General features: G+C 71.3%; 44 protein-coding genes and 2 tRNA genes (1 of these 46 running past the window's edge). 32 read left to right on the top strand and 14 right to left on the bottom strand.

Annotated features, from left to right (window positions below):
• Positions 1-87 precede the first annotated feature (87 nt).
• Positions 88-1587: an amino acid permease gene (locus ACZ6B8_RS02460; protein WP_471073936.1), complete on the bottom strand. Its 1500-nt coding sequence runs from the start codon at positions 1585-1587 to the stop codon at positions 88-90.
• Positions 1588-1770: 183 nt separating this feature from the next.
• Here ACZ6B8_RS02460 and ACZ6B8_RS02455 point away from each other — a divergent pair, with 183 nt between their 5' ends.
• Entirely contained in the window at positions 1771-2256 is a 486-nt protein-coding gene (locus ACZ6B8_RS02455) for a ribose-5-phosphate isomerase (RefSeq protein WP_471606034.1), read from the top strand.
• Between the two features lie 148 nt (positions 2257-2404).
• Complete coding sequence (locus ACZ6B8_RS02450) at positions 2405-3217, top strand: Fpg/Nei family DNA glycosylase (protein WP_471073941.1); 813 nt, start codon at positions 2405-2407, stop codon at positions 3215-3217.
• 33 nt (positions 3218-3250) lie between these two features.
• On the opposite strand, the gene ACZ6B8_RS02445 is transcribed toward ACZ6B8_RS02450, so the two are convergent.
• Entirely contained in the window at positions 3251-4480 is a 1230-nt protein-coding gene (locus tag ACZ6B8_RS02445) for a GNAT family N-acetyltransferase (RefSeq protein ID WP_471606033.1), read from the bottom strand.
• Positions 4481-4631: 151 nt separating this feature from the next.
• Here ACZ6B8_RS02445 and ACZ6B8_RS02440 point away from each other — a divergent pair, with 151 nt between their 5' ends.
• On the top strand, positions 4632-5816 hold the full coding sequence (locus ACZ6B8_RS02440; protein WP_471073949.1) for a PP2C family protein-serine/threonine phosphatase: 1185 nt from the start codon (positions 4632-4634) through the stop codon (positions 5814-5816).
• Positions 5817-5844: 28 nt separating this feature from the next.
• On the opposite strand, the gene ACZ6B8_RS02435 is transcribed toward ACZ6B8_RS02440, so the two are convergent.
• A complete protein-coding gene (locus ACZ6B8_RS02435; RefSeq protein ID WP_471073952.1) occupies positions 5845-7053 on the bottom strand; it encodes a cation:proton antiporter in 1209 nt (402 codons plus the stop codon).
• Between the two features lie 266 nt (positions 7054-7319).
• On the opposite strand from ACZ6B8_RS02435, the gene ACZ6B8_RS02430 reads away from it, so the two are divergent.
• The 3 genes from ACZ6B8_RS02430 to ACZ6B8_RS02420 are packed head-to-tail and all read left to right on the top strand — an operon-like array spanning position 7320 to position 11115.
• Entirely contained in the window at positions 7320-8144 is an 825-nt protein-coding gene (locus ACZ6B8_RS02430; protein WP_471606032.1) for an ABC transporter ATP-binding protein, read from the top strand.
• Positions 8144-10600: an ABC transporter permease gene (locus ACZ6B8_RS02425; protein ID WP_471606031.1), complete on the top strand. Its 2457-nt coding sequence runs from the start codon at positions 8144-8146 to the stop codon at positions 10598-10600. The genes ACZ6B8_RS02430 and ACZ6B8_RS02425 overlap by 1 nt, the downstream gene beginning before the upstream one ends.
• A complete protein-coding gene (locus ACZ6B8_RS02420) occupies positions 10597-11115 on the top strand; it encodes an HD domain-containing protein (protein WP_471073961.1) in 519 nt (172 codons plus the stop codon). Before ACZ6B8_RS02425 ends, ACZ6B8_RS02420 begins: the two co-directional genes overlap by 4 nt.
• Here ACZ6B8_RS02420 and ACZ6B8_RS02415 read toward each other — a convergent pair.
• Complete coding sequence (locus tag ACZ6B8_RS02415) at positions 11112-12317, bottom strand: acyltransferase family protein (protein WP_471606030.1); 1206 nt, start codon at positions 12315-12317, stop codon at positions 11112-11114. The genes ACZ6B8_RS02420 and ACZ6B8_RS02415 overlap by 4 nt on opposite strands.
• Before the next feature lie 620 nt (positions 12318-12937).
• Between ACZ6B8_RS02415 and ACZ6B8_RS02410 the strand changes: the two genes are divergently transcribed.
• A complete protein-coding gene (locus ACZ6B8_RS02410; protein ID WP_127910262.1) occupies positions 12938-13132 on the top strand; it encodes a hypothetical protein in 195 nt (64 codons plus the stop codon).
• A 53-nt stretch (positions 13133-13185) separates the two neighbouring features.
• Here the strand turns inward: ACZ6B8_RS02410 and ACZ6B8_RS02405 are convergent, their stop codons facing one another.
• The 3 genes from ACZ6B8_RS02405 to ACZ6B8_RS02395 all read right to left on the bottom strand — a co-directional run bounded on the left by ACZ6B8_RS02405 (position 13186) and on the right by ACZ6B8_RS02395 (position 16319).
• A complete protein-coding gene (locus ACZ6B8_RS02405; protein ID WP_471606444.1) occupies positions 13186-14361 on the bottom strand; it encodes a SufS family cysteine desulfurase in 1176 nt (391 codons plus the stop codon).
• A 143-nt stretch (positions 14362-14504) separates the two neighbouring features.
• Positions 14505-15893 (bottom strand): family 2B encapsulin nanocompartment shell protein, encoded by a 1389-nt coding sequence (locus ACZ6B8_RS02400; protein ID WP_471606029.1) that lies wholly within the window; start codon positions 15891-15893, stop codon positions 14505-14507.
• A gap of 355 nt (positions 15894-16248) precedes the next feature.
• Positions 16249-16319, bottom strand: a tRNA-Gly gene (locus tag ACZ6B8_RS02395).
• Positions 16320-16461: 142 nt separating this feature from the next.
• On the opposite strand from ACZ6B8_RS02395, the gene ACZ6B8_RS02390 reads away from it, so the two are divergent.
• From ACZ6B8_RS02390 to clpX, 5 genes are all read left to right on the top strand, one after another.
• Positions 16462-16538, top strand: a tRNA-Pro gene (locus ACZ6B8_RS02390).
• A 197-nt stretch (positions 16539-16735) separates the two neighbouring features.
• Positions 16736-18103: a trigger factor gene (gene tig, locus ACZ6B8_RS02385; RefSeq protein WP_471606028.1), complete on the top strand. Its 1368-nt coding sequence runs from the start codon at positions 16736-16738 to the stop codon at positions 18101-18103.
• Between the two features lie 522 nt (positions 18104-18625).
• Positions 18626-19231, top strand: coding sequence for an ATP-dependent Clp protease proteolytic subunit (locus ACZ6B8_RS02380; protein ID WP_471076389.1), 606 nt, complete (start codon positions 18626-18628; stop codon positions 19229-19231).
• A gap of 62 nt (positions 19232-19293) precedes the next feature.
• Complete coding sequence (locus ACZ6B8_RS02375) at positions 19294-19989, top strand: ATP-dependent Clp protease proteolytic subunit (RefSeq protein ID WP_471073976.1); 696 nt, start codon at positions 19294-19296, stop codon at positions 19987-19989.
• A 167-nt stretch (positions 19990-20156) separates the two neighbouring features.
• A complete protein-coding gene (gene clpX, locus ACZ6B8_RS02370; RefSeq protein WP_355808261.1) occupies positions 20157-21443 on the top strand; it encodes an ATP-dependent Clp protease ATP-binding subunit ClpX in 1287 nt (428 codons plus the stop codon).
• Positions 21444-21536: 93 nt separating this feature from the next.
• Here the strand turns inward: clpX and ACZ6B8_RS02365 are convergent, their stop codons facing one another.
• From ACZ6B8_RS02365 to ACZ6B8_RS02355, 3 genes are all read right to left on the bottom strand, one after another.
• Positions 21537-22550, bottom strand: coding sequence for a hypothetical protein (locus ACZ6B8_RS02365; protein WP_471073979.1), 1014 nt, complete (start codon positions 22548-22550; stop codon positions 21537-21539).
• Between the two features lie 132 nt (positions 22551-22682).
• The gene (locus ACZ6B8_RS02360; RefSeq protein ID WP_471073982.1) at positions 22683-23726 is read right to left on the bottom strand and encodes a hypothetical protein; all 1044 of its coding nucleotides are present in this window, start codon (positions 23724-23726) and stop codon (positions 22683-22685) included.
• Between the two features lie 174 nt (positions 23727-23900).
• Positions 23901-24791, bottom strand: a complete 891-nt coding sequence (locus ACZ6B8_RS02355) for a hypothetical protein (protein WP_471606027.1) — start codon at positions 24789-24791, stop codon at positions 23901-23903.
• A 136-nt stretch (positions 24792-24927) separates the two neighbouring features.
• Here ACZ6B8_RS02355 and ACZ6B8_RS02350 point away from each other — a divergent pair, with 136 nt between their 5' ends.
• Entirely contained in the window at positions 24928-27552 is a 2625-nt protein-coding gene (locus ACZ6B8_RS02350; protein ID WP_471606026.1) for a valine--tRNA ligase, read from the top strand.
• Positions 27553-27622: 70 nt separating this feature from the next.
• On the opposite strand, the gene ACZ6B8_RS02345 is transcribed toward ACZ6B8_RS02350, so the two are convergent.
• Entirely contained in the window at positions 27623-28249 is a 627-nt protein-coding gene (locus ACZ6B8_RS02345) for a hypothetical protein (RefSeq protein ID WP_471073991.1), read from the bottom strand.
• A 171-nt stretch (positions 28250-28420) separates the two neighbouring features.
• Between ACZ6B8_RS02345 and ACZ6B8_RS02340 the strand changes: the two genes are divergently transcribed.
• Positions 28421-29587: a sensor histidine kinase gene (locus ACZ6B8_RS02340; RefSeq protein WP_471606025.1), complete on the top strand. Its 1167-nt coding sequence runs from the start codon at positions 28421-28423 to the stop codon at positions 29585-29587.
• A 283-nt stretch (positions 29588-29870) separates the two neighbouring features.
• Here ACZ6B8_RS02340 and ACZ6B8_RS02335 read toward each other — a convergent pair whose 3' ends face one another.
• Positions 29871-30887 carry a rod shape-determining protein gene (locus ACZ6B8_RS02335; protein ID WP_471073997.1) on the bottom strand — a complete coding sequence of 339 codons (1017 nt, stop codon included), beginning with the start codon at positions 30885-30887 and terminating at the stop codon, positions 29871-29873.
• A 144-nt stretch (positions 30888-31031) separates the two neighbouring features.
• Between ACZ6B8_RS02335 and folC the strand changes: the two genes are divergently transcribed.
• From folC to ACZ6B8_RS02285, 10 genes are all read left to right on the top strand, one after another.
• Complete coding sequence (gene folC / locus ACZ6B8_RS02330) at positions 31032-32555, top strand: bifunctional tetrahydrofolate synthase/dihydrofolate synthase (RefSeq protein WP_471074000.1); 1524 nt, start codon at positions 31032-31034, stop codon at positions 32553-32555.
• Between the two features lie 5 nt (positions 32556-32560).
• A complete protein-coding gene (locus tag ACZ6B8_RS02325) occupies positions 32561-32911 on the top strand; it encodes a DUF4233 domain-containing protein (protein WP_362369279.1) in 351 nt (116 codons plus the stop codon).
• Between the two features lie 107 nt (positions 32912-33018).
• Entirely contained in the window at positions 33019-33432 is a 414-nt protein-coding gene (ndk, locus tag ACZ6B8_RS02320; protein WP_471074002.1) for a nucleoside-diphosphate kinase, read from the top strand.
• 349 nt (positions 33433-33781) lie between these two features.
• Positions 33782-34801, top strand: a complete 1020-nt coding sequence (locus ACZ6B8_RS02315; protein ID WP_030362602.1) for a rod shape-determining protein — start codon at positions 33782-33784, stop codon at positions 34799-34801.
• Between the two features lie 145 nt (positions 34802-34946).
• The gene (mreC, locus tag ACZ6B8_RS02310; protein ID WP_471074005.1) at positions 34947-35900 is read left to right on the top strand and encodes a rod shape-determining protein MreC; all 954 of its coding nucleotides are present in this window, start codon (positions 34947-34949) and stop codon (positions 35898-35900) included.
• Between the two features lie 12 nt (positions 35901-35912).
• Positions 35913-36587, top strand: a complete 675-nt coding sequence (gene mreD / locus ACZ6B8_RS02305) for a rod shape-determining protein MreD (protein WP_471074008.1) — start codon at positions 35913-35915, stop codon at positions 36585-36587.
• 40 nt (positions 36588-36627) lie between these two features.
• On the top strand, positions 36628-38808 hold the full coding sequence (gene mrdA, locus ACZ6B8_RS02300; protein WP_471074011.1) for a penicillin-binding protein 2: 2181 nt from the start codon (positions 36628-36630) through the stop codon (positions 38806-38808).
• On the top strand, positions 38808-40004 hold the full coding sequence (gene rodA, locus ACZ6B8_RS02295) for a rod shape-determining protein RodA (protein WP_471074014.1): 1197 nt from the start codon (positions 38808-38810) through the stop codon (positions 40002-40004). The genes mrdA and rodA overlap by 1 nt, the downstream gene beginning before the upstream one ends.
• A 79-nt stretch (positions 40005-40083) precedes the next feature.
• Positions 40084-41688 carry a CYTH and CHAD domain-containing protein gene (locus ACZ6B8_RS02290; protein WP_471606024.1) on the top strand — a complete coding sequence of 535 codons (1605 nt, stop codon included), beginning with the start codon at positions 40084-40086 and terminating at the stop codon, positions 41686-41688.
• A 50-nt stretch (positions 41689-41738) separates the two neighbouring features.
• On the top strand, positions 41739-43664 hold the full coding sequence (locus ACZ6B8_RS02285; protein ID WP_471074021.1) for a TIGR03960 family B12-binding radical SAM protein: 1926 nt from the start codon (positions 41739-41741) through the stop codon (positions 43662-43664).
• Between the two features lie 81 nt (positions 43665-43745).
• Here ACZ6B8_RS02285 and ACZ6B8_RS02280 read toward each other — a convergent pair whose 3' ends face one another.
• Positions 43746-44294 carry a hypothetical protein gene (locus ACZ6B8_RS02280; RefSeq protein WP_471606023.1) on the bottom strand — a complete coding sequence of 183 codons (549 nt, stop codon included), beginning with the start codon at positions 44292-44294 and terminating at the stop codon, positions 43746-43748.
• A gap of 320 nt (positions 44295-44614) precedes the next feature.
• On the opposite strand from ACZ6B8_RS02280, the gene ACZ6B8_RS02275 reads away from it, so the two are divergent.
• The 8 genes from ACZ6B8_RS02275 (at position 44615) to obgE (ending at position 55788) form a co-directional block, all read left to right on the top strand.
• Positions 44615-45175, top strand: coding sequence for a GNAT family N-acetyltransferase (locus ACZ6B8_RS02275; protein ID WP_471606022.1), 561 nt, complete (start codon positions 44615-44617; stop codon positions 45173-45175).
• A 6-nt stretch (positions 45176-45181) separates the two neighbouring features.
• Positions 45182-46591, top strand: a complete 1410-nt coding sequence (locus ACZ6B8_RS02270) for a hypothetical protein (RefSeq protein WP_471606021.1) — start codon at positions 45182-45184, stop codon at positions 46589-46591.
• A gap of 48 nt (positions 46592-46639) precedes the next feature.
• Positions 46640-47440, top strand: a complete 801-nt coding sequence (locus ACZ6B8_RS02265) for a TIGR03936 family radical SAM-associated protein (RefSeq protein WP_471074033.1) — start codon at positions 46640-46642, stop codon at positions 47438-47440.
• 234 nt (positions 47441-47674) lie between these two features.
• Positions 47675-51772, top strand: a complete 4098-nt coding sequence (locus ACZ6B8_RS02260; protein ID WP_471606020.1) for an Rne/Rng family ribonuclease — start codon at positions 47675-47677, stop codon at positions 51770-51772.
• Positions 51773-52056: 284 nt separating this feature from the next.
• Complete coding sequence (locus ACZ6B8_RS02255; RefSeq protein ID WP_471606019.1) at positions 52057-53367, top strand: phospholipase D-like domain-containing protein; 1311 nt, start codon at positions 52057-52059, stop codon at positions 53365-53367.
• A gap of 223 nt (positions 53368-53590) precedes the next feature.
• Positions 53591-53911: a 50S ribosomal protein L21 gene (gene rplU, locus ACZ6B8_RS02250; protein ID WP_055566950.1), complete on the top strand. Its 321-nt coding sequence runs from the start codon at positions 53591-53593 to the stop codon at positions 53909-53911.
• 14 nt (positions 53912-53925) lie between these two features.
• Positions 53926-54180, top strand: a complete 255-nt coding sequence (gene rpmA / locus ACZ6B8_RS02245) for a 50S ribosomal protein L27 (RefSeq protein ID WP_030564037.1) — start codon at positions 53926-53928, stop codon at positions 54178-54180.
• 168 nt (positions 54181-54348) lie between these two features.
• Positions 54349-55788 (top strand): GTPase ObgE, encoded by a 1440-nt coding sequence (gene obgE / locus ACZ6B8_RS02240; protein WP_471074042.1) that lies wholly within the window; start codon positions 54349-54351, stop codon positions 55786-55788.
• 75 nt (positions 55789-55863) lie between these two features.
• Here the strand turns inward: obgE and ACZ6B8_RS02235 are convergent, their stop codons facing one another.
• Positions 55864-57671: the 3' portion of a hypothetical protein gene (locus tag ACZ6B8_RS02235; protein WP_471074045.1), read on the bottom strand. It continues 292 nt past the right edge of the window; 1808 of the gene's 2100 nt are visible here — the last part of the coding sequence; its start codon lies off the right edge, out of view — the gene reads right to left on this strand; its stop codon occupies positions 55864-55866.

Genomic DNA, 57671 nt, shown 5'->3' with positions numbered 1-57671 from the left:
AAGGCGGTTGGCTCATACCGAGTGGCGACACGACGACGCCCCCGCGGTGAGGGTCGCGGGGGCGTCGTCCTTCAAGGGGCGGCGGGGTCAGCCGTCGGTGTGGCCCGACACCTGGTCCGTGGTCCGCGCCGAGGCCTGCTCGACGGCGGTCCGGGGCCGCACCTTCTCCCGTACCAGCGAGAACGCGATCACGAACGCGGCGGCGAGGAGCGAGAGCAGCACCTGCTTGCGGCCTGCCTCGTCGGTGAGCATGTAGACGAGCACGAACGAGATCATCGCGATGGTGACCCACGTCAGATACGGGAAGAGCCACATCTTCACGACGAGCTTCTCCGGCTGCTCGCGCAGGATGATCCCGCGCATCCGCAGCTGCGTGAAGCTGATGATCAGCCACACGAAGAGGGCCACCGCGCCCGAGGAGTTGAGCAGGAAGTCGAAGACGGTGTCCTTCCACTGGTAGTTGAACCAGACGGCGACGAAACCGAAGACGACGGAGCCGAGGATGGCGGCCTGCGGCACACCGCGCGCGTTGGTGCGCGCGAAGGCCTTGGGGGCGTCACCGCGCTGGCCGAGGGAGAAGGCCATGCGGGAGGCGGTGTAGAGGCCGGAGTTGAGGCAGGAGAGCACCGCCGTGAGGACGATGACGTTCATGACCTGGCCGGCGTGCGGAATGCCGATCGAGTTCAGCGCGGCGACGTAACTGCCGTCCTTGGTGATCGACTTGTCGTTCCACGGGAGCAGGGTGATGACGACGAAGATCGAGCCCAGATAGAAGACGCCGATGCGCCAGATGACGCTGTTGGTCGCCTTGGTGACGGCGCGCTGCGGGTCCTCGGACTCGCCGGCGGCCAGCGTGACGATCTCGCTGCCCATGAACGAGAAGACGACCATCAGCACACCGGTGAGGATGGCGCCCGCGCCCTTGGGCATGAAGCCGCCCGCGTCGGTGAGGTGCCCGAAGCCGTCGCCCGGGTTGTCGGAGCCGGGCAGCACACCGAAGACGGCGAGCAGGCCGATGACGACGAACGCGCCGATCGCGACGACCTTGATGCCCGCGAACCAGAACTCGAACTCGCCGTAGGAGCCGACCGAGACGAGGTTCGTCGCGGTGAGCACCAGCATCACGATGAGCGCCCAGCCCCACTGCGGGACCGCGGGTATCCAGCCGTTGAGGATCACGGCGCCCGCGGTGGCCTCCACCGCGAGGACGACGACCCAGAAGAACCAGTACAGCCAGCCGATGGAGAAGCCGGCCCAGCGGCCGAGCGCCTGGTCGGCGTAGGTGGAGAAGGAGCCGGAGGCCGGCCGTGCGGCGGCCATCTCGCCGAGCATCCGCATCACGAGGACGACCATCGTGCCGACCAGGGCGTACGAGATGAGGATGGCGGGCCCCGCCGCGGCGATGCCGGAGCCGGAGCCGACGAAGAGACCGGCACCGATCACACCGCCGATGGCGATCATGGAGAGGTGGCGGTTCTTGAGACCCGCCTTCAGGCCGTCGCCGTGGTCACCGTTGTCGCCAGACCGCGGATCCCCAGGGGATGAGGGGTTGCTGTCTGCCTTCGCAAGGGAGGGTTGCGAGGTCATGGACGAATCCTTAAGTTCTCGGGTCACGAGCCCCCGCATTCAAACTCAGGGGTGAACGGGACGGAAGTCCTGAATCCGGATCGTTGTATTCCGACGAAAGGCCTGGACCAAGGTCCCGACCTGGGAGATCAAGGACCGCCCCGGTCGCGGCTACCCGCCTCGTGACGTGCCACACTCGGACCCATGCGCGTGTACCTCGGCTCGGATCATGCCGGCTACGAACTCAAGAACCACTTGGTCGAATGGCTCAAGAGCCACGGCCACGAGCCCGTCGACTGCGGGCCCCACATCTATGACGCCCAGGACGACTACCCGCCGTTCTGCCTGCGCGCCGCGGAGAGGACCGCCGCGGACCCCGACGCCCTCGGCATCGTCATCGGCGGCTCGGGCAACGGCGAGCAGATCGCCGCGAACAAGGTGAAGGGCGTACGGGCGGCCCTGGCCTGGAGCGAGCAGACCGCGGAGCTCGGCCGTGAGCACAACAACGCCAACGTGATCTCCATCGGCGGCCGGATGCACACGCAGGAAGAGGCGACCAAGTTCGTCGAGATCTTCCTGAACACGCCGTACTCCGGTGAGGAGCGTCACACGCGCCGCATCGAGATGCTGTCGGCTTACGAGGAGACCGGCGACCTGCCCCCGATTCCTGAGGGTCACCCCCAGTCGTAGGGGTACGCCCCGGGGCTCCGCCCCGGACCCCGCTCCTCAAACGCCGGAGGGGCTGATTTCCGCGTGCCGGGGATCTTTCAGCCCGTCCGGCGTTTGAGGACGAGCCCTTAAGGCGATTCGTAACCCGCACAACCCCCGGAGGGACCCCGTGCCGGAGGGGCACACCATTCACCGCCTTGCGGCCGATCACCGGGACCGGTTCGAGGGCCGGGTCGTCCGGGCGACCAGCCCCCAGGGCAAGTTCAGCGACAGCGCGGCGCTGGTCGACGGCCAGGTGATGGACACCGCCGAGGCTCACGGCAAGCACCTCTTCCTCGGCTTCGCCGGCACCGGCTGGGTCCACGTCCACCTCGGCCTCTTCGGCAAGTACACCCTCGGCGGGACGCCCGCACCGCCGCCCACGGACACCGTTCGGCTGCGGCTCCTGAACGACGCGTACCACTCCGACCTCCGCGGCCCCACCACCTGCGCCCTCGTCACGGACGAGGAGAAGCAGGCGATACACGACCGGCTCGGCCCCGACCCCCTCCGGGACACGGACGACCCGGAGAAGGCCTACCGCCGCATCTCCCGCAGCCGCACCACCATCGCCGCCCTCCTCATGGACCAGAAGGTCATCGCGGGTGTCGGCAACGTCTACCGCGCGGAGGTCCTCTTCCGGCACGGCATCGACCCGTACCTGCCGGGCAAGGACGTCACCGCGGAGCAGTGGGCCACCATCTGGGCGGACCTCGTCGCCCTGATGCACGAGGGCGTGCGGCTCAACCGCATCGACACGGTCAGGCCCGAGCACACCCCCGAGGCGATGAACCGCCCGCCGCGCGTCGACGACCACGGCGGCGAGGTCTACGTCTACCGCAGGGCGAACCAGCCCTGTCACCTCTGCGGCGACGAGATCCGCACCGCCGGCCTGGCGGCCCGCAACCTCTTCTGGTGCCCCACCTGCCAGCGCCCGGCCTGAACCGTACGTGAACGCCCCGGCCCCGGCCGCCGCCTAGAAGCCGTGCGGCAGCCAGGGGGCCACGTCCGAGCCGAAGGCCACCGACGCCTCGGCCAGCGCGCCCTGGCGCAGCTCCCGCACCCGGCCCGCGGCCGCCAGCGACGACAGCGAGACCCCGCCGAGGTAGGCGGAGCCCAACTCCCGTACCGACAGCGCGAGATCAGGCGCGTCCTCGGTGCGTGAGCAGGAGGCGCCCTTCGCGTCGCCGGTGAGCCGCCACCGTCCCGCGTTCCAGGGGCAGAAGGCGTCCTCGACCTCGAACACCACGTCCAGGGGCGTCTGGTACGTCCGCGCCTGAAGGGCCGCGCCCACCTCCACGAGCCGCACGTGCAGCGAGTCCCGCACCGAGAGGTCGCAGCGGCGGACGTCGGAGACCAGCTGCAGCACCGCGTCGTCCACCGGACGGCTGTGGGCGAGCACCGACGTCGTCAGGTCGACGCCGAAGAGGAACTCCCACAGCGCCGCGTTCGCCGCCGGGTCCAGGGCCTCCAGATCGTGCAGGTGCACCACGCCCTTGGGGCCCTTCCAGTCCCAGTCGGGCTTCACGGCGAAGCGCGCGTACCCGACGAGCTCGCCCGCGCGCTCGGCGACCACGCACTGCAGCGGCGAGGCGCCGTTCCGCTCGCCCGGCGGGTCGAGCAGCCGCAGCCGCTCCCAGCCGGGACCGCGGGCCAGCATGCCCGGACGCGCCGTCACCAAGCGGGCGTAGAGCGCCTCGCACGCGGCGTGGACGTCGGCGGGCCGCGCGTACCGAAGACGTACGTCCTCGGTGCCCGGCGGCAGCGACAGCCGCACCCGGGTCGTGTCGATGTCGGCCTTCAGCTGCTGGGTCGCGGCGCCGTAGCCGAACCGGCCGTAGATGACCGGCTCGGAGGCGGTGAGCACGGCGAGCGGCTCGCCCCACGCGCGCACGTCGTCCAACTGCCGTCGCATCATCGACGTCAGGATCCCGCGCCGCCGGTGCGTGGCCGCCACGCCGACCATCGTCACGCCCGCCGCGTCCACCAGGGCGCCGCCCGGCACCGCGAGACGGAAGGAGAACGCCCCCGCCGTCCCCACGCAGCTCTCGCCGTCCCAGACGCCGATCGACCGGTCGTGCTCGGTCAGCGCGCGCCACAGCTCCCGCTCCTCGGCGGCCTCGGCGACACCCCCGAAAGCCAGCTCCAGCGTCCCGTACCACGTATCCCAGTCGGCCTCGGCGAGCACCCGCACGTCTGTCGTCATATGCCATGACTATCAGGGCGATACGTCCGGTGCGACAGGATTTCCGCGCTCCGGGAAGGCCGTCCACCCCCGTCGACGACGCTCCTCCGACGGGGGACAACCGGGACCTCCCGTGCGAAGGGAGCGGCTCGCTGGATAAGGTCCACGAGCAATGGCGGTACGAGGAGAACGGCGCGGACGTCGCGAGCGGGGCGAGCGGCGGGCCGAGGCCGACACGTTCACGGCCCGGATGAAGAAGCGGCTGCACCGGGTCCGCATCGCGCTGCGCAAATCCGGGGTCGACTACTTCCGCGGCGACGGCTCCGACTGGGTCGCCCTGGCCGGCCTCCTCCTGACCGTCCCCGTGATCACCTGCGGCACGATCGTCAACAGCGTCTGGTGCTCACCGGCCGCGCTCGTCCTGCCCATCGTCGCGGGCGGCCTGCTGCTGCGCCCCGCCAGCCTGCTCGGCCTGTACGCGGCGTCGGCGGTAGCACTCATCGTGGAGTCGGTCCAGCTCGGCCCGTACCCGGAAGGCGTCTCACGGGTCACCCCGGGCACCGTCCTGGTGGTCGCCGCCTGCGGCTTCTTCGGCCTCCTCATCGCGCAGTTCCGCAGCCGGGTCGGCGTGCCCTGGCGCGGCGGCGGCACGATGCTCTTCGACCTGCGTGAACGCATCCGCGTGCAGAGCAAGCTGCCGAAGCTGCCGCGCGGCTGGCACCGCGAGATGGCGCTGCGCCCGGCCGGCGGCCAGTCCTTCTCCGGGGACTTCGTGGTCGCCGCCCGCACCAACGGCGGCCGCACCCTGGAGGCGGTGCTCACCGACGTCTCCGGCAAGGGCATGGACGCGGGCTCGCGCGCGCTGCTGCTCTCCGGCGCCTTCGGCGGTCTGCTCGGCTCGCTGCCCCCGCATGCCTTCCTGCCCGCCGCCAACGGCTATCTGCTCCGCCAGGACTGGGACGAGGGGTTCGCGACCTCCATCCACCTCGTCCTCGACCTGGAGACCGGCGACTACGAACTGTTCTCCGCGGGCCACCCGCCCGGCCTCCAGCTCAGCGCGGGCAGCGGCCGCTGGGAGGAGAAGACCGGGCAGGGCCCGCTCCTCGGGGTGTACGACGGCGCGCAGTTCGACCCGGTCAAGGGCGTGCTGCGCCCCGGCGACGTCCTGATGCTCTTCACGGACGGCCTCGTCGAGACCTCCGACCGCGACATCGCCGAGGGCATGGACCGCCTGACCGGTGAGGCCGACCGCTATGTGGCGGGCGGCTTCCACGGGGCGGCCTGGCACCTCATCGAGGCGGTGGCGAAGGACGTGAACGACGACCGGGCGCTGCTGCTGATCTGCCGGGAGGCGTGAGCCCCGGCGGCGCGGCGGGCCCGGCCGGCTACGGCGCGCTGTCCGCCCGGGCCCGCTCGGCCTTCTCCGGTGTGCCGCCACCGGCCGCCACCGCGGGACCGGAGCCCTGCGGCAGGACCCGCGCCAGCCACTCCGAGCGCCCCGCGGCCAGCGGTCCGAGGACCGCGAGCAGCAGCACGTACCCCGCGATGAAGGGGGAGAGGCGCTCGTCGAGGCCCGCGCCCGCCGCCATCGTGGCGAGGATCAGCGCGAACTCGCCGCGGGCCAGCAGGGTCGTGGAGATGTTCGCCGCCGGGCCCGCCCCGAAGCCGTACACGCGGGCCGCGCCGAGCCCGGCCAGGACGTTCATCGCGAGCGTCACCGCGACCGCCGCGAGCACCGGCCACACCACCGCCGGCAGGTCGCCGGGGTCGATGGAGAGGCCGAACGCGAAGAAGAAGATCGCGCCGAACGCGTCCCGCAGCGGGTGGACCAGGGTGCGGATGCGGTCGCCGGACGCCGTGCTGCCCAGCATCAGGCCGACCATGAACGCGCCGATCGCGTCGGCGACGCCGAACCACTCGGAGACTCCGGCCACGAAGACGGCGACGCCGAGGAAGGAGATGACGAGGAGTTCGTCGTCCCGGGTGTCCATCAGCCGCCCCACGGCCTTCGTGCCGAAGCGGGCCGCGAGCGCGAGCAGCAGCAGGAAGCCGAAGGCCTTGCCGCCGTCCAGGACGGCGGCCGAGAGGCTGTCCGCGCCGGACAGGATCGGCTGCAGCGCCGCGAGGTAGAGGGCCAGGAAGATGTCCTCGACGACGATGATGCCGAGGATCGGCTTGGTCTCCGGATTGCCGAGCCTGCCGGTGTCGACCAGGACCTTGGTGACGATCGCCGAGGACGAGATGCCGAGCACCCCGGCGAGGACCAGCGCCTCGGAGGTGCCCCAGCCGAGCGCGAATCCGAAGCCCAGGCCGGCGCCGACGTTCAGGGCGAGGTAGGTGCCGCCGGCGAGGGCCATCCTGCGGCCGCCCGTCTTGAGGTCGTCCAGATGGAATTCGAGGCCCAGGTAGAAGAGGAGCAGGACCAGGCCGAGCGCGGAGAGCATCTCCAGGTCGTGCGGGTCGGAGACCAGGACCACGCCGGGGGTGTGCGGGCCGAGGAGGATCCCGGCCAGGATGAAGAGGGGGATGGTGGGGAGTCCGATGCGACCGCCGAGGCGGGCGAGGACGGCGGCGGCGAGGAAAGCGCCGCCCATGGCTATCAAGGTGTCCGCGTGTCCGATGGGCCGTTCCTTCCGTAGGGATGGCAAGAGAGATGACCAGACAGCTGGCATCGAGCAATGGCAAAGGGAGCGTCAAGAACGCGTCAATACTTAGATTACCAAACGACCCGCGCGGTCTTCCTGAACCCCTGAGGTGGGGTTCTCCCCACCCCGCGTTCGCCAGCCGCCCTCATGGTCCGCACCACCCCCGCCTCCGTACGTTCGAGAGGTCGAATTCGTCACGAGAGGTGGACCGGGACATGGGGCTGCGGCGGAAGAAGAACCGAGTCGCCGAGGAGGACGTACGCGTCCCCGGCGGGGCGCCCGGCGACTGGGCCGTCGAACTGCGGGGCGTCCGCCGCCGGTACGGCCGCGGCTCCGGGGCCGTGCACGCCCTCGCCGGCATCGACCTCGCCCTGCCGCGCGGCAGCTTCACCGCCGTCATGGGCCCCTCCGGCTCCGGCAAGTCCACCTTCCTGCAGTGCGCTGCGGGCCTCGACCGGCCGAGCGCGGGCACCGTCCGGCTCGGCGGCACCGAGATCACCGGCATGAGCGAGAACAAGCTCACCGCGCTGCGCCGCACCCGCCTGGGCTTCGTCTTCCAGGCCTTCAACCTGCTGCCGTCCCTCACCGTCGAGCAGAACGTCGTCCTGCCGATGCGCCTCGCGGGCCACCGCCCCGACCGCCGCAAGGCCGCCGAGATGCTCACCCGGGTCGGCCTCGACGGCTTGGGGCGCCGCCGCCCCGGCCAGCTCTCCGGTGGCCAGCAGCAGCGCGTCGCCATCGCCCGCGCCCTGGTCACCGAGCCCGACGTGCTCTTCGCCGACGAACCGACCGGCGCCCTGGACACCACCACCGCCACCGAGATCCTCGGCCTGCTGCGCTCCGCCGTCGACCGGATGGGCGCCACCGTCGTCATGGTCACCCACGACCCGTCCGCCGCGGCCTACGCGGACCGCGTCCTCTTCCTCGCCGACGGCTCCGTCGTCGACCACCTCGACGGCGCCTCCGCCGCGCGGATCGCGGACCGGATGACCACCCTGACCGCCCGCACCACCCCGGCGTACTCGGGGGTGGCCGCGTAATGGCGTACCGCCCCAACGGCCTCGCCCGCGCGGCCGTCCGCTTCAAGCCCGCGGCGTTCGCCGGGACCTTCGTCGCCCTGATGATGGCCTCGCTGATCGTGGCCGCCTGCGGCATCCTCCTGGAGACGGGGCTGCGCGCCTCGATACCCTCCACCCGGTACGCCGGCGCCCCCGTGGTGGCCGCCGCCGACCAGGCCGCGCACTTCACCACCGGCAGCGGCGAGGGCCGCTCCGACACCGCCACCCCGCTGCCCGACCGGGCCCGGGTCGCCGACTCCCTGGTGGCCAGGGCCGCTTCGGCGCCCGGCGCGCGCACCGCCGTCCCCGACGTCACCTTCCCCCTGCGCTCCGGCGGCAAGGACGTCACCGCACACGGCTGGGGCTCCACCGCTTTCACCGGCGAGAAGCTGACCGCGGGCCGCGCCCCGCACCCCGGCGAGGTCGTCCTCGCCGCACCCGGCGCCGCCGTCGGCGACCGCACCACGCTCACCACCGCCGACGGACCGCGCACCTTCCGTATCTCCGGCACCGTACGGCCCGCACCGGGCACGCCCACCGCCTGGTTCACCGACACCGAGGCCGTCCGCCTCTCCGGCCACCCGGGGCGCGTCGACGCCATCGCCGTCCTGCCGAAGCCGGGGGTGCCGGCCGAGACCCTCAAGGCACAGGTGACGCACGCCATCGGCGGCAGGGCCGAGGTCCACACCGGCGACGACCGCAGCGCCGCCGAGGGCTCCGAACTCGCCTACGCCAAGGAGATGCTGACCGGACTCGGCGGCTCCTTCGGCGGCATCGCCGCCCTGACCGCCGTGTTCACCGCGGCCGGCACCGTCGCCCTCTCCGTCGGCCAGCGCGCCCGCGAGTACGCCCTGCTGCGCGCCATCGGCACCACCCCGCGCCAGATCCGCCGCACCATCGCCACCGAGACCCTGCTCGTCGCGCCGCTCGCGGGCGCCGTCGGCCTGCTGCCCGGCATCGCCCTGGCCCACTGGTGGTTCGGACAGCTCAAGGAGAAGGGCGCGATCCCCGGGGGCGTCGGTCTTTCCGTCTCGTTCATCCCCCTCCTCGCCGCCGTCGGGGTCGCCGTCCTCACCGCGCTCGGCGCCGGGTACCTGGCCGCCCGCAGGCCCTCGCGGATCAAGCCGGGCCGGGCGCTCACGGAAGCCTCCGTGGAGCGGGTGCCGCTCGGCTGGATCCGTACGCCGCTGGGTGTCGCCGCGGCGGCCGGCGGCGCCGTCTTCGCCGGGTTCGCCGCACACAACACCGGCGAGGACGCGGCCAACGCGGCGCTCGGCGTCGTCATGCTCTTCATGCTCGCCGTCGCCCTGCTCGGCCCCCTGGTGGCCCGCGGCTGCGCCGCCCTGTTCGGGCTTCCGCTGCGCGGCGCCGGCGCCCCCGCGTCGCTCGCGGCCGCCAACTCCCGTTCGAACGCCCGCAGGCTGGCCTCCGCGATCACCCCGATCGTGCTCGCCATGGCCTTCTCCAGCGTCCTGGTCTTCATGCACACCAGCGAGGACCGGGTCGTTGCCGACCAGCAGCGCGCGGGCATCACCGCGGACCACATCGTCACCTCCGAGGCGGGCCTCGCGCCGGACGCGGTCAGGAAGGCGGCCGGGACGGACGGGGTCACCTCGGCCGTCGGCCTGCTCAAGACGTCCCTGCTCGTCCCGGTCGGCTCGGGCGGCGACCGCTGGCTGGAGTCGGCGTCGGCGCAGGGCGTCACCGGCACCGCCGCCGACCTCGGCGCGGTGCAGGACCTGAAGATCGAGACCGGCACCCTGCGGCTCGGCCCCGGCGAGATCGCGGTCGACGGCCGCCTCGCCGACTCTGCGCACGTACGGACCGGCGACCGCCTCGACATCCGGCTGCCCGACGGCACCAAGGCGGCGCCGAAGATCGTGGCGACGTACGGCAGGGGCCTCGGCCTCTCCCAGGTCACCCTGCCGGCGGCCGACCTGAGGCAGCACGTCACCTCGTCCTTGGCCACCGAGATCTGGGCCAAGGGCGGCTCCGCGCAGGCCCTCTCCGGGCTCGGCACCCGCACGGACCGGGACGGCTACGCCACCGCACGGTCGCTGGACCGCGAGCTCAACGCCTGGGCCAACACCACCATGGCGGCCGTCCTCGGCGGCTTCGCGGCGATCGCCGCCGTCAACACCCTGGTGATGACCGTCCTGGACCGCCGCCGCGAACTCGGCACGCTGCGCCTGATCGGCTCCACCCGCCGCCAGGTGCTGCGGATGGTCCGCTGGGAGGCGCTGCTCGTGGCCTGCGCGGGCATCGTCATCGGCTCGGCCATCGCCCTGGCCACGCTCGTCCCGATGATGAACGGCCTGACCGGCCAGGGCCCTTATGTTCCCCCGCTGGTGTACGGGTCGTTCGTGGCCGCGGTCCTGGGGCTCGGTCTGGCGGCCACCACGCTGCCCGCGCGGGCAGCGCTAAAGTCGGCCGCATGACGCCCGCAGACCAGGACCGCACGCCGCCGCCGGAGCCGACGCCGGCACTGACGCCGACGCTGACGGTGGCGGAGGTGGAGGCCCTGGCCCGGCAGGCGCACGCCGACCAGACCGACAAGGCGGGCCGCCCCTACACCGAGCACCTCCGGGCGGTGGCGGACGGTGTGCGCTCACGCGGCGGCGACGACGAACAGATCGCCGCTGCCTGGCTGCACGACTCCGTCGAGGACGACGCCCTGACGGAAGAGTGGCTCAGGGACGCCCCGCTGACCCGCCGCACGAAGGACATCGTCCTGGCGCTCACCAAGCTCGCGGGCGAGCCGCCGGAGGCGTACGCGGCGCGCATCCTGGCGACGGACGGGGCCCGCCTGGTGAAGGAGGCGGACCTGGCGCACAACGCGGACCCGGCCCGTCTCGCGGTGCTTGACGCAACGACGAGGGCGCGCCTGACGGTGAAGTACACCGCCATGCGCGCCCTGTTGGGGATCGGGGAAGGCCCCGAGGGGTCCCGCTAGCCGGACTTGGCCCGCTCCCTGGCCAGCGCCGCCGCGTCCCGCTTGAAGGCCCACTCCATCTTGGGCTCCATCGCGAAACGGAACATCCGCTGTACCGGAGGCGTGCACAGCACGGTCACCACACTCGCGGCGACCACGGTCACGAAGATCTCGCCGGCCGGCTGGTGCAGCCAGTCGTAGGTCTCGAACCAGCCCCAGAAACGGGAGCCCTTGGCGAGGAAGCCGTGCAGCAGGTAGCCGTACAGCGTGCCCGCGCCGAGGACCGTGAACCACATCTTGCGGCGCGGCACCCACGCGAAGAAGCACGCGGTGAGGACCACGGAGCAGCCGAAGAGCGCCAGCGTCATCACGATGCCGACCCACCACGGGACGCCCAACTCCTGGGCGCTGTCCCGGCGGTAGAACCACACGGAGGTCATCCGCGGGGCCGCCCAGTACGCGAGCAGCAGCGCACCCGCGAAGACCGGCACCGACAGGATCCGCACCTCACGGCGGCGCACCAGCTGGAAGTACTCGGGCTTCATGAAGAGGCCGAGCACGAAGAACGGCATGAACTGCAGGACGCGCTGCAGGTCGAGGTCGTCGCCGATGTCCGGTGAGATCACCGCGAGCATGGCGATGGCCAGGGCGAGCGGCACCGGCCAGCGCACGATCTTCCACAGCGGCACGGTGAGCCGCCACACGAAGAGCGCCACCAGGAACCAGGTGAGGTACCAGGGGTCGAGCAGGCTGATCGGCTGGCTCGGGTCGTCGTCCGCGTACCGCTTGAACAGGGTGTACGCGACCTCGAAGATCACGTACGGCACCGCGACGCCGGTCACCAGCCGCTTGAGCCGGTCGGGCCGCATGTTGAAACTGCGCGAGAAGTAGCCGGAGATCAGGATGAACGCCGGCATGTGGAAGGTGTAGACGGTCATGTACAGCGCCTCGGCGGCACGGCTGTGATCCGTCAGGGGTTCCCATGCATGGGCCATCGCCACGAGGACGATCGCCAGGTACTTGGCGTTGTCGAAGAACGCGTCGCGCTGCTTGGCGGGCTTCGAGCCGCTCTGAGCCGTGCTGTGGCCGCTCGTGGTGGGGGGAGCGGTGGCGGCCTGCGGGGTCGGATGGTGGGAGCGGGGAGTGGGGACTCCGGCCGCCGGCACCTGGGCCGGGGGGAGCGGCGCCCGGTGGCGTCCGTGCGGGTGCACCGAGTTGGTCACAGGCCCTCCCACCATGCGCTCGGTGAGACGACCCGGGACCGCACTGCGCCTCTGGGGGTGGTGGCAGCGTGGAACATCTGAGGCACCCTAGCGTCGAGTCGCCGTTTTCGTAAAACCCTCGTCACTTATCTCAACTCAATCTCTGGCCCACACGGTGGGGAATCCCGCTTAACGGGTACCGGATACCCTGGATTCGCGCCGAGTCGACAAAGAGATGCGGTCACTTTCTGCCCGTTAGGTCACAACTCATCCGGTTTAAATGGTGCATAACACCCTCGGGCGACTCTGGTGAAATGTCCGGTTGGCCGGGGAGTTCGGGGGAGTTACGCGCCCGTGATGTGCCGCCGGCGACAATTCGAATTTCCTGCGAACGTCGTGTGTGGCCACGGCAACGATCACGCCTGATTTCCGCCGGGGTCGGCCGTCGAAATGCTGTACGAGGGGCCGCCGTTCATGCGCTCCACGGCGCGCGCGGCACGCGGCGCCCGGGAAAGCTCTGGCCGACGATGTGTCACCGGCCGCATACAGCGGGCCTGTTGGTGGCACGATGGTCCGTGGCGGGGGTGTGCGGGGTCGTACCCCCCGAGCCGGGAGAGTGACCGACCTAGGGTGTGATCAGTGTGGCCATTTCGCTGTCAGTGGTACTGCTGTTGGCGATCATCCTTGTGGTGCTGATCCGCGGGGGATCGCTCAAGGCGGGCCCCGCGATCGTCGCGGTGCTCTTCGGCTTCTTCCTCGCCTCGACCGGCATGGCGCCCTCCATAAACCGCTTCCTGAACGAACTGGCGGAGACCATCAACTCGATCAGTTTCTGAGGGCTCCCCGAGGCAGGGGGCGCGCCCCGCACGCCCCCCCCGCGGTCCACGGCTCAGGAAGTCCGTTGCAGGGCCCTGAGCGAGGCCACCAGCCGGTCCACCTCCTCCGACGTGTTGTAGAGCGACAGGGAAGCCCGCGCCGCCGACTCCAGGCCGTAGTGCGCGAGCGCGGGCTGCGCGCAGTGATGGCCGGCGCGGACCGCGATGCCGTCCCGGTCCAGCCAGTCGGCGACCGCCGCCGGGTCGTGCCCCGCGAGGGTGAAGGTCAGCACCGCGATCCGCTCGGGCGCCGCCCCGATCAGCGAGAGCCCCGGCACGGCGGCCATGGCCTGCTCCGCGTACGCCATCAGCGCGTTCTCGTACGAGGCGACGGCGTCCCGGTCGAACGAGGTCAGCCAGTTCAGCGCGGCCAGCAGTCCGGCCACCCCGCCGATGTGCCCGGTGCCGGCCTCCAGGAGGTGCGGCGGGGGCGCGAAGGCCGTCCGGTCGAAGGAGACGGACTCGATCATGTTGCCGCCGCCCTGCCACGGCTTCATCGCGGCCATGACCTCGGGCCGCGCGTACAGCGCGCCGATGCCGGTGGGCGCGAACAGCTTGTGCCCGGAGAAGGCGTAGAAGTCCGCGCCGAGATCCTGGACGTCGACGGGGAGATGGGCCACCGCCTGCGCGCCGTCCACGAGCACCTTGGCGTCGTAGCGGTGGGCGAGCGCGGCCATCTCCCGTACCGGCGGGACGGTGCCGAGGACGTTCGAGGCGTGGCTGATCGCGACGAGCCGGGTGCGGTACGAGAGCAGATCGGCGTACGCCGCCCGGTCGATCTGCCCGGTCTCGTCCAGCGGCACCGGGACCACCCGGGCGCGCGTCTCCTTGGCGATCAGCTGCCAGGGGACGATGTCGGAGTGGTGCTCCAGGACCGGCACGAGGATGTCGTCGCCGGGCCCCAGGTTCGCCCGCCCCCAGCTCTGCGCGACCAGGTTGATCGCCTCCGTGGTGCCGCGCACGAAGGCGATGGTCTCGGGCCCCTCGGCGCCCAGGAACGAGGCGACCGCCGCGCGCCCCGCCTCGTACGTCTCCGTCGCCTCGCGGGCCATCGTGTGCGCGCCGCGGTGGATGTTGGAGTTGGCGGCGCCGTAGTAGGCGGCGAGGGCCTCGATGACCTGGCGTGGCTTCTGCGTGGTGGCCGCGTTGTCGAACCAGACGAGCGGGTGGCCGTTGACGGTCCGGTGCAGGACCGGGACGTCCTGGCGGGCGGCCTCGGGGGAGAAGGTGCCGGGTGGGGTGGCAGCCCTGACGGGGGGGCGCCGACGTGGAGGGCGCCGGTACGGAAGGCGCCGGTACGGAGGGCGTCAGCGCGCGCCCCAGGCCCTGAACGTCAGGAATAGTCATGGTACTTGGCCACCTCGACGTTCTGCAGGACGGCGACGGCGTCCTCCACCAGGACCGCGGTGTTGAAGTACGCCGTCATCAGGTACGACGTGATGCCCTTGTTGTCGACGCCCATGTTCCGCATCGACAGGCCCGGCTCGACCTCGTCCGGTACCTCCGAGGGCCGCAGCCCGACGACGCCCTGCTCCGCCTCGCCCATCCGCATCAGGAGGATCTCGGTGGTCCCGGTGTGGATCCCGCCGCCGTTGGCGAAGCGCACCTTGTCCGACGGGATCAGCGGCACCCCGCGCCAGGTCAGCAGCGGGCTGCCGAACCGGGTGTCGGTCACCGGGGGCACGCCCCGGCGCGTACATTCGCGGCCGAACGCGGCGATGGCCCTCGGGTGCGCGAGGAAGTAGCCGGGCTGCTTCCACACCCGCGTGAGCAGCTCGTCCAGGTCGTCGGGGGTGGGCGCGCCGGTGCGGGTCTGCACGCGCTGGCCCGGCGAGACGTTGTTGAAGAGCCCGAACTCGGGGTGGTTCAGGAGCGCGGACTCCTGCCGCTCGCGCAGCGCGGCGATGGTCAGGTTGGCCTGCGCGCGCGTCTGGTCGATCGGCCCGTTGTAGAGGTCGGAGACGCGGGTGTGCACGCGCAGGACGGTCTGCGCGAGGCTCATGTGGTACTCACGGGGCGCGTCCTCGTAGTCGACGTACGTCCCCGGCAGATCGGGCTCCCCGACGTGCCCCGACGCGAGGTCCACCGGCACCTCGCCGCCCGCGGCGGCGGGATCGCTCGCGTTGTAGGCCGTCAGCTCCGCGTTCAGCGTCTCGTCGCGGTCCGCGAGCGCCGTGAGGGCGCCGCGCTCGGCACAGAGCGCGGTGCCCCGGGTGAGCGCCTGCACCCGGTACGGCATCGGCTCGGACCTGCTCCACGCGCCCAGGTCGAAGAACTGCCCGTCCCCGACCACCTCCAGCAGCGCGTCCTCGCCGTACCGCCCGGAGACCCGCTTCTCGGCCCGCCCCTGCACGATGATCCAGAGCCGGTCCGCGGCGTCGCCCTCCTGCACGATGACCTGCCCCGCCTCGAAGGTGACCTCCGTGAAGGCGTCGGCAAGACCGGCGAGCGCGGCGTCGTCGGCCTCGCGCAGATACGGCACCTCGCGTAAGTCGCCGGGTACGACGCGGGCGCAGCCGTTGTCGTCGTAGGTGCTGACGCGGTCGTCGCCCAGCACGAAGGAGCGGCGGCGGTTGACGCGGTACACGCCGGCCTCGATGTCCACCCAGGGCAGGGCGCGCAGCAGGTAGCGGGGCGTGATGCCGCGCATCTGCGGCACGGTCTTGGTGGCGGTCGCCAGCTGCCGTGCGGCATCCGGGCCCAGCGAGAGTCGTTCGGTCATCGGAACCTCCGTGAAGTCGGGTGAAGGGGACCGATCGTCCGGTCCGTACTTCCTGCCTCACAAGGGGGCATATGCCTGCATCACGGTGGAAGGGCGGGAAACCGCCCCGGCCTGCGGGCGCGGCACCGGGCTGAGCGGCGCACTGTCGTCCGGGACCACGGGCGGCGGCCTTCCGCGCGGCCGACATTCGTCCCGATCCGTCCCTGAGGGCGAACTATGCGGCGCTGAAAGGAGCCGTTATGCGCCCTCGCGCGAACACCGTCCGCCCCTGTCGGCCCGGCACCACCGACTCGTCGGCACCACCCCGGAAACGCGAAGAACCCCGGACCTCGAAAGGTCCGGGGTTCCTGCACAGAGCGGGCGACGGGAATCGAACCCGCGTAGCTAGTTTGGAAGACTAGGGCTCTACCATTGAGCTACGCCCGCACGGATCGCGCCATCGGCGCGGAGGCCGCGGCACGACAGGCATCGTAGCGGGTCGTGGGCCCTCGCCGCACGCCCCCTCACCCGCCGCCGGATAACCGGGGGCCGTACCGCCTGCGGGCATGTACCCTACGTGTCGCACCGACGGGGTGTGGCGCAGCTTGGTAGCGCGTCCGCTTTGGGAGCGGAAGGCCGTGGGTTCAAATCCCGCCACCCCGACCAGCTTGATCCTCGCGCCCGTTTCCCCGCGGTTCCCCGCCGTGTTCCCCCGCGCGCGATCCCGTCCGGCCTCTCCGCGGGATCCCTTCCAAGATCGCATTGTGGCTCGGCTCCCGCTTGCCGTTACTATGCAAGCTGTGTGCCCGTGTGTCTCTGAGCCGGGCAGAATCCCAAGAAGTCAGCCCCAAGGAGACCGAACCGTGAAGAGCGCCGTGGAGACCCTGAACCCGACCCGGGTTCGGCTCACTGTTGAGGTGCCCTTCGAGGAGCTCAAGGACAGCCTCGACGCGGCCTACAAGAAGATCAACCAGCAGGTCACGGTGAAGGGCTTCCGCAAGGGCAAGATCCCGGCCCGTGTCATCGACCAGCGGTTCGGCCGCGGCGCCGTCCTCGAAGAGGCCGTCAACGACGCGCTCCCGAAGTTCTACACCGAGGCGGTCAACGAGGCCGAGCTCAACGTCCTGGGCCAGCCCGAGGTGGACATCACCGAGCTGAAGGACAACGAGACCCTCAACTTCACCGCCGAGGTCGACATCCGTCCCGCGATCGAGATCCCGGACTACTCCGGCATCGAGGTCGAGGTCGACGCGGTCGAGGTCAGCGACGAGGAGGTCGACAAGGCCGTCGAGGAGCTGCGCGAGCGCTTCGCCTCCACGTCCCCGGTCGAGCGTGCCGCCGAGGACGGCGACGTCGTGACGATCGACCTGGAGGCCAAGGTCGAGGGCGAGGTCCTGGAGGACGGCGTCGCGTCCGGCGTCTCCTACACGATCGGCTCCGGCGAGCTCCTCGAGGGCATCGACGACGCCGTCAAGGGCCTGGAGGCCGGTGGCGAGGCCACCTTCACCTCCGAGCTCAAGGGCGGCTCCGCGGCCGGCAAGGAGTCCGAGGTCACCGTCAAGGTCACCCAGGTCGCCAAGCGTGAACTGCCGGAGCTGGACGACGACTTCGCGCAGCTGGCGTCGGAGTTCGACACCCTCGACGAGCTCAAGGCGGACAGCCGCAAGCGCCTCGAGAACATGAAGCAGTACGACCAGGCCACGCAGGCCCAGGAGCGCGTCCTGGAGAAGCTGCTCGAGCTGGTCGAGGTCCCTGTCCCCGAGAAGCTCCTCGCGGACGAGATCGAGACCCGCAAGCACAACCTGGTCAACCACCAGCTCGGCCAGATGGGCCTCGACCTCGCGAAGTACCTGGAGATCCAGGGCAAGAGCGAGGAGGAGTTCGACGCCGAGACCAAGGAGCAGGCCGAGAAGGGCATCAAGACGCAGTTCGTCCTCGACGAGCTCGTCAACAAGGAGAAGCTGAACGTGAACCAGGAGGAGCTCACCGAGCACCTCATGCGTCGCGCGCAGTCCTCCGGCATGTCCCCCGACCAGTTCGCCCAGGCCGTCGTCGAGGGCGGCCAGGTCCCGATGCTGGTCGGCGAGGTCGCCCGCGGCAAGGCCCTCGCGGTCGTCGTCGAGGCGGCCACGGTCAAGGACACCAACGGCGAGGTCGTCGACCTGGACGACGACGAGGACGAGACCGAGACGGAGACGCCTGCCGCTGAGGCGGAGCAGACCGAGGCGTAAGCGCTGCGGCTCGGCCGAACGTACACCGGGGCTCCCAGGACTTAGCGGTCCCGGGGGCCCCGGTGCCGTTTCCCCGCGCCCTGTCGGGGCGCCTTCGGTACGGTCGCGTTCCGGTCGGCCGGTGTGCTTTTGGGGGCGCGGGGAACTGCGCGCTCGGCCAGGAACGACCCGCACCCGCCGTGGCCCCTGCCGCGGCAGCCGCGCCCGCGGCCCGGCGGTGGCTGACCGCGCAGTTCCCCGCGCCCCTGTCGGGGCGCACCCGGCACCGTCCCCCGCGGCCCAGACGGGGCCGCCCCGCACCGTCCAAGGCGCCCCCGCCAGAACCTGCGCTCACAGCGAACAGTCGCCTTCGCGGGATTCCCCGGACGGGGCTGAGCGTTAGGGTCCATGAATACGAGGGCAGGGGAGTCCCCGCAGCCGCCCGGAGAGGCTGGCAGCACCCGGGGGCCCCAGGCCTCAGCTGAAGACGTGAGACGGCCCGGCGCCGTCGTAAGACGAGCAGGTGGATACGTGACGAATCTGATGCCCTCCGCCGCCGGCGACCCCTCCATCGGTGGTGGCCTCGGCGACCAGGTCTACAACCGGCTGCTCGGCGAGCGGATCATTTTCCTCGGCCAGCCGGTCGACGACGACATTGCCAACAAGATCACCGCACAGCTGCTGCTCCTTGCGTCCGACCCGGACAAGGACATCTACCTCTACATCAACAGCCCCGGCGGCTCGATCACGGCCGGCATGGCGATCTACGACACCATGCAGTACATCAAGAACGACGTGGTGACGATCGCGATGGGCATGGCGGCCTCGATGGGCCAGTTCCTGCTCAGCGCCGGTACGCCCGGCAAGCGCTTCGCGCTGCCGAACGCCGAGATCCTGATCCACCAGCCGTCCGCAGGCCTCGCCGGCTCCGCGTCGGACATCAAGATCCACGCCGAGCGGCTGTTGCTCACCAAGAAGAAGATGGCCGAGCTCACGGCACACCACACCGGCCAGACCGTCGAGCAGGTCACGCGCGACTCGGACCGCGACCGCTGGTTCGACCCGCAGGAGGCCAAGGAGTACGGCCTCATCGACGACATCATGTCCAGCGCCGCCAGCATGCCGGGCGGGGGCGGCACCGGAGCCTGAGCCCCGTGCTCAGCGCCCCGAAGCCAGCACCCAAGCCCCTCCCTTCTCAGGAGAAACCAGAGATGAACAACTTCCCCGGCAGCGGCCTCCTCGGACGCGCGCAGGCCGAGAGCGGCCAGGCCGAGTTCACCGGCGCCAGCGCCGAGTCCCGTTACGTGATCCCGCGCTTCGTCGAGCGCACCTCGCAGGGCGTGCGCGAGTACGACCCGTACGCGAAGCTCTTCGAGGAGCGCGTGATCTTCCTCGGCGTGCAGATCGACGACGCGTCCGCCAACGACGTCATGGCGCAGCTCCTGTGCCTGGAGTCGATGGACCCGGACCGCGACATCTCGATCTACATCAACAGCCCCGGCGGCTCGTTCACGGCGCTCACGGCCATCTACGACACGATGCAGTTCGTGAAGCCCGACGTGCAGACCGTCTGCATGGGCCAGGCCGCCTCCGCCGCCGCCGTGCTCCTCGCGGCCGGTACGCCGGGCAAGCGCATGGCGCTGCCGAACGCCCGCGTCCTGATCCACCAGCCCTACAGCGAGACCGGCCGCGGCCAGGTCTCCGACCTGGAGATCGCCGCCAACGAGATCCTCCGGATGCGTTCGCAGCTGGAGGAGATGCTGGCCAAGCACTCCACGACGCCGATCGAGAAGATCCGCGACGACATCGAGCGCGACAAGATCCTCACGGCCGAGGACGCGCTCTCGTACGGCCTGGTCGACCAGATCATCTCCACCCGGAAGATGAACAATTCCGCGGTCGCCTAGCGCAGGGCTGTAGCATCTGCCGCTCCTTGGCACGGTTTGTGCACGACTCGCGTCGAAGTGAACCGTGCCAAGGGGGGCCCGAACGGGGGGCCCGGCAAGGTACCGTCGGATATGAGGCACCAGGAGCCGCTGAACGTGGCGTCTCCCAGGCGAAGGGGAAGCACCTCGTGGCACGCATCGGTGACGGCGGCGATCTGCTCAAGTGCTCGTTCTGCGGAAAGAGTCAGAAGCAGGTCAAGAAGCTCATCGCAGGCCCCGGTGTGTACATCTGCGATGAGTGCATCGACCTCTGTAACGAGATCATCGAGGAAGAGCTCGCGGAGACGAGCGAGGTCCGCTGGGAGGAACTGCCCAAGCCTCGCGAGATCTACGAATTCCTTGAGGGCTACGTCGTGGGCCAGGAGCCCGCGAAGAAGGCCCTCTCGGTAGCGGTGTACAACCACTACAAGCGGGTCCAGGCCGGAGAGAACGGCGGCGCGCAGGGCCGTGACGACGCGATCGAACTCGCGAAGTCCAACATCCTGCTGCTCGGCCCGACGGGATCCGGCAAGACGCTCCTCGCGCAGACGCTCGCGCGCATGCTGAACGTCCCGTTCGCCATCGCGGACGCGACGGCGCTGACGGAGGCCGGCTATGTCGGCGAGGACGTCGAGAACATCCTGCTCAAGCTGATCCAGGCGGCCGACTACGACGTCAAGAAGGCCGAGACCGGGATCATCTACATCGACGAGATCGACAAGGTCGCCCGCAAGAGCGAGAACCCGTCGATCACCCGCGACGTCTCGGGCGAGGGCGTCCAGCAGGCGCTCCTGAAGATCCTGGAGGGCACGACGGCGTCGGTTCCCCCGCAGGGTGGACGCAAGCACCCGCACCAGGAGTTCATCCAGATCGACACGACGAACGTGCTCTTCATCGTGGGCGGCGCCTTCGCCGGCCTCGAGAAGATCATCGAGTCGCGGGCGGGCGCGAAGGGCATCGGCTTCGGCGCCACCATCCGCTCCAAGCGCGAGATGGAGGAGAAGGACCAGTTCGAGGACATCATGCCGGAGGACCTGGTGAAGTTCGGGATGATCCCCGAGTTCATCGGCCGCCTCCCCGTGATCACCTCGGTCCACAACCTCGACCGTGAGGCCCTGCTCCAGATCCTGGTCGAGCCGCGCAACGCGCTGGTGAAGCAGTACCAGCGCCTGTTCGAACTCGACGGCGTGGAGCTGGACTTCGAGCGCGAGGCCCTCGAGGCCATCGCGGACCAGGCGATCCTCCGCCAGACGGGCGCGCGCGGTCTGCGCGCCATCATGGAGGAGGTCCTGCAGTCGGTGATGTACGAGGTGCCGTCCCGCAAGGACGTGGCCCGCGTCGTCATCACGGCCGACGTGGTCCGCTCGAACGTCAACCCGACGCTGGTGCCGCGCGAGGCGCGGGGCGGCGGCGCGGGCGAGCAGAAGTCGGCCTAGCCGTAGGGCTGTTCGGGTCGTACGCCGAAGGGGCGCCCCGCGAGTGATCGCGGGGCGCCCCTTCGGCGTGTGCGGGCTCCGTCGGCCCGTCGGTCAGAGCTTGACGCGGGTCTCGTCGCGAACCTTGAGCGTGGTGCCCGAGGCCTCCTTCAGCGACGGGGACTTGCCCGCCATGGCGTCCGCGATCGCGACGGAGATCACGACGGCGACGGTGCTCTTGTCACCCCAGATGCAGACCGGCATGCGGATCTCCTTGGGGGCGCCACTGGTGGCCTTGTCGTTCTTCTGCACGGATTCCTGGCACTTGAGGACGACCTTGCCCGTGCTGAAGTCCTCGGGGCTGCCGACCAGTTCGCCGGTGTCCGAGCTGTTCACCGTGGAGTCCTTCTTGACCTTGGCGAACATGGCGTCGACGACCTTCTCCGGGTCCGAGACCTTGCCGTAGACACCCATGAACTGCAGGGCCTTCGCCGACAGGGCGTTGCTCTCGTCGCCCGCCTGGTATCCGGCGTCGACGTCCTGGGCGTCCTGCACCCCGGCCTGCTCGGCGGCCGCCAGGTCGCTGGAGTTGAAGCCGCCCATGGAGCTGTCGTCCTTCTTGTACTCGGTGAGCAGCGTGGCCGGCGTTGTCAGCTTGTGCGGCCCGTCGTCCTTGATGCCGCCGTCCGCGACATTGGAGGAGCCGTCCTTCTTGCCGCCCTTGTCGTCGTCACCACCCGCGAGGACGAGGTAGCCGCCGACAGCCGCCGCGGCGACCACGGCGACGGTGGCGATGATGAGGCCGGTCTTCTTCTTGCCGCCGCCGGGGGGCGGGGGCGGCACCTGCCCGTAGGGCGCCTGCTGGCCGTACGGGGCCTGCGGCTGCCCGTAGGGGCCGGGCTGCTGGGGCTGGCTGTAGCCGCCCTGCTGCGGGGCCTGCTGGGGGTAGCCGTAGCCGGGCTGCGGCGGGGGAGCCTGCTGAGGGTAGCCGTAACCGGGCTGCGGGGCCTGCGGCGGCTGGCCGTAGGGGCCGGGCTGCTGCGGCGGGACTCCCTGGGGCGGCTGCCCGTAGGGGCCCGGCTGCTGGGGCGGCTGCCCGCCGTACGGGCCCGGCTGGTTGTAGCTCATGGGTTCCCCCTCCGAAATGCTTATCTGTCCCTGACATCCTGACGCAACGGGGCCCGGTCCGATGACCGGGCCCCGTGGACCTGAGGTGTCAGGTGTGTGAGGGACGGGGGGAGGGGCCCGGCCCGGCCGGCGTCAGCGCTTCACGCGGACCTCGCCGCGGAACTTGGCCGTGGTGGTCGCCGCCTCGTCGAGGTCGGCGGACTTGCCGCTGACCGCGCCCGCGACGTCCGTCGTGACGACGTAGCCGATGGTGCTGTGGTCGCCCCAGATGCAGGTCGCCGCGGACATCTCGCTCGGGCCCGCCGCGCCGGCGGAGGTGCCCGTGGAGCCCGTGCCGGACCCCATGGCGATCTTCATCTCCTGGCACTTCAGGACCGCGCCGTCGAGCTCGGCGGGCTCGTACTGCTTCGGCTCGCCGACCAGCGTGATCTTGCGGCCGCCGCTCTCCGACGACGAGCCGTTCTTCTCCTTGGCGTTCGTGAACATGTGGTCCACGACGCCCTCCGGGTCCTCGATGTCGCCGTAGACCCCGCCGAAGCTCAGGATCTTCTGCGACATCGGGTTGTCCTCGCTGCCCGACTTGTAACTGGCCTGCACGTCCTCGGGGTTCTTCACCCCGGCTGCCTCGGCCTTGTCGAGGTCGATGCTGCTCGGGGCGCCGTCGCCCTCCCCGTCCTTCTCGTACTCGCCCATGACCGTCTGCGGCGTGGTCAGCTTGTGCGGGCCGTCGTTCTTGACGCCGCCGTCCGCGACGCTCGACGAGCCGCCGCCCTTGCTGTCCTTGTCGCCGTCCGCGAGCAGGAAGTAGCCGCCGACGGCCGCAGCGGCCACCACGGCGACGGCCGCGATGACGAGCCCGGTCTTCTTCTTGCCGCCACCCGGGGGCGGGGGCGGGACCTGGCCGTACGGGGCCTGCTGCCCGTAGGGGGCCTGCGGGGGGACCTGGCCGTAAGGGGCCTGGGGCTGCTGCCCGTAGGGGCCGGGCTGCTGGGGCTGGCTGTATCCACCCTGCTGCGGGGCCTGTTGCGGCGCCTGCGGGGGGTAGCCGTAACCGGGCTGCGGGGCCTGCGGCGGCTGGCCGTAGGGGCCGGGCTGCGGGGCCTGGGGCTGCTGCCCGTACGGGCCGGGCTGCTGGGGCGGCTGCCCGCCGTACGGTCCCGGCTGGTTGTAGCTCATTACTGGGGGTCCCTCCCGATGCTTATGTATGCCGAACATCCTGTCGGATGGGCGCGGAGGGCGGGACGGCCGGGCGGGATCGATGCGCAGTTGTTGAAGGGCTGTGCCAGAGGGCGGACGTACGAGGGCCCGGGGCGACGCACCGCCCCGGGCCCTTCCTCCCCGAATGCGCCACTACGCCTTGACGCGGGCCGACTTGCGCAGGTCGGCGCCGAAGTCGGCGACGTCGTCCACGGCCATGCCGCCACCGTCCCCCTTCGCCATCGCCGCCACGTCGACGCCGAACACGATGCCGTACGTGCTGTGGTCGGCCCAGATGCAGATCGGCAGCTTCGTCTCGTCGCCGCCGTCCTTGATGCGGGCGGTCTGGCACTTCATGACGGCGCCGTCGAGGCCGTCCGGCTCGACGCTCTCGGGGCTGCCGACGAGATCGACCTCGTCCCCCTCGTCGGTGGACTTGGCCGACTCCTTCTCGGTGTTCTCGTCGGCCTTGACGAAGCCGTCGTCGACGGCCTGTTCCGGGTCGTCGATGTCGCCGTACATCCCCTGGAAGCTCATCTGCTTCCCCTTCAGGGCCGCGCCGGATTCATACGTGGCCGACACGTTGTGCGGGTTCTTGATGCCGATCTCCTCGGCGTTCTTCTTGTCGCCGGAGCCGAGCGGACCACCGTCGGGGGCACCCGCTTCGTCGCCCTTCTCGTACGCGCCCACCGAGGCCGGCGGCACCAGCTTGTGCGCCCCGTCGTCCTCGACGGAGGCCGAACCGCCCCCGCCGAACGCGGCGTACGCGCCGAAACCGATCCCGGCGACGGCGAGCACGGCGACGACCACCCCGATGACGAGCCCGGTCTTCTTCCTGCCACCGGTCGGCGGCCCCTGCGGCGGGGGCGGCACCTGGCCGTAGGGCTGCTGCCCGTAGGGGCCCTGCGGGGGCTGCCCGTACGGGCCGGGCTGCCCACTCCCGTAGGGTCCCGGCTGCTGCGGCGGCTGTCCGTAGGGCCCCGGCTGCCCGCCCCCGTACGGGCCCGGCTGCTCTCCGTCGTACGGGCCTGGCTGGTGGCTCATGGCGCGGGTCCCCCTCCGAACGCTGACGTGTCCCGGCCATCGTGACCGACGTTCGGCCCGCGTGGTGCCCCGCCGGACAAGCGATGCCGCACATTCCGGTTTCGGGACCGCTCCCCGGCCCCTCTAAACTGACCGCGTGACCGAGAACGCTCAGCAGCAGCCCCCAGCGACCACTCCCGAACTGCCGACCCAGTACGCGCCGGCCGAGGTAGAGGGGCCGCTGTACGAGCGCTGGGTAGAACGCGGTTACTTCTCCGCCGACGAGAAGAGCGAGAAGCCCCCGTACACCGTCGTCATCCCCCCGCCGAACGTCACGGGCGCGCTCCACCTGGGCCACGCCTTCGAGCACACGCTGATCGACGCCCTCACCCGCCGCAAGCGCATGCAGGGCCACGAGACGCTCTGGCAGCCGGGCATGGACCACGCCGGCATCGCCACGCAGAACGTCGTGGAGCGCGAGCTCGCCAAGGAGGGCAAGTCCCGCCACGACCTCGGGCGCGAGGCGTTCATCGAGCGCGTCTGGAAGTGGAAGGGCGAGTCCGGCGGCCAGATCTCCGGCCAGATGCGCCGCCTCGGCGACGGCGTCGACTGGGAGCGCGAGCGCTTCACCATGGACGAGGGCCTCTCGCAGGCCGTCCAGACCATCTTCAAGAAGCTCTACGACGACGAGCTGATCTACCGCGCCGAGCGCATCATCAACTGGTGCCCGCGCTGTCTGACGGCGATCTCGGACATCGAGGTCGAGTACCAGGACGACGACGGCGAGCTCGTCTCCATGAAGTACGGGGAGGGGGACGACACCATCGTCGTCGCCACCACCCGCGCCGAGACGATGCTCGGTGACACCGCCGTCGCCGTCCACCCCGAGGACGAGCGGTACAAGCACCTGGTCGGCAAGCAGATCAAGCTGCCGCTGACCGACCGCACGATCCCCGTCGTCGCCGACGAGCACGTCGACCCCGAGTTCGGCACCGGCGCCGTCAAGGTGACGCCCGCGCACGACCCGAACGACTTCGAGATCGGCCAGCGCCACAGCCTGCCGAACATCGCCGTCATGGACGAGCACGCGGTCATCACCGTGCCCGGCCCCTTCCAGGGCCTGGACCGCCTGGAGGCCCGCTCCGCCATCGTCGGCGCGCTGCGCGCCGAGGGCCGCATCGTCGCCGAGAAGCGCCCGTACACCCACTCGGTCGGCCACTGCTCGCGCTGCAAGACCACCATCGAGCCGCGCCTGTCCATGCAGTGGTGGGTCAAGGTCGGCCCGCTCGCGAAGGCCGCCGGTGACGCGGTCCGCGACGGCAAGGTCAAGATCCACCCGCAGGAGATGGAGAAGCGGTACTTCGACTGGGTCGACAACCTCCACGACTGGTGCATCTCGCGCCAGCTGTGGTGGGGCCACCGCATCCCCGTCTGGTACGGCCCGAACGGCGAGGTCGTCTGCGTCGGCCCCGACGACGAGGCGCCCACCGGCGAGGGCTGGACGCAGGACAACGACGTGCTCGACACGTGGTTCTCGTCGGGTCTGTGGCCGTTCTCCACGCTGGGCTGGCCCGAGCAGACCGAATCGCTCGCGAAGTTCTACCCGAACTCCGTCCTGGTCACCGGCTACGACATCCTCTTCTTCTGGGTCGCCCGGATGATGATGTTCGGCCTGTACGCGATGGACGGCACCCCGCCGTTCCACACGATCGTGCTGCACGGCATGGTCCGCGACCAGTTCGGCAAGAAGATGTCGAAGTCCTTCGGCAACGCGGTCAACCCGCTGGACTGGATGGACAAGTACGGCTCGGACGCCCTGCGCTTCACGCTGGCCCGCGGCGCCAACCCAGGCACCGACGTGCCGATCGGCGAGGACTGGGTCCAGGGCTCGCGCAACTTCGCCAACAAGATCTGGAACGCCACGCGCTTCGCGATGATGAACGGCGCCACGATCGAGGGCGAGCTGCCCCCGGCCGAGCAGCTGTCCGCCACCGACCGCTGGGTGCTCTCCCGCCTGAACGCGACGGTCGCCGAAGTCGACGCGCTCTACGACGACTTCCAGTTCGCCAAGCTCTCCGACGCCCTCTTCCACTTCGCGTGGGACGAGGTCTTCGACTGGTACGTGGAGCTGTCCAAGACGACGTTCATGGCGGGCGGCGAGGGCGCGAAGGTGTCGGCCCGCGTCCTCGGCGAGGTCCTCGACGTCACCCTGCGCCTGCTCCACCCGATCGTCCCGTTCGTCACCGAGACGCTCTGGACGGCGCTGACCGGCGGCGAGTCGCTCGTCATCGCCGACTGGCCCTCCGACAGCGGCTTCCGCGACGCGGGCGCCGAGCGCGAGATCGAGACGCTCCAGCAGGTCATCACCGAGGTCCGCCGCTTCCGCGCCGACCAGGGCCTGCAGCCGGGCCAGAAGGTCCCGGCCCGGCTGACCCTGGACGGTACGGCGCTCGCCCCGCACGAGGCGGCCATCCGCCAGCTGCTGCGCCTGCAGCCGGAGGGCGACGCCTTCACGGCGACGGCGACGCTGCCGGTCTCCGGCGCCACGGTCGCGCTCGACCTGTCCGGCACGATCGACGTCGCGGCCGAGCGCAAGCGCCTCGCCAAGGACCTCGCCGCCGCCGAGAAGGAGAAGGCGCAGGCCGAGGCGAAGCTGGGCAACGAAGCGTTCCTCGCCAAGGCGCCGGACAACGTGGTCGACAAGATCCGTGGCCGCCTCACCAAGGCCGAGGGCGACATCGCCCGCCTCCAGGCGCAGCTGGAGGCGCTGCCGGCCGCCTAGCGCCGCGTACGCACACGAAGGCCCCGGGACCGGCAGCGGTCCCGGGGCCTTCGCGTGTCCCGCCGCGGCCTCAGGTGATGGACTCGGCCATCGGTCCTGTGGCCTGCCGGCCGATGGGGCCGAGCTCCTCCGGGGGCTGCGGCACCAGATCGAGGCCGAGCCGTTCGAGCTCCGCCTCGGCGAGCGCGTCGAGGGTCTGCGGATCGCCGTTGCGCCAGCCCTCGGCGAGGCTGCCGGGGGTCGCGCCCGCGATGTTGCCCGCGGTGGCGGCCACCTCGTGGAGCGGTCTGAGCAGGGTGCGCAGGGCGAGCAGCTCGCGGCCGTCGTCGGAGGCGGCGAGGTCACGGGCGGCGCCCGCCTGCCGGATCCAGCGCAGCCTGCGCGGCAGCCAGGCCGCCAGGACGAGGCCGACGGGCAGGACGAAGAGGGCGACCGCGCCCACGGCCACGGCGGTCCGCACGACCACGGGATCCATCGCGTCGACGGCGTCGGCGACGCGCCGCAGGGCGATGTCCACCCGGCCGCCGACCAGCGGCAGCGGCGCGCTGTGCTGCTGCAGGGCGCGGGGGAGGGCGAGCAGGCAGGCCAGCCGGTACGTCAGCACGGCGGCGGCGGCCCACAGCGCGGTCCACAGGAGGACCCCGGCGTCGCCGGCGAGCTGATGGGTGCGCCTGGCGGGATTCTGGGCATACCACATGGTCCGATTTGACCCCTTTGTGGTGTCGGGGCGCGGCAGCCGCGCCGAAAGGACACCCGTTGTGTGCAGGGACCGGCACTATCACCCACAAAGGGCCGGGGTGCGCCATATCACCAAATCAAGGACCTAGGTCCGGTGGAACGGGCCGAAAGACCTTGGATGATGGAAGGCATGCGCACCCTGCCCGCCGCCCAGGCGATACGCCAGGCGGCGGCCCCGGTCGGCCGTCTCGTCGACCGCTGGTCCCGGGCACCGCGCGCGCTGGACGTGCTCACGGCGCTCAGCGCCTTCGCCCTGATGAGCCTGGACGTCCCCGGCCTCGCCGAGGCGGACAACTCCCTCAACGGCCCGCTCGCCGTCCTGGCCCTCGCGGCCGGCGCCGCCACCCTGCTGGTGCGGCGCAGGCTGCCCTGGCTGACGTACGCGATCGCCCTGCTCTTCCTGGGCTGGCTGCACGAGCTGACGCTGGCCCAGTTCGTGCTGTACTCCCTGGGCCGCTACCGGGGGCGGCTGGCGGGCACGCTCGGGGTGATCGGCTACGTCGGGTTCGCCTTCGTCATGTTCAACCTGCCCGGCTGGCCGGTGCACCGGGGGTCCACGATCGGCTCCTTCCTGAGCCTGGTCGTCCCGATCGGGGTGCTCGCGGCGGGCGTCGGCGTCGCGGCGAACCGGCAGGACTTGGTCCAGGCCCTGGCCGCGCAGCGCGCGGAGACGGACGCGCTGCACGCTGTCCAGCAGGAGCGGGTGCGCATCGCGCGGGACGTGCACGACTTCGTGGGCCGGGAGCTGACCCTGTTGAGCGTGCGCTCCCAGGTGCTGGCGCGGCGGGCCACGGGCGGCGCCTTCGAGCACGAGTTCGATGAGCTCTCGGAGACGGCGCGCAGTGCGCACCGGATGCTGAACGAGATCATCGTGCAGCGCGGCACCGACGGCGCCCCGACGCCCGGGCTCGACGCGCTGCCCGGGCTCGCCGAGCGCAGCGGCCGCGCGGGCAGCCCCGTCGACCTGGTGATCGACGACGCGGCGCACCGCCTCTCGCCGCTGCGCCAGGCGGCGGTGCACCGGGTGGTCCAGGAGTGCCTGACGAACGCGGCGAAGCACGCGCCGGGGGAGAAGGTGACGGTGCGGGTGGCGCTGCGGGGTGACCGTCTGGAGATCACGGTCAGCAACCCGCTGCCCACCGCGGCCCCCGCCGCCGCGCCGGTCTCCGCGGGCACCGGCACGGCGGGGATGGCGGAACGGATCCGCGCGGTGGGCGGCACGTTCGCGGCGGGGCCGCGGGAGGACGTGTACGAGGTGCGGGCCACCCTCTCGCCGGGCGAACTGACGGGGGCTTGAGGCTCGTCCGTCACCTGCGGCCCGGTGGGGGCCGTTCGCGCAGTTCCCCGCGCCCCTGGGCGGTCCACCTGGTCCGGTGCCTTGAGGGCGACGGGGCCGCAGGGTGACTCGGGGGCGCGGGAAACTGCGCGAGCAACCCCCACCGTCCCGCAGGTGAACCCCCACCCCTGGGGGCAGGACCCTGAGGGGTGGCGGGGCGGCAAGGTAACCAAGGGGCGCGGGGAACTGCGCGAGTAACCCCCACCGGGCCGCAGACGAGGAACCGTCACCCCGGCCGGGAGGCCTACGCCGCTGACATCACCCGTTCCAGGCCGTCGAAGTCCTCCACGCACTTCCCGCACCCCATGGCCACGCTGTCCAGCGGATCCTCCGCGGCGAAGACGGGAATCCCCGTGCCGGACGCGATCCGCAGGTCGAGGCCGGGGAGCAGCGCCCCGCCCCCGGTGAGCACGATCCCGTGCTCCATGATGTCGCCGGACAGCTCCGGCGGGCACTCCTCCAGCGTCGTCTTGACCGCGGCGATGATCTGCTCGACCGGCTCGTCCAGCGCGGCCCGCACCTCACGCGCCGTCAGGTCGACGGTCTTCGGCAGGCCGCCCACCTTCTCCCGGCCCCGCACGGTGAACGTCCGCATCTCCAGGGCGTCCTCGCCCGGCACGGGCCACGCGGAGCCGATGCCGACCTTGATGTCCTCGGCGGTGCGCTCCCCGATGAGCAGCGAGTGCTCCTTGCGCACGTAGTCGGTGATGGCCGTGTCGAGCCGGTCGCCGCCCACCCGCAGCGACTGCGCCGTGACGATGCCGCCCAGGGAGATCACCGCGACCTCGGTCGTGCCGCCGCCGATGTCGACGACCATGGAGCCGCGCGGCTCGGCGACCGGCAGGCCCGCCCCGATGGCCGCCGCCATCGGCTCCTCCACGATGTGCACGGCCCGCGCCCCGGCCCGCTGCGCGGCGTGCACGATCGCGCGCCGCTCCACGGGCGTGACCCCGCTCGGCACGCACACCACCATGCGGGTACGGGGCCGGCGCCCCGGCACGGCCTTGCGCACGAAGTGCCGGATCATCTCCTCGGCGGCCTCGTAGTCGCTGATCACGCCGTCCCGCAGCGGACGGATGGCGGTGATGGACCCGGGGGTGCGCCCGATCGTCTCCTTGGCCTCGGTGCCCACGGCGAGCACCCCGCTCCTGCCTCCCCGGTCGGCCCGGACGGCGACGACGGACGGCTCGTTGAGCACGATCCCCTTGCCGCGCACGTAGAGGAGGGTGTTCGCAGTGCCGAGGTCGATACCTATGTCCATGATCGCCAAGTTTGCCGGGCGGCCGACGGAAGCGGAGGGACCAAGGTCCCGAAACGGACGGGCCGAAGGTCCCGACGAAGGCCTCCGGGGCCGACCCGGAGGTCCTGACGGCGCGTGTCGGTGGCGCTCCGTAGACTGGCGTACGTGAGTGAGTTCCCCCCGCACGACGACAGCGCCGGCCGCTCCGCCGACGGCGACCCCTTCGACGAGATCGTCGGTGCCGAGACGGACCGCGATCCCGACCTCGCGGTGATCGAGGCCGGCAGCCGCACCCTGCGCACCCAGGCGGGCCCGCCCGAGGGCGACATCCCCGCCCGGCCCACCGACCCGGAGGTGGACAAGGCGCTGCGCGAGGTGGAGACGGAGCTCGCGGGCCGCTGGGGCGAGACCAAGCTGGAGCCCTCCGTCCGCCGCATCGCCGCGCTGATGGACGTGCTCGGCGAGCCCCAGCGCGCGTACCCCTCGATCCACATCACGGGCACCAACGGCAAGACGTCCACGGCCCGCATGGTCGAGGCGCTGCTCTCCGCCTTCGACCTGCGCACCGGGCGGTACACCTCGCCGCATGTGCAGTCGATCACCGAGCGGATCAGCCTGGACGGCTCCCCGATGGAGGCCGAGCGCTTCGTCGAGACCTACCAGGACATCAAGCCGTACGTGGAGATGGTCGACGCCAGGGAGGAGTACCGCCTCTCCTTCTTCGAGGTCCTCACCGGCATGGCGTACGCGGCCTTCGCGGACGCCCCGGTCGACGTGGCCGTCGTCGAGGTCGGCATGGGCGGCAGCTGGGACGCGACGAACGTGATCGACGGCTCGGTCGCCGTCATCACCCCCATCGACCTGGACCACACGGACCGCCTCGGCTCCACGCCCGGCGAGATCGCCAAGGAGAAGGCCGGCATCATCAAGCCGGACTCGACGGTGATCATGGCCCAGCAGCCGGTGGACGCCGCGCAGGTACTCCTGAAGAAGGCCGTCGAGGCGGACGCGACGGTCGCCCGCGAGGGCCTGGAGTTCGGCGTCGTCTCCCGCCAGGTGGCGGTCGGCGGCCAGCTCCTGACGCTGCGCGGCCTCGGCGGGGAGTACGAGGAGATCTTCCTGCCGCTGCACGGCGAGTACCAGGCGCACAACGCCGCGGTGGCGCTCGCCGCCGTCGAGGCGTTCTTCGGCATCGGCTCGCAGCACGCCCGCCCGCTGGACATCGACACGATCCGCAAGGCCTTCGCGTCGGTCGCCTCGCCCGGCCGCCTGGAGGTGGTGCGCCGCTCGCCCACCGTCGTCCTGGACGCCGCGCACAACCCGGCGGGTGCCCGCGCCACCGCCGCCGCGATCAGCGAGGTCTTCGACTTCAGCCGGCTCATCGGCGTGGTCGGCGCGAGCGGCGACAAGGACGTGAAGGGCCTCCTGGAGGCCTTCGAGCCGATCTTCGCCGAGGTCGTCGTCACGCAGAACTCCAGCCACCGCTCGATGGACGCGGACACCCTCGCCGGCCTCGCCGTCGAGGTCTTCGGCGACGACCGCGTGCAGGTCGAGCCGCGTCTGGACGACGCCCTGGAGGCGGCCATCACCCTCGCGGAGGAAGAGGGGGAGTACGCCGGCGGCGGAGTCCTCGTCACCGGTTCCGTCATCACGGTCGGCGAGGCCCGACTGCTCCTGGGGAGGGGTTGATTCCTGTGCGTATGCTCTGTGCTTCGACGCTGATCGGCGAGTTCTTCGTGATCGGCTTCGCGGGTCTGGTCGCCATGAAGGACGAGGACCTGTCCATGGGCACGGTCTGGACGGTCTGCGGCGTCGCGATGCTGCTGAGCCTCCTGCTCTGCGGAATGATCACCCGGCCCGGCGGGGTGCAGCTCGGCTGGGCCCTGCAGATCGCGCTGATCGCGAGCGGCTTCGTGGTGCCGACGATGTTCTTCCTCGGCGCGGTCTTCGCCGCCCTGTGGTGGGCGTCGGTCCACTTCGGCCGCAAGGTCGACGAGGCCAAGGCCCGGTTCGCCGCGCAGGCCGCCGAGGCCGAGGCGGCCTGACCCCGCGCCCTGCGGCACACGGCTCCCGGGCGGCTCGGTATCGTGCCGGTCATCCCCCGTGGTCGTAAAGATCGTGAAGACCGCGAGAACACCTCTTGGAGCCGCACATGAGCCAGCGCACCCTCGTCCTGCTGAAGCCCGACGCCGTCCGTCGTGGTCTGATCGGAGAGATCATCGGCCGCATCGAGCGCAAGGCGGGCTGGACGATCTCCGCGCTGGAGCTGCGCCCGCTGGACCAGGACACCCTGGAGCAGCACTACGGCGAGCACAAGGGCAAGCCCTTCTACGAGCCGCTGGTCGCCTTCATGTCGTCCGGGCCGGTCGTCGCGCTCGTCGTCGAGGGCGAGCGGGTCATCGAGGGCGTGCGCGCGCTCGCGGGGCCGACCGACCCGATCGCCGCGGCGCCCGGCTCCATCCGCGGCGACTTCGGCACCATCGTCCGGGAGAACCTGATCCACGCCTCGGACTCCGAGGAGTCCGCCGAGCGCGAGCTGAAGATCTTCTTCCCGGGTCTCGTCTGACCTGCCCGTCAAGCCGACGGGACGGCGCGGCCCGGGAACGGAAAGACTTCGTCAGTATTTTCTGACGTGGCGTCAGGACGGGGTCGCGGCGGAGCGGGGACGGCCGGTTGATTTCGGCCGTCCCTTGGCATATGCAGCCCCGATCGGGGGAACCCATGCCACCGATGGCACGTCTGAAAAGGCGAGGCGACGCATCATCTGCTGACAATGGCGAAGACCCTAGCGCCGTGTTCGCGCAGCCGAGACTACGATGGAAGCCTCCACTGCCACACAGCACCCACCTCGCCTACCTAAAAAGCCATCAAACGCTCCAATAGGGAAGGCCAGACGCATCCTCATGGGGAACAACATGTCGTTCATCGGCCGTGACATGGCTGTCGACCTCGGGACCGCCAACACGCTGGTGTACGTCAGGGGTCGGGGGATCGTACTCAACGAGCCGTCCGTCGTCGCGATCAACACCAACACCGGTGGCATCCTCGCGGTCGGCGCCGAGGCGAAGAAGATGATCGGGCGCACGCCCGGCAACATCGTCGCGGTGCGCCCGCTGAAGGACGGCGTCATCGCCGACTTCGAGATCACCGAGCGGATGCTGCGCTACTTCATCCTGAAGATCCACAAGCGCCGCTACCTCGCCCGTCCGCGCGTCGTCGTCTGCGTGCCCTCGGGCATCACGGGCGTCGAGCGCCGCGCCGTCATCGAGGCCTCCTCGCAGGCCGGCGCGCGCCAGGTGCACATCATCGAGGAGCCCATGGCCGCGGCCATCGGATCCGGCCTGCCGGTCCACGAGGCCACCGGCAACATGGTGGTGGACATCGGCGGCGGCACCACCGAGGTCGCCGTCATCTCGCTCGGCGGAATCGTCACGGCACAGTCGATCCGCGTCGCCGGCGACGAGCTGGACAACGCGATCATCCAGCACATCAAGAAGGAGTACTCCCTCCTCCTCGGCGAACGCACCGCCGAACAGATCAAGATCACCATCGGTTCGGCGTACGACATGGACGCCGACGAGCACACCGAGATCCGCGGCCGCGACCTGGTCTCCGGGCTGCCCAAGACCGTCGTGATCTCCGCGGCCGAGGTCCGCAAGGCCATCGAGGAGCCGGTCAACGCGATCGTGGACGCGGTCAAGACCACCCTCGACAAGTGCCCGCCGGAACTGTCGGGTGACGTGATGGACCGCGGCATCGTTCTCACCGGTGGCGGCGCTCTGCTGCGCGGCCTCGACGAGCGGCTGCGCCGGGAGACCGGCATGCCGATCCACATCGCCGAGGACCCGCTCGACAGCGTGGCGCTGGGCTCCGGAAAGTGTGTCGAGGAGTTCGAGGCGTTGCAGCAGGTGCTTGACGCCCAGCCGCGCAGATGATCTGACGCGCCGACATCCGCCGTACGAGTGCCTGCCCTCTCGTGCGGCGGATCGTTGATATAGAGGCACAGCAGAAGAATTCCCCCGAAACCCGTGGATCCCGCAGACTCCACGGAATCCGATCGAGGAAGGCACGCCGCCGCACGTGAGGGACACACGAGAGAGTCGGCTGCTCCTGGTGCTGCTGGTCGCCATCGCGTTCGCTTTGATCACGGTGGACATCCGCGGCGGCGAGGACTCGCCGGTCGACGGTGCCCGCCGGGCCGCCGCGACGGTGTTCGGTCCGGTCGAGGAGGGCATGTCCTCCGCCGTCGACCCGATCGGCAACGCCATCGGCGCGGTACGCGACTCCGGAGAGCGTCACAACCGCATCGCCGAGCTGGAGCGGCAGAACGCCGCCCTGAAGGCGAAGCTCGGCAGCGACGACCGCAACCGCAGCCGGGTGCAGCAGCTCGACAGCATGCTGAAGAAGGCGGGCGCCGGGCAGTACGGCATCAAGGGCGCCGAGGTCATCGGGATAGGAGCGGCCCAGGGCTTCTCCTGGACCGTCACCATCGACGCCGGCGCGAAGGACGGACTCAAGCGCGACATGACCGTCCTGAACGGCGAGGGCCTGGTCGGCCGCGTCACCACGGTCGGCCCCGACACCGCGACCGTGCTGCTCGCCAACGACCCCGACTTCACCGTCGGCACCCGCATGGAGAAGAGCGACGAGCTCGGCTTCGCCACCGGCCAGGGCGACCGCGACCTGTCCGTGCAGCTGCTCAACGGCAAGGCCGAGGTCAAGAAGGGCGACCGGCTCGTCACCTTCGGCTCCCGCAAGGACAAGCCGTTCGTGCCCGGCGTGCCGGTCGGCGAGGTCGTCCGCGTCGACCCCTCCGGCGGCGACCTCACCCGCACCGTCTACGTGAAGCCGTACGTCGGGTTCACCAAGCTCGACATCGTCGGTGTCGTCGTCGAGGCGCCGCGCGAGGACCCGCGCGACACCGTCCTGCCGAAGAAGCCCGAGAAGCCCAAGCCGACCCCGACGGTGACCGTCACGGCCACCCCGTCCGGACAGCCCCCGGCCGACGGCGCCGGCGACGGCAACGAGCAGTAGGAGACCGGATCCATGCGCCTCAACCGAATCCTGCTGTCCACCGCCCTCGTCGTCGTCGCCCTGGTCGTCCAGGTCTGCGTGCTCGCCCGGCTCCAGCTGCCGGGCGCGGTACCCGACCTGGTGCTGCTCACCGTCCTCGGCCTCGCCCTGGTCTACGGCCACGTCGGCGGCGCCCTCGTCGGCTTCGGCGCCGGACTCCTCGCCGACTTCGCGCCACCCGCCGACCACGCCGCGGGGCGGTACGCGCTGGTGCTCTGCGTCGTCGGCTACCTCGCCGGCCTCGCCAAGCCCGACAACGGCAGACTCCGCTCCGCCACCGGCCCGCTCGTCGTGGTCGTCAGCGCCGCCATCGGCTCGACGCTGCTGTACGCGGGCGTCGGCTCGCTCGTCGGGGACACCGCCGCGCGCCATGTGGGCCTGGTCGGCCTGCTGTTCACCGCGGCCCTCTACGACCTGATGCTCGCGCCCTTCACGGTGCCGCTGATCATCGCGCTCGCCCGGCGCGCCGAGAACGACCCGCTGGGGGAGGGCTCGCCCGCCAACAAGGCGGCCGACGTCTCCGCCGGCTGGCTCTCCTCCGGCACCGGACTGCGCATCGGCAACCAGCGCGGCGGCGGGCTCCGGGCCAAGGCCGCCAAGGCGCGGGTCGCCCGCGCCGGGCGCATCAAGGGGGTCAAGCGCCTGTGACGGCGACTCACTTCGACGGCACACCCCGGGGAGGGAAGAAGTGACCAACATTCCGGAGACCGGACGGACCCCACGCGTCCAGATCCGTCTCGTCATCATCCAGATCCTCGTCTTCTCCCTCCTGCTCACCCTCGGCGGCCGCCTCTGGTACCTCCAGGTCCGCAACGGCGACGAGTACGCCGAGGAGGCCTCCGGCAACCACGTCCAGCAGGTCGTCCAGCCCGCCGTGCGCGGCTCGATCCTGGACGCCCGCGGAGTGCCGATCGCCGACAACGAGACCCGCCTCGTCGTCTCCGCGTCCCGCACCGACCTGATGAAGATGAAGGACGACGGCAAGGCGGTCCTCGCCAAGCTCGCCGACGTGCTCGACATGAAGCCCGAAGAGGTCGAGGGCAAGGTCCGCCTCTGCGACGCCAAGACGCCGCAGCCCTGCTGGAACGGCTCGCCGTACCAGCCCATCCCGATCACCGACGAGGCCACGCCCAAGCAGGCCCTGCAGATCCGCGAGCGCTCCGAGGACTTCCCCGGCATCACCGCCGAGCCCACCGCCGTCCGCCGCTACGCCGCCCCCGGCAAGTCCAACACCGCACAGGTGCTCGGCTACCTCTCGCCCGTCACCGACGACGAGATCAACAAGGCCAAGGACACCGACTCGCCGTTCCTCCGCTCCGACATGGTCGGCCGCTCCGGCCTGGAGCGCACGTACGACAAGCAGCTGCGCGGCAAGGCGGGCGTCACCCGCTACGAGGTCGACAACCTCGGCCGCGTCATCGGCAAGGCCGAGTCCGACGAGGCCAAGCCCGGCGCCAACGTGGTCACCAGCATCGACGCGCGCGTGCAGGCCGTCTCCGAGTACTGGCTGAACGACGCGATGAAGAAGGCCCGCAAGGAGTTCGACAAGAACACCGGCGAGAACTACAAGGCCGACGCGGGCGCCGTCGTCGTCATGGAGAACAAGACCGGCCGCGTCGTCTCCATGGCGTCCAACCCGACGTACGACCCGAACGCCTGGGTCGGCGGCATCTCCGGCAAGGACTACGCCCGGCTCACCGGCAAGCAGTCCAACTACCCGCTGCTCAACCGCGCCATCCAGGGCCAGGCCGCCCCCGGCTCGATCTTCAAGGTCATCCCGACCACCGCCGCGGTCCACGCGGGCTACGACTTCAACGGCCGCTACCCGTGCCCCAGTTCGTACTCCATCGGCGGCCAGACCTTCCAGAACTACGAGTCCAAGGGCCACGGCAACATCACCCTCGGCCAGGCCCTCGAGGTCTCCTGCGACACCGTCTTCTACAAGCTGTCGCACGACCAGTGGAACAAGGACGGCGGCAACAAGCCGGCCAAGCACCCCAAGGACTGGTTCTACAAGACCGCCCACCAGTTCGGTCTCGGCAAGGAGACCGGCATCGACCTGCCCAACGAGGTCACCGGCCGCGTCCCCGACCGCCAGTGGAAGAAGGACTACTGGAAGGCCAACAAGGACGCCTGGTGCAAGCAGGGCAAGAAGACCGGCGGCGACTACGCCGAGCGCATCGCCTACGAGAACTGCCTCGAAGGCATGAAGATGCGCGCCGGTGACTCCGTCAACTACTCCATCGGCCAGGGCGACACCCTCGTCACGCCGATACAGATGGCGACGATCTACTCCGCCATCGCCAACGGCGGCACCCTGCACGACCCCACCGTCGGCAAGGCGATCGTCAGCGCCGACGGCAAGCAGGTCGAGGAGATCGCCCCCAAGTCGCACGGCAGGCTGCCGATCGACGCCAAGCTGCAGAAGGACCTGGACGGCGCCCTCGCCGACGTCGCGACCCGCGGCACCGCGGCCTGGCGCTTCCAGGGATGGCCGCAGAAGAAGATCCCGATGCACGCCAAGACCGGTACGGCCGAGGTCTACGGCAAGCAGACCACCTCGTGGTTCGCGACGTACACCAAGGACTACACGATCATCATGACGATCTCCCAGGGCGGTACGGGTTCCGGCGCCTCGGGACCCGCCGTGCGGCAGATCTACAACGCGATCTACGGCCTGGACGACGACGGCAAGCAGGACCCGAAGAAGGCGCTGCTGCCCGAGCCGCAGAAGAAGCTGCCGAAGATCGAGACCGACGGCTCCATCAAGCCCCCGAAGATCAAGCCGTACAAGCCGACGGCGCCCAAGCCGCCCGCCGAGCAGCAGCAGTTGGCCGGACCCCCGGCCGAGAAGTGGAGGCGGGACTGATGACCGGCAACGGCTTCTCCGTCTCCGGGTACGGGCCCGAGCGCTCCGGGGTCTCGCGACTGCTGGCCCGCGACTCCATGGTGCGCCGGCTCGACTGGCCGATGCTGTGCGCGGCGATCGCGCTCTCCGGGATCGGCACCGCGCTCGTCTACTCCGCGACCCGCAACCGCACCGAGCTCGTCGGCGACGACCCGTACTCCTTCGCGCTCAAGCACCTCCTGAACACCGGCATCGGCTTCGCCCTGATGATCGGCACCGTCTGGCTCGGCCACCGCACGCTGCGCACGGCCGTGCCGATCCTCTACGGCATCTCCGTCTTCCTGGTGCTGCTCGTCCTCACCCCGCTGGGCGCGACGATCAACGGCGCGCACGCGTGGATCGTGCTCGGCGGCGGCTTCTCGCTCCAGCCCTCCGAGTTCGTGAAGATCACGATCATCCTGGGCATGGCGATGCTGCTCGCGGCCCGTGTCGACGCGGGCGACAAGGACATCCCCGACCACCGCACCGTGCTGCAGGCCCTCGGCCTCGCCGCCGTGCCGGTGGCGATCGTGATGCTCATGCCGGACCTCGGTTCGGTCATGGTGATGGCGATGATCGTGCTCGGCGTGCTGCTCGCCTCCGGCGCCTCCAACCGCTGGGTGTTCGGGCTGCTCGGCACGGGCGTCGCCGGTGGCGTCGCCATATGGCAGCTGGGCGTCCTCGACGACTACCAGATCGCCCGCTTCGCGGCCTTCGCCAACCCCGCGCTCGACCCGGCGGGCGTCGGCTACAACACCAACCAGGCGCGCATCGCGATCGGCTCCGGCGGTCTCACCGGCACCGGGCTGTTCAAGGGCTCCCAGACCACCGGGCAGTTCGTCCCCGAACAGCAGACGGACTTCGTCTTCACGGTCGCCGGCGAGGAGCTCGGCTTCGTGGGCGCGGGCGCGATCCTGCTGCTGCTCGGCGTCGTGCTCTGGCGTGCCTGCCGCATCGCCCGCGAGACGACCGAGCTGTACGGCACGATCGTCGCCGCCGGCATCATCGCCTGGTTCGCCTTCCAGTCCTTCGAGAACATCGGGATGACCCTCGGCATCATGCCGGTCGCGGGCCTTCCGCTGCCCTTCGTCAGCTACGGGGGTTCGTCGATGTTCGCGGTCTGGGTGGCCGTCGGCCTGCTCCAGTCGATCAAGGTGCAACGACCGCTGTCGGCCTGATCCGTACGGGAGGTCCCGGGAAGGGCCCTGGTCCGTCCGGGCCATGTTTGCCGTCGTCTTTCGCGTCTAGATTCAACTCATGGCGGAGACGAAGCGCGAGATCGAGCGGAAGTACGACGTCGGGGCGGACGCGACGCTGCCCGACCTGACCGGTGTGGCCGGGGTCGCGGACGTCGTCGACAGAGGCGTCGTGGAACTGGACGCCGTCTACTGGGACACGGCCGACCAGCGCCTGGCCGCCGGATCGGTCACCCTGCGGCGCCGCACCGGCGGCGCCGACGAGGGCTGGCACCTGAAGCTGCCGGTCTCCCTCGCCGACGGCGTGCGCGACGAGATCCACGCGCCGCTCTCCGACGCCGTGCCCCGCGACCTCGCCGGCCTCGTGCGCTCCCGGGTGCGCGGCGCCGACCTCGTCCCCGTCGTCCGGCTGCTGTCCACCCGTACGCGTCGCCACCTCGTCGACGCGGACGGCACCCTGCTCGCCGAGTTCGCCGTCGACCGGGTGCTCGCCGAACGGCTCACCGACACCACCGGCACCGCCGAGTGGACCGAGGCCGAGGTGGAGCTGGCCGACGGCGCCGATCCCGCGCTCCTCGACAAGGTCGAGAAGAAGCTGCGCAAGGCGGGCGTCCGCCGCTCCGCATCGCCGTCCAAGCTGGCCAGGGCGCTCGCGGAGACCGCGCCCGGGGACGGCGAAACCGGCCGGGCCCGTACCGAGACCGTCGTGGGCGGCGGCAAGAAGGCCGGCAGGAGCGAGGCCGTCGCGGCGGCGGTGCGCGCGACCGCGGCCGAGGGGACCGGCAGCGCCGGGGACCACGTCCTCGGCTACCTCCGCGCCCAGTGCGACGCGATCGTCTCCCTCGACCCCGCCGTCCGCCGTGACCTGCCCGACGCCGTGCACCAGATGCGCGTCGCCACCCGCAAGCTGCGCAGCGCCTTCAAGTCGTACCGGAAGATCCTCGACCGCACCGTCACCGACCCGGTGGGCGACGAGCTCAAGTGGCTGGCGGGCGAGCTGGGCGTCGCCCGCGACCAGGAGGTCCTCGCCGCGCGCCTCGCCGGCCGCGTCGACGCGCTGCCCGCCACCCTGCTCCTGGGGCCCGTGCGCGGACGGCTGCGCCTCTGGGACGTCGCCCGCCGCACCGGCGCCCGCGGCCGCACCGTCGCCGTCCTGGAGTCCAAGCGCTACCTCACCCTCCTGAACACCCTCGACGCGCTGCTCGCCGCGCCCCCGCTGCGCCCCGCCGCCGCCGAGAAGCCGGCCGAGGCGCTGCCCAAGGCGGCGCGCAAGGACTACGCGCGCCTCGCCGCCCGTATCGAACACGCACTCGCCCTGCCCCCGGGCCGCGAGCGCGACCTGGCCCTGCACGCCGCCCGCAAGGCCGCCAAGCGCGCCCGGTACGCCGGCGAGTCCGCCGTCCCGGCGCTCGGCAAGCCCGCCAAGCGGTTCGCCACACGGATGAAGGCCGTGCAGAGCGTCCTCGGCGACCACCAGGACAGCGTGGTCGCACGGGAAGAGCTGCGGGCCCTCGCCATCCAGGCGCACATGGCGGGGGAGTCCGCCTTCACCTGGGGGCTTCTGTACGGGCAGGAGGAGGCGGCGGGCGCGGACCGGCAGCGGGAGCTGCCGTCGGTGTGGGCCGAGGCGTCCCGGCGGAAAGTGCGGGCGGCGCTGGGCGAGTGAACGCCGGGGTACGCTTGATGGTCACCCCTGCCCGCTCATGAAGGTTCGCGATGTCTGCCGAGTCGGTCTTCCCACAGCTCGAAGCTCTGCTCCCGCATGTGCAGAAGCCCATCCAGTACGTCGGCGGTGAGCTGAACTCCACCGTCAAGCCGTGGGATTCCTGCGACGTCCGCTGGGCGCTCATGTACCCGGACGCGTACGAGGTCGGACTGCCCAACCAGGGCGTCCAGATCCTCTACGAGGTCCTCAACGAGCGCGAGGGCGTGCTCGCCGAGCGCACCTACAGCGTGTGGCCGGACCTGGAGGCCCTGATGCGCGAGCACCGGGTCCCCCAGTTCACGGTCGACTCGCACCGCCCGGTCGGCGCCTTCGACGTCTTCGGCCTCAGCTTCTCCACCGAGCTGGGGTACACCAACATGCTGGCCGCCCTGGACCTCGCGGGCATCCCGCTGGCGGCCGAGGACCGCACGCTGGACGACCCGATCGTGCTCGCGGGCGGCCACGCCGCCTTCAACCCCGAGCCGATCGCCGAGTTCATCGACGCCGCGATCATCGGCGACGGCGAGCAGGCCGTGCTCGACATGACGGCGATCGTCCGGGAGTGGAAGGCCGAGGGCCGCCCCGGCGGTCGCGAGGAGGTCCTCTTCCGCCTCGCGCGCACCGGCTCGGTCTACATCCCGGGCTTCTACGACGTCGAGTACCTCCCGGACGGCCGCATCGGCCGCGTCGTGCCCAACCGCAGCGGTGTGCCGTGGCGCGTGTCCAAGCACACCGTCATGGACCTCGACGAGTGGCCCTACCCCAAGCAGCCGCTCGTCCCGCTCGCCGAGACCGTCCACGAGCGGATGTCCGTGGAGATCTTCCGCGGCTGCACCCGCGGCTGCCGCTTCTGCCAGGCCGGCATGATCACGCGCCCCGTGCGGGAGCGAAGCATCACCGGCATCGGCGACATGGTCGAGAAGGGCCTGAAGGCGACCGGCTTCGAGGAGGTCGGCCTGCTCTCGCTCTCCTCGGCCGACCACAGCGAGATCGCCGACGTCGCCAAGGGCCTCGCCGACCGGTACGAGGAGGACAAGATCGGCCTGTCCCTCCCCTCGACCCGCGTCGACGCCTTCAACGTGGACCTCGCCAACGAGCTCACCAGGAACGGCCGCAGGTCCGGCCTGACCTTCGCCCCCGAGGGCGGCTCCGAGCGCATGCGCAAGGTCATCAACAAGATGGTGTCCGAGGAAGACCTCATCCGCACCGTCGCGACCGCGTACGGCAACGGCTGGCGCCAGGTGAAGCTGTACTTCATGTGCGGCCTGCCCACCGAGACCGACGACGACGTGCTGCAGATCGCCGACATGGCGATGAACGTCATCCAGAAGGGCCGCGAGGTCTCCGGCTCCAACGACATCCGCTGCACGGTCTCGATCGGCGGCTTCGTGCCCAAGCCGCACACTCCCTTCCAGTGGGCCCCGCAGCTCTCCTCCGAGGAGACCGACGCCCGCCTGGAGAAGCTCCGCGACAAGATCCGCGGCGACAAGAAGTACGGCCGCTCGATCGGCTTCCGCTACCACGACGGCAAGCCCGGCATCGTCGAGGGCCTGCTCTCCCGCGGCGACCGCCGCATCGGCGCCGTCATCCGCGCGGTCTACGAGGAGGGCGGCCGCTTCGACGGCTGGCGCGAGCACTTCAGCTACGAGCGCTGGATGCGCTGCGCCGCGAAGACGCTGCCCGAGGCGGGCGTCGACGTCGACTGGTACACCACGCGTGAGCGCACCTACGAGGAGGTCCTGCCCTGGGACCACCTGGACTCCGGTCTCGACAAGGACTGGCTCTGGGAGGACTGGCAGGACTCGCTCGACGAGACCGAGGTCGAGGACTGCCGCTGGACCCCGTGCTTCGACTGCGGCGTCTGCCCGCAGATGGACACGCACATCCAGATCGGCCCGACCGGCAAGAAACTCCTGCCGCTGACGGTCGTCAAGTAGCCGCTTCCCGCCCTAGGGCGGGACCTGCCGGGGACGGTCACCGCACCGTCCCCGGCTCGTTCGTCGTGCAGGGCGCGCCGGCTACTCCTCGGCCTTGCTGATCCGCCATCCGACCATGCCGGTGGCGCCGGACAGCCGCTCGGCGTCGATCTCCAGTCGCCCCCGTGGCCCCACGGTCCGCTGGGTGGCCGGGACACCGTCACAGTCCACGGTCCGCCGGGCGGGTTCGCCGCCGCGGACCGAGAGCCTGATCTTCCCCGTTCCCGCACAGGCGACCGCCAACTCGTACGCGGTCCCCTCGGTCAGCTCCGGCCGGGCATGAAGGCCGTCACTGACGCGCTCCAGGCCGGCCTCGACGAACGAAGGGTCGCTGTCGTCGATCGTCTCCGTCCCCAGCGCTTCCTTCACGCGCCGGCCCCACTTCTGCTCGTCATGGTCCGGTGAGCTCCCGCCGACCGTCGGACGAGTCTTCCCGCCCGGTTCCCCCGACCCGTCGGAGCCGCCCGTGCACCCGGTCATCAACGTGAGGGACAGCGCGGCGCAGACCCAACCGGTCGTCTTGGTGGGCAGCGTGGCGCTGGCCGACCCGAGCTCACCTTGCCGCAGCGGCGCGCAACCGTCGCCGGTCACCTAGGCCCCCCTCGTTCGTTTTTCGCCTGGTCAGGCGGGTCGGGAGAAACGTACAGACACCCGGCGGGTGCGGTCGATCACTGAGCGGATCTTCTGAGCAAGATCTGAGGCGGCGGCGGGGGAGGCGCGGTGCACTCCGGCAGGCGAGGTCGCCTGAGGTGCGCGACCGCCGCGTACGATTCCCTCATGTCGAGCGACCGCAGGGCGAGGTCCGGGGCCGGGTCCGTATGACCGCAGAGGGACACGCACATCCGGATCGGCCCGACCGGCAAGAAGCTCCTGCCGCTGACGGTCGTCAAGTAGCGCTGCGGCGCGCCCCGATGCCGCGACTCGTCCTGCCCACCGCCCTGGTGCACCGCTCCTACCTCGCCGCGATGGAGGAGCTCCGGGCCGAGGGGCAGGGCGGGCCCGACGACGACACGACGCTCGGCAGCACCCTGCGCCGCTACGGCGACCGCTGGCGCGACCGGGCCGTCTTCGAGTCCTACGTCGCCGAGGTACGCGCCGCCGCCCACCCCGCGGCGCCGCACTCCGTCCCCGTCACCACCCTCTGGTACGTCGACGGTGCCGACTACCTCGGCCGCCTCACCATCCGCCACACCATCAACACCCGCTTCCTGCGCGAGTACGGCGGCCACATCGGCTACGACGTGCGCCCCACCGCACGCCGCCGCGGCCACGCCACCGACATGCTGCGCGCCTGCCTCCCGTACGCCGCCGAACTCGGCCTGGAATCCGTCCTGGTGACCTGCGACACCGACAACACCGGTTCACGCAAGGTCATCGAGGCGGTCGGCGGTATGTTCGAGGACGAGCGGGGCGGCAAGCTGCGGTACTGGATCGGCACCGCCCGGATCCGAACAGGCGCCCCGCGCGTCTAGGAAGACATGGACCTGGAAAAACGGCCGCAGCCGCCCCAGCCCGCGGAGCCGGTGGCCGCGCGGCCGCCCGCGCCCGCACCGCCGCAGGCCGAGGGCTGCCTCGCCGTCGCGATCCGCGTCCCGGTGCGGATCGTGGTCCTCGTGCTCGTCGTACCGGTGCGCCTGGTGTGGGACGTGCTCGCCGTGTGCGGCCGTTTCCTGTGGCTCAAGGCCCTGCGCCCGGCAGGACGCGCCGTCGCCACCGTGCTGACCTGGCTGTGCAAGTCGGTCTTCGTCTGGCCCTGGGTGGGCCTGTGGCGCTATGTGCTCGTCCCGGTCGGCAAGGGGCTCGCCTGGCTGGGCCACGTCCTGCTCGTCGTCCCCGCGGAGTGGCTGTACGCGCGCGTGCTGACACCGGTCGGGCACGGCATTGCCTGGGTGGCGCGCGGAATCGGTGCCGGAATCGGCCGGCTGGGCCGGGGCGTCGCGGCCGTGGTGCTCGGCATCGGCGCGGGCATCGCCTGGCTGGGGCGGGTGTTGATCGTGGTCCCCGCGGGGTGGCTGTACGCGCGCGTGCTGACGCCCATCGGGCACGGTATCGCCTGGCTCGCCCGGGGGATCGGCGCCGGCGCCGTGTTCGCCGGGCGCGGTGTCGGACGCGCCCTGGTCTGGCTCCTCAAGGCCGTCTTCGTCTGGCCGTGGGTGGGCCTGTGGCGGTACGTGGTCGTCCCGGTCGGGCGCGGACTGGCCTGGCTGGGGCGGGTGTTGATCGTGATCCCGGCGGGGTGGCTGTACGCGCGCGTGCTGACGCCCATCGGGCACGGCATCGCCTGGGTGGCGTGCGGGATCGGCGCCGGGATCGGCTGGGCGGCGCGCGGGATCGGCGCGGGCATCGGCTGGCTGGCGCGCGGCCTGTGGACCGTCGTCACGACACTGTGCCGCTGGATCCTCGTCGTGCCCGCGGTCGCCCTGTGGCGGTTCGTGCTCGCCCCCGTTGGACGGGCGATCGCCGTCGTCGCCCGCGAGGTCGGCGACGCGCTCGGCCACGCCTGGCGCGTCGCCGGGCACATCTCCCTCGTCGTCGGCCGCTTCCTCGGCAGACTCCTCCGGTGGATCTTCGTCGAGCCGGTGCGCTGGGCGTACCGCTCGGTGCTCACGCCCCTCGGGCACGTCGTCCGCGACGCGGTGTGGCGCCCCGCTACCGAGGCCGCCCGCAGTGTCGGCCGCACCACCCGCCAGGCCCTCGCCTCGGCCCGGCAGAGCGTGCGCCAGGCCCGCGCCGACGTACGCCGGATGCTGTTCGGGGCGGCGAAGGAACCGGTGCCGGTGGCGGCGGCACCCGGCGAGCCCGCGCCCGTTCCGATGGCCCGGCGGGAACCTGACACGCCGCGGACACGTACTCTAGGTAGCAGTACGACCGCACTCACGAAGGACTGAACGACACTGGGCAAGCGACAGCCCGTAGGCCCGCCGCCCGCACCCGCGGTGCAGCGCATCCGCCTGCGCTACACCAAGCGCGGCCGCCTCCGGTTCACCAGCCACCGTGACTTCCAGCGCGCCTTCGAGCGGGCGCTGCGCCGCGCCGAGGTGCCCATGGCGTACTCGGCGGGGTTCACCCCGCACCCGAAGGTGTCGTACGCCAATGCCGCACCCACCGGCACCGGCAGTGAGGCGGAGTACCTGGAGATCGCGCTCACCGCGCCGCGCGACCCGGACCAGCTCCGTGAGCTCCTCGACGCGTCGATGCCCACCGGGCTCGACATCGTCGACGCCGTCGAGTCCCACACCTCGGGCCTCGCCGACCGGCTGACGGCGTCCGTCTGGGAACTGCGTCTCGACGGGGTGGAGCCCGCCGAGGCCGGGCGTGCCGCCGAGCTGTTCACGGCGGCCGAGACGGTCGAGGTCCAGCGCCGCACCAAGAACGGCATGCGCACCTTCGACGCGCGCGAGGCCGTCGTGAGCCTGGCCCCGGTCACCGACGGCGCACCGATCGCCGCCGACGCTGATAGGCCGACCGACAAGCCCTGTGCGATACTGCGGCTGGTTGTTCGGCACGTGACACCTGCCGTACGACCTGACGACGTCCTGTCCGGTCTCCGAGCTGTGGCCGACCTGGCGCCGCCGGTCCCCGCAGCGGTGACCAGGCTGGCGCAGGGGCTTTTCGATGAAGAGACCGGCACGGTGACCGACCCGCTCGCGCCCGACCGCGAGGCAGTCACGGCCGCATCACCCATGGCCGCCGTGGATGCCGCCGCGAAGGCGCCGGCGCCGGAAGGCCCCCGTTAGGGACGTACGTCAAAGCGCAGCCCTCGTACTCGGGAGCCACCTGGGTCGGGCAGCGCACTGACCGAGACTTTCGCCAGGCCGTCCGCATTTGGGCGTACGGAACCGGCGAGACAAGACAGAGAGCTCCCGTGCGGCGCCCACGCCCCCGGATGGCGGCCCCGCGCACACAGCGCGAGCCGCGGACATCACCGGACCAGGCGCGGCGCCCGGGAGCGTGACGGGAGAACCGCCCGCATGCTTGAGCCGAACGACCCCACTGAGGGCTCGCAGAACGACACCCCCAGCGACACCCTGCCGCCGCGCCGCAGGCGCCGTGCCGCGTCGCGTCCCGCGGGCCCGCCGACGGGCGCCGCCGAAGCCGCGGCTCCGGCCATACCGGCCACCCCCGCCGCCCAGAACGCCGTCGACGCCGTCGACGAGGCCGAGGAGACCGACGAGGCAGCCGCGGCCACCGAGGCCCCGGCCGCCGAGCCGGAGGCCGCTCCCGCGCCCCGTGCCCGACGGCGCGCGACCCGTCGCGCCTCGGCCCCCGCCGGCGCGCCGCAGGCCGCCGCCGCGGAGGTGACGGAGCCCGCCGGGACCCCGGCCCCCGCGCAGGCCGAAGCGCCCGCCGAGGCCGAGCCGGAGGCCGCTCCCGCGCCCCGTGCCCGCCGCCGCGCGACCCGTCGCGCCTCCGCTCCGGCCGGTGCCCCGCAGGGCACCACCGGCGAGGCGGCGGCCGCCGTCGAGGAGGCCGCCGAGGCCAGGACCGAGGTCGAGAACATGACCGCCGCCGAGCCCGAGCCGGTCGCCGACGAGCCCGCCCCGCGCCGTAACCGCCGCCGCGCCACCCGTGGCGCGTCCGCCCCCGCGGGCGAGCCGAAGGCCGCCGCCGAGGAGCAGGCCCCGAAGGCCGCGGCCACGGCCCAGGAGCCGGCCGCCGAGCAGCAGGCCCCCGTCGAGGAGCCCGCCGCCGAGGCCGAGGCCCCGGCTCCGCGCCGCCGCCGCGCCACCCGCAAGACCGCCGCCGCCGGCTTCTCCGCCCCGGCGGGACACAAGGCCCGCAAGGCCAAGGCCGCCGCCGACGAGTCCGGCGACGACGGCCGCAAGCCCGCCCGCCCGGCCGTCGCCGTCTTCCAGGCCCCGGTCTTCGCCGAGCCGATGTTCCAGACCCCGGAGCGCGCCGCCGCGGCGGCCGCCGCCGAGGCCGCCGAGCCGGAGCCCGCCGAGCCCGCCGCCCCCGTGGCGGAGGAGGAGCAGACCCCGCGCCGTCGCCGTCGCCGCCGCGCCGCCGACGAGCAGCCCGCGGCCGCCGAGGAGCGCGAGCCCGTCAAGGCCGCCGAGCAGCGGCCGGCCGACGACGAGGCCGCCGCCGAGGCCGCCGAGCAGGGCGACGAGGACACGGACACCGACACGGAGGAGTCCGGCGAGCGCCAGGGCCGTCGCCGTCGTCGTGGTGGCCGTCGCCGCCGCCGCGGTGACTCCGCCGACCAGGACGGCGAGCAGAACGACGCCTCGGACGAGTCCGAGGACGCCGCCGCCGACCAGGCGGACCAGACCGGCGGGGCCGACGACGACAGCTCCTCCGACGAGCAGGCCGAGGACGACTCCGACGACGACGAGTCGGCTTCGGAGTCGGGCGGTTCCGGCTCCAGCAGCAGCCGTCGCCGGCGTCGCCGCCGTCGCCGCGCCGGTGACTCCGCCGAGGGCGAGCCGGTCGACGGCGACCCGGAGCGCACGGTCGTGAAGGTCCGCGAGCCGCGCAAGAAGGAGGAGCGCGAGCTCGGCACCGGCGCCGACGAGGTCCAGTCCATCAAGGGCTCGACCCGTCTGGAGGCCAAGAAGCAGCGCCGCCGCGAGGGCCGCGAGCAGGGCCGCCGCCGCGTCCCGATCATCACGGAGGCCGAGTTCCTGGCCCGCCGTGAGGCCGTCGAGCGCGTGATGGTGGTCCGCCAGAACGGCGAGCGCACCCAGATCGGCGTCCTCGAGGACAACGTGCTCGTCGAGCACTACGTCAACAAGGAGCAGGCCACCTCGTACGTCGGCAACGTCTACCTGGGCAAGGTCCAGAACGTGCTGCCGTCCATGGAGGCCGCCTTCATCGACATCGGCAAGGGCCGCAACGCCGTCCTGTACGCCGGTGAGGTCAACTTCGAGGCGCTCGGGATGGCCAACGGCCCCCGCCGCATCGAGTCCGCCCTGAAGTCGGGGCAGTCGGTCCTGGTACAGGTCACCAAGGACCCGATCGGCCACAAGGGCGCCCGTCTGACCAGCCAGGTCTCCCTGCCGGGCCGCTACCTCGTGTACGTGCCCGAGGGCTCGATGACCGGCATCAGCCGCAAGCTGCCCGACACCGAGCGCGCGCGTCTGAAGACGATCCTCAAGAAGATCGTCCCCGAGGACGCCGGCGTCATCGTGCGCACCGCGGCCGAGGGCGCGAGCGAGGACGAGCTGCGCCGTGACGTCGAGCGGCTCCAGGGCCAGTGGGAGGACATCCAGAAGAAGGCCAAGATGTCCACCACCAGCTCGCCGAGCCTGCTGTACGGCGAGCCGGACATGACCGTCCGGGTGGTCCGGGACATCTTCAACGAGGACTTTTCCAAGGTCATCGTCAGCGGCGACGAGGCGTGGGAGACCATCCACGGCTACGTCTCGCACGTGGCGCCCGACCTGGCCGACCGGCTCTCGCGGTGGACCTCCGAGGTCGACGTCTTCGCGACGTACCGGATCGACGAGCAGCTCGCCAAGGCGCTGGACCGCAAGGTCTGGCTGCCGAGCGGTGGCTCGCTGGTGATCGACAAGACCGAGGCGATGATCGTCGTCGACGTCAACACCGGCAAGTTCACCGGCCAGGGCGGCAACCTCGAGGAGACCGTCACGAGGAACAACCTCGAGGCGGCCGAGGAGATCGTGCGCCAGCTCCGGCTGCGCGACCTGGGCGGCATCGTCGTCATCGACTTCATCGACATGGTCCTGGAGTCCAACCGGGACCTGGTCCTGCGGCGCCTGCTCGAATGCCTCGGGCGGGACCGCACGAAGCACCAGGTCGCCGAGGTCACCTCGCTCGGCCTGGTCCAGATGACCCGCAAGCGGGTCGGCCAGGGGCTCCTGGAGTCCTTCTCCGAGACCTGCGTGCACTGCAACGGCCGCGGCGTCATCGTGCACATGGAGCAGCCGACCTCCGCCGGTGGCGGCGGCAAGCGCAAGAAGCGCGGGCGCGGTGGCGCGGACCAGCAGGACCACGGTCACGACCACACCCACGAGCACGAGCACGAGCACGAGCACGAGACGGTGGACGCCGCCGAGGGCACCGAGACCGCGGCCGAGGTCGAGGCGGAGGTCGCCGCTCCGGTGGCGCTGCCCGAGCCCGAGTTCGTCCCGGACGAGGAGCTGTACAGCAGCGCGGCCGAGGCCGAGGCGGCCGCCTCGCGCGGTGGCCGTTCGCGGCGCCGGGCGACCCGACGCGCGTCGGCTCCGGCGGGCGCTCCCCGCGCGGAGTCCGCTCCCGAGGAGGCCCCGCAGGCGGAGGCGGTGCAGGCGGACGCCCCGAAGGCGTCGGCGAAGAAGTCGGGCCGTCGCTCCAAGGCGGCCGAGAAGGCCGAGCGGGCCGCCAAGGCGGAGGCCAAGGCCGCCGAGGTGCCGGTCGTCGAGTCCGACGTCGCGCGCACCGAGGCCCCGGCCGTCGAGGACCCGATGGTGGGCTCTCCCGCGGCCGTCGAGGCGGCGCAGGAGGCGCACTCCGAGGTCGCGGAGGCCGCCGAGGCTCCCGCGCAGGACGCGGCGCCCAAGGGACGCACGCGCCGCCGTGCGGTCCGCAAGGCGACGTCGCCGGCCGGTTCGCCGAAGGCCGCCGAGGGCTCCGCGCCCGAGGCCGCCGAGGTGGTCGTGACGGAGGCGCCCAAGGCTGAGCAGGCCGAGCCGGTCGCCGAGCCCGTGGCCGAGGCGCCCGCCGCCGCCGACGCCGCGCCGCCGCGCCCGCGCCGCCGTGCGGTCCGCAAGGCCACCGCGCCGACCGCGTCCGAGGAGACGGCCTTCGTGGTCGTCCCGTCGGCGGAGAAGCCCGTCCGGAAGGCCGCCGGGAAGCGCGCCGAGAAGGACGCGGCGGAGGCACCCGTGGAGGAGGCCACCACCGCGGAGGCTCCCGCCGCGGAGGCCGCCCCGGCCAAGAAGACGGCGCGCAAGGCCGCCAAGAAGGCGCCGGCGAAGAAGACGGCAGCCAAGAAGACCGCGGCCAAGAAGACGGCCGCCAAGAAGACGACGGCCAAGAAGACGTCGAAGGCGACGGCGAAGAAGACCGCGGCGGCGGAGCAGACGCCGTCCGGTGTCTCCGCCGGAGCGGGCGACGAGGGCTGACCTCTTCACGGCCCGAGTGCCCCCTGTCCCGCATCCGTGCGGGACAGGGGGCACCGGTCTGTCGGGGCCCCTACGGGGCTTGTCCGGAAAAACGGGTTCCACTGCACGAAAGCGTGAAGTGGGGCCCCCTCCCTTGGAGTGCCGGGGGGACACCTGTAAAACTCATGCGGTCTGATAAGTGAACAGCGACGTGAACGCGCGGTTGGGGAGACCACGCGCCCGCGTCAGGGGAGGGATGACAGATGGCGCACGCGCGCCTGCGAGGCACGGGACGACACCGTGCCGTGAAACCGGTCAAGGGCGGCCGCCAGGCCGTGGCACTGGCCACGGTGCTCTCCGCGGCGGGCATCCAGGCCGCGGGCTCCGTGGGGACCGCATCGGCGGACACCGGGCCCACCTGGACGGAGGGGCCGATCTTCAACGACCCCAACGGCTCCGTGGACGAGCAGTACGCCATCCGCACCCGGCTGGTCGAGCTGACGCACGCCGCGGTGCCCGGCTCGACGATCAAGGTCGCGGTCTACCACGTGTGGGAGGCCACCGTCGTCGACGCGCTGATCGACGCCAAGAACCGCGGCGTGCACGTGCAGATCCTGCTGGACTCCACCAGCAAGACGGACCGGCCGACGAACACCTCGTACAACGAGCTGAGGACGGCGCTCGGCACCAACACGGCCAAGTCGTCCTTCGTCTCGCTCTGCCCGACCGGCAAGTCCTGTCTGGGCGACCCGGCGTACGGCAAGTCGATCATGCACAACAAGTTCTGGCTGTTCTCCGAGGTCGAGGGCGCCAGGGACGTGGTCGTGCAGACCACCTCGAACTCGACGCCGTCGGCCCACACGAAGTTCTACAACGACGCGCTGCTGCTGCCGGACAACCCCGCGATGTACGACGCGTACGCGGAGTACTTCACGGACATGCTCGGCAAGCGCTGGCAGGACTGGGACTACCGCACGGTCAGCAGCGGCCGCTACAAGTCGTACTTCTTCCCGCGCAACGGCACGGTCAACGAGACCGACACCATGTACTCGGTCCTGAACAACGTGCAGTGCACGTACAAGGACGCGACGGGCGCCACCAAGCACACCCAGGTCCGCGCCGCGATCTTCAAGATCACCCGCAAGCAGATCGCCGACAAGCTCGTCTCGCTGAAGAAGGCCGGCTGCTCGGTGAGCATCCTGTACGCGGAGACCGACAGCGCCAAGAGCCAGGGCGGCACCCCGGGCACCTGGGAGCAGCTGCACACGTCGGGCGGCCCCAGTGTGCGCTGCTTCAACGACGACCGGGACCCGCTGAACCCCGGCACCCCGCTCACGACGCCCTACATCATCCACTCGAAGTACCTGCTGGTCGACGGCATGTACGACGGGAAGCGGAACAAGGTCTCCTTCACCGGCTCGCAGAACTACACGGCGCCCGCGCTGCGCGAGAACGACGAGGCGATCGTCAAGATCGACGACGACTCGGTGCACGACACCTACCGTTCGCACTTCGACCGGACCCGCGCGGTGGCCTGGCCGGGCAGCGCCGACAAGACGGATCTGTGCAAGGGCGTCAAGCCGCTGCCGCCGGACGGCGAGCCCAGCGTCAGGTGACCTCGGCTGCCCGGTGCGGAGGGGGGACGGGGCCGGTTTGACCCTTCCGGGTGGGCCCCGTAACCTTGACCGTCGGCGTGTTCCTATACACCGCCACCCCCTGTAAACCTTTTTCCTCTCGTGGCCCGGGCCGTGTCGGCCCGTACCGGGAGAGAGGCCGTTCCGCTCTTCGGGTGGGCGGCTGGACTGCGGGGGCACCGTTCCGAGCGAGAGAGAGATCCGCGTGTACGCCATCGTGCGCAGCGGTGGTCGCCAGCACAAGGTTGCTGTCGACGACATCGTTGAGGTTGACAAGATTTCCACTGCCAAGGTTGGCGACACGGTCGAGCTCTCGACCCTGCTCGTTGTCGACGGCGACGCCGTGACGAGCGACCCGTGGGTGCTTGCCGGCATCAAGGTCCAGGCCGAGGTCGTGGACCACCACAAGGGCGCGAAGATCGACATCCTTCGCTACAAGAACAAGACCGGTTACCGCCGTCGTCAGGGTCACCGTCAGCAGTACACGGCGATCAAGATCACCGGTATCCCCACGGCTGCGAAGTAAGGGACTGAGACAAGATGGCACACAAGAAGGGCGCATCGTCCACTCGGAACGGGCGCGACTCCAATGCTCAGCGGCTCGGCGTGAAGCGCTTCGGCGGTCAGACCGTCAACGCCGGTGAGATCCTGGTCCGCCAGCGCGGCACCCACTTCCACCCGGGCTCGGGCGTCGGCCGCGGCAAGGACGACACCCTGTTCGCGCTGGACGCCGGTGCGGTGGAGTTCGGTACCCACCGCGGCCGCAAGGTCGTGAACATCGTTCCGGTCGCCTGAGTCCGTCTTCACTGACTGACCAGTCGCTCGTCGAGCGAGTTCTGCGAGGGCGGACCTCTCTTCCCGGTTTCCGGGAAGCGGGTCCGCCTTTCGCGTGTTAGACGTAAGACATTTCCGTACGCCCCTCTGCCTTGCAGGCGTGGGGGGACCTTCAGGAGGCACCAAACCATGACCACCTTCGTGGACCGCGTCGAGCTGCACGCCGCCGCGGGTAACGGGGGCCACGGCTGTGCCTCCGTCCACCGTGAGAAGTTCAAGCCGCTCGGCGGCCCGGACGGCGGCAACGGCGGCCGTGGCGGTGACGTGATCCTGGTCGTCGACCAGGACGTCACGACGCTCCTCGACTACCACCACAGCCCGCACCGCAAGGCCACCAACGGCCAGCCCGGCGCCGGCGACAACCGCTCCGGCAAGGACGGCCAGGACCTCGTCCTGCCCGTCCCGGACGGCACCGTCGTCCTCGACCCGCAGGGCAACGTCCTGGCGGACATGGTCGGCCAGGGCACCACCTTCGTCGCGGGCCAGGGCGGCCGCGGCGGCCTCGGCAACGCGGCGCTGGCCTCCGCCCGGCGCAAGGCCCCCGGCTTCGCGCTGCTCGGCGAGCCCGGTGAGGCGCGGGACGTCGTTCTGGAGCTCAAGACCGTCGCCGACGTGGCCCTCGTGGGCTACCCGAGCGCCGGCAAGTCCTCGCTGATCTCCGTGCTGAGCGCGGCGAAGCCGAAGATCGCGGACTACCCCTTCACCACGCTCGTCCCCAACCTCGGCGTCGTGACGGCCGGATCGACCGTCTACACCGTCGCCGACGTGCCCGGCCTCATCCCCGGCGCCAGCCAGGGCCGCGGCCTGGGCCTGGAGTTCCTGCGCCACGTGGAGCGGTGCAGCGTGCTCGTGCACGTGCTCGACACCGCGACCCTGGAGTCCGACCGCGACCCGGTGTCCGACCTCGACGTCATCGAGGCCGAGCTGCGGGAGTACGGCGCGGGCCTGGAGAACCGGCCGCGCATCGTCGTCCTCAACAAGATCGACGTACCGGACGGACAGGACCTCGCCGACCTGGTCCGGCCCGACCTGGAGGAGCGCGGCTACCGCGTCTTCGAGGTGTCCGCCGTCGCGCACAAGGGGCTCAAGGAGCTTTCCTTCGGCCTGGCGGAGCTGGTCGCCGCGTCGCGTGCCGCGAAGCCCAAGGAGGAGGCGACCCGCATCGTCATCCGCCCCAAGGCCGTCGACGACAGCGGCTTCACCGTCACCCGCGAGGACGACGGCATCTACCGCGTGCGCGGCGAGAAGCCGGAGCGCTGGGTGCGCCAGACCGACTTCAACAACGACGAGGCCGTCGGCTACCTCGCGGACCGCCTCAACCGCCTCGGTGTCGAGGACCAGCTGATGAAGGCCGGCGCCCGCAGCGGCGACGGCGTGGCCATCGGCCCCGAGGAGAACGCGGTCGTCTTCGACTGGGAGCCGACGATGATGGCGGGCGCCGAGATGCTGGGCCGCCGCGGCGAGGACCACCGCCTGGAGGCGCCCCGGCCCGCCGCGCAGCGCCGCAAGGACCGCGAGGCGGAGCGCGACGAGGCGCAGCGCGAGTACGACGACTTCGAGCCCTTCTAGGCGGCGGGCGGTCGCCGGACATGTGAGAGGGCCCCCGAGCTGATGCTCGGGGGCCCTCTCACATGTCGGTCCGGGTCACGCCGTGACCGAGTCCTCCGCGCCGTTCTGCTCGGCCTGTTCCGAGGCTTCCTGCGCGGCCTCCTCGGCCGCCTCCTCCGCGGCGCGCTGGCCGGGGATGTCGGCGTCGACCCGCTGGTCCATGCGGGCGCGGCGGGCGTCGGCCTGGGCGCACAACGCGAGCGCCGCGGCGTTGAAGCGGACCAGGGAGGGCGGGTCCGAGGGGCCCAGGAGGTGCTCCTTGAGCTCGGCGCGGGCCTCCGCGTGGGAGTCGAGCTCCGGGGCGCGTACGGCCTTCAGGAGGGCGGCCACGCCGTCCGCCTCGGGGGTGAGGATGGTCGCCGCCGACGCCGTCGGGAAGCTCGCGCGGAACTCCGCCTCGGACATGCCGGCCGTGTTGGCGACCGCGTACGGCTTCTCGCTGCTCAGCCAGTCGGAGACGACCGAGGAGACGTCGCTGATGAGGACGTCGGCCTGGTTGAAGCAGGAGAAGATCGCGGGGCGCGCGGCGGTGACGATCTGGTGCTCCCACTCCGGGAAGGAGGCCCAGAACGCGGTCTCCCACGCGGCCGTCGCCGCGGCCACCGCGGCCTGCTGGCCGCCGTCCGGTGAGCCCTGGAGCATCATGCGCTCCTGCTCGTCCGCGCTCTTGCGGAAGGAGCGGGCGGTCAGCCGGTCCAGCTCCTCGGTGCGCCGGGCGAGCTCGGCGGCGGCCTCGGCGCCGGGCCGGGCGCCGGAGCGCTTGGTGTTGGCCGCGGCGATCATCGCCTTGATGCGCTCGTTCGCGGCGCCCGCCGCCGGGTTCTGCGAGCCGGTCATCGGGTGCGGCTTGTAGAGGAGGCGCACGCTGGGGTCGGCGAGCAGCTCACGGACGATGTTCTCGCCCGCGAGGACCACCGAGGTGTTGCCCGGGTTGCCGTCCCAGCCCTCCCAGGTGGGGGCGTACAGGACGGTGGTGAACGCGCCGGTGGGCGCGCCGGTGTACGGGCGGATCGGGGACAGCTGGGGGCGCCCGACCTCGACCACGTCCTTGTCCTCGACGCCGATGTCCGCCAGCTGGTAGCGGTCGCGGGCCGCGGGTCCTGCCACCCACACCTCGTCGTACGCCTTCGCGTAGGGGTTGCAGGAGGAGAGCTTGTCGCTCTCGCCGTGGTTGATGAAGGCGTGCTTGATCGTGGGGATGCGCAGCACCTGCGAGGTCTTCGCGGCGTTCGCCGGGTGCAGCATCATCTTCAGCGTCGACGTCTCCAGGGAGAACATCGTCGCGACCTTCGGGAAGCAGATGATCGGGACGTCCGTCGCGTCGATCTTCTGCACCATGAACCGCTCACGCAGCACGATCAGCGGCTTGCCGTCGAGCTGGGCGAGGGTGGAGAGCCACATGTTGGCCTGGTAAGCGGAGGTGGTGCCGCCGGAGAAGTACATGGCGACGGTCGGCTTGTACTGCGCCAGCCACGCGTCCAGCCACTCCATGACCTTCTCGTCGTTCTTCGCGCGCTTCTTCGGGAGCAGCCAGGTGGCGAGGTAGAGCGCGCCGCCGCCGATGAGCACGAGGGAGACGGCGAGCCCGATGCCGCCCCAGTACGCGTCGGTGGTGCCCGCGGTGACCAGCAGGCCGGCCGTCGCCGGGACCGAGAACGTCAGCAGCCGGTGGGCCTGTCGGCGGGAGAGGATCCGCGGCGGAGCGGCCGTGAGGTGCAGCTTCGAAGTGTCGATGTTGCGCGTGACGATCGGCAGCGAGCGGGTCCTGCGCACCAGGACGGCGACGGCCTGGCAGCAGAAGTGCAGGGCGTAGAAGGCGAGCAGCGCGATGGTCAGCGGGGACT

This window comes from Streptomyces sp. NPDC041122 (assembly GCF_055592445.1).
This window is presented reverse-complemented; position numbering and strand designations above follow the sequence as displayed.

Bases quoted from the DNA above. Each gene is read 5' to 3' on its own strand.
- ACZ6B8_RS02460 (WP_471073936.1), bottom strand. From the start codon at position 1,587: ATGACCTCGCAACCCTCCCTTGCGAAGGCAGACAGCAACCCCTCATCC.
- ACZ6B8_RS02455 (WP_471606034.1), top strand. From the start codon at position 1,771: ATGCGCGTGTACCTCGGCTCGGATCATGCCGGCTACGAACTCAAGAAC.
- ACZ6B8_RS02445 (WP_471606033.1), bottom strand. From the start codon at position 4,480: ATGACGACAGACGTGCGGGTGCTCGCCGAGGCCGACTGGGATACGTGG.
- ACZ6B8_RS02440 (WP_471073949.1), top strand. From the start codon at position 4,632: ATGGCGGTACGAGGAGAACGGCGCGGACGTCGCGAGCGGGGCGAGCGG.
- ACZ6B8_RS02435 (WP_471073952.1), bottom strand. From the start codon at position 7,053: ATGGGCGGCGCTTTCCTCGCCGCCGCCGTCCTCGCCCGCCTCGGCGGT.
- ACZ6B8_RS02430 (WP_471606032.1), top strand. From the start codon at position 7,320: ATGGGGCTGCGGCGGAAGAAGAACCGAGTCGCCGAGGAGGACGTACGC.
- ACZ6B8_RS02425 (WP_471606031.1), top strand. From the start codon at position 8,144: ATGGCGTACCGCCCCAACGGCCTCGCCCGCGCGGCCGTCCGCTTCAAG.
- ACZ6B8_RS02420 (WP_471073961.1), top strand. From the start codon at position 10,597: ATGACGCCCGCAGACCAGGACCGCACGCCGCCGCCGGAGCCGACGCCG.
- ACZ6B8_RS02400 (WP_471606029.1), bottom strand. From the start codon at position 15,893: ATGACCGAACGACTCTCGCTGGGCCCGGATGCCGCACGGCAGCTGGCG.
- ACZ6B8_RS02380 (WP_471076389.1), top strand. From the start codon at position 18,626: ATGCCCTCCGCCGCCGGCGACCCCTCCATCGGTGGTGGCCTCGGCGAC.
- ACZ6B8_RS02375 (WP_471073976.1), top strand. From the start codon at position 19,294: ATGAACAACTTCCCCGGCAGCGGCCTCCTCGGACGCGCGCAGGCCGAG.
- ACZ6B8_RS02365 (WP_471073979.1), bottom strand. From the start codon at position 22,550: ATGAGCTACAACCAGCCGGGCCCGTACGGCGGGCAGCCGCCCCAGCAG.
- ACZ6B8_RS02360 (WP_471073982.1), bottom strand. From the start codon at position 23,726: ATGAGCTACAACCAGCCGGGACCGTACGGCGGGCAGCCGCCCCAGCAG.
- ACZ6B8_RS02355 (WP_471606027.1), bottom strand. From the start codon at position 24,791: ATGAGCCACCAGCCAGGCCCGTACGACGGAGAGCAGCCGGGCCCGTAC.
- ACZ6B8_RS02345 (WP_471073991.1), bottom strand. From the start codon at position 28,249: ATGTGGTATGCCCAGAATCCCGCCAGGCGCACCCATCAGCTCGCCGGC.
- ACZ6B8_RS02340 (WP_471606025.1), top strand. From the start codon at position 28,421: ATGCGCACCCTGCCCGCCGCCCAGGCGATACGCCAGGCGGCGGCCCCG.
- ACZ6B8_RS02335 (WP_471073997.1), bottom strand. From the start codon at position 30,887: ATGGACATAGGTATCGACCTCGGCACTGCGAACACCCTCCTCTACGTG.
- ndk (WP_471074002.1), top strand. From the start codon at position 33,019: ATGAGCCAGCGCACCCTCGTCCTGCTGAAGCCCGACGCCGTCCGTCGT.
- ACZ6B8_RS02315 (WP_030362602.1), top strand. From the start codon at position 33,782: ATGTCGTTCATCGGCCGTGACATGGCTGTCGACCTCGGGACCGCCAAC.
- mreD (WP_471074008.1), top strand. From the start codon at position 35,913: ATGCGCCTCAACCGAATCCTGCTGTCCACCGCCCTCGTCGTCGTCGCC.
- rodA (WP_471074014.1), top strand. From the start codon at position 38,808: ATGACCGGCAACGGCTTCTCCGTCTCCGGGTACGGGCCCGAGCGCTCC.
- ACZ6B8_RS02290 (WP_471606024.1), top strand. From the start codon at position 40,084: ATGGCGGAGACGAAGCGCGAGATCGAGCGGAAGTACGACGTCGGGGCG.
- ACZ6B8_RS02285 (WP_471074021.1), top strand. From the start codon at position 41,739: ATGTCTGCCGAGTCGGTCTTCCCACAGCTCGAAGCTCTGCTCCCGCAT.
- ACZ6B8_RS02275 (WP_471606022.1), top strand. From the start codon at position 44,615: ATGCCGCGACTCGTCCTGCCCACCGCCCTGGTGCACCGCTCCTACCTC.
- ACZ6B8_RS02270 (WP_471606021.1), top strand. From the start codon at position 45,182: ATGGACCTGGAAAAACGGCCGCAGCCGCCCCAGCCCGCGGAGCCGGTG.
- ACZ6B8_RS02260 (WP_471606020.1), top strand. From the start codon at position 47,675: ATGCTTGAGCCGAACGACCCCACTGAGGGCTCGCAGAACGACACCCCC.
- rpmA (WP_030564037.1), top strand. From the start codon at position 53,926: ATGGCACACAAGAAGGGCGCATCGTCCACTCGGAACGGGCGCGACTCC.
- obgE (WP_471074042.1), top strand. From the start codon at position 54,349: ATGACCACCTTCGTGGACCGCGTCGAGCTGCACGCCGCCGCGGGTAAC.